Genomic DNA, 56460 nt, shown 5'->3' with positions numbered 1-56460 from the left:
TGAAGTCAGGCGCCTGGCCGCGCGCACTACCGAGGCCACCCGGGACATTTTCGAGGTAGTGCGTCTGAACCGAGAACTGGCCGATGGCGCCTTCAAAGGCATTCAGAACAGCCGCGAGCATGCCTGCGCGGTGCAGGACTTGGCCAGCCAGGCCGGCAACGCGATGGACGAAATCAGCCGCGGCGCACGCCAGGTCGTCGAGGTCACCAGCCGGGTAGCCAATGAGCTGCAGTGAGTGGTCTACGCTATCGACCATCGCAAATGCCTCGGAGGATTACCCCATGCACACCCAGATGCTGATCAACGGCCAACTGGTGGCCGGTGAAGGCCCGGCCTGGACCGTACTCGACCCAGCCGCAGGCACTGCCCTGGCGCAGATCAGCGAGGCCAGCGAGGCGCAGGTCGACAGCGCCGTGCGCGCCGCCGACAGCGCCTTTGCCAGTTGGTCGCAGACCAGCCCGAAAGACCGCTCGCTGGCCCTGCTGGCGCTGGCCGATGCCATTGAGCAACACGGCGAAGAACTGGCCAGCCTCGAATCGCAGAACTGCGGCAAGCCCCTCGCCGCCGCCCTCAATGACGAGATCCCGGCCATTGTCGACGTGTTTCGCTATTTCGCCGGGGCGGCGCGCTGCCTGGGCGGTTCGGCGGCAGGGGAGTATCTGCCGGGGCACACCTCGATGGTGCGGCGTGACCCATTGGGCGTGGTCGCCTCGATTGCGCCGTGGAACTACCCGCTGATGATGCTCGCGTGGAAGATCGCGCCGGCACTGGCCGCAGGCAACACCGTGGTGCTCAAGCCCTCCGAGCTGACCCCGCTGACAGCGCTGCGCCTGGCCGAGCTGGCCCGCGAGATCTTCCCGGCCGGTGTGTTGAACATTCTGTTTGGCCGTGGCGCGACTGTGGGCACGCCGCTGGTCACTCATCCGCGCGTACGCATGGTATCGCTGACCGGCTCGATCCCGACCGGGGCGAACATCATCGGCGCCACTGCCGCCAGCGTGAAGCGCATGCACATGGAGTTGGGCGGCAAGGCGCCAGTGCTGATCTTCGATGACGCCGATCTCGATGCGGCCGTCGCTGGCATTCGCAGCTTTGGTTTCTACAATGCCGGCCAGGACTGCACCGCCGCCTGCCGGCTGTATGTGCAGGACGCCATCTACGATGAATTGGTCGAGCGCCTGGGCCAGGCTGTCGCCAGCATCAAGCCGGGACCTCAGGATGCGGCCGACACCGAACTCGGCCCACTGATCAGTGCGCAACACCGCGACAAGGTAGCAGGCATGGTGCAACGCGCCCTCGACCAGCCGCATATCCGCCTGGTCACTGGCGGCAAGGTGTTGGAGGGTGCAGGCTTCTTCTACGCGCCGACTCTGCTGGCCGACGTGCTCCAAGACGACGAAATCGCCCGTCATGAGGTGTTCGGCCCGGTGGTCAGCGTCACTCGCTTTGCCGACGAAGCCCAGGCGCTGGAGTGGGCCAACGACTCCGAGTACGGCCTGGCCTCATCGGTGTGGACCGCTGACGTGGGCCGCGCGCACCGCCTTGCCGCACGCCTGCAATACGGCTGCACCTGGGTCAACACGCACTTCATGCTGATCAGCGAGATGCCCCACGGCGGGCAGAAGCAATCGGGCTACGGCAAGGATATGTCGATGTATGGGCTGGAGGACTACACCTGTGTCCGCCATGTGATGTTCAAGCACTAGCCGTGTTGGCTGCCTTGTCGCCGTCTTTTATCGACGACAAGGCAGCCACATCAACGTCAGGCGTCGCGCAGGTCGGACTCGTGAATCGGGTTGGCGCGGTGGGTTGCCCGTTGGTATTGCGCTGGCCAAGTGGCCTTGTTGCCACCCAGATCGTCGTCGGCATGCAGCGGCCAGTACGGATCACGCAGCAGTTCACGGGCGAGGAAGATCAGGTCAGCCTGCCCCGTGCGCAGAATGTGCTCGGCCTGGGCGGGTTCGGTGATCATGCCGACGGTGCCGGTGGCGATCTCCGCCTCTTTGCGCACGCGCTCGGCAAAGCGCGTTTGATAGCCCGGGCCGGTGGGAATCTCGGCGTTGACCGAAGTGCCGCCAGACGACACGTCGATCAAGTCCACCCCTAGCGCACGCAGGCGGCGCGCCAGCTCGACGGTTTCGTCAGGGTTCCAGCCGTCTTCGACCCAATCGGTGGCCGACACCCGGACGAACAGCGGCAGCTCTTTGGGCCATACCGCACGCACAGCCTCGGTAATCTGAAGGGTAAAGCGAATGCGGTTTTCGAAGCTGCTGCCGTATTCATCGCGGCGCTGGTTGCTCAGCGGCGAGAGAAACTGATGCAGCAGGTAGCCATGGGCAGCGTGCAGTTCGACCACCTTGAAACCCGCAGTGAGCGCGCGCTCGGCGGCTTTGACGAAGGCGTCGATGATCTCCTGGATCTCGCCGGTACTCAGCTCACGCGGTGCAGTGTGCTCCGGGTCGAAGGCTATTTTCGACGGGCCGACCGGCTGCCAGCCGCCGTCCTCCGGTTTGACGCTGCCGTGCTTGCCCAGCCAGGGCCGATGAGTGCTGGCCTTGCGCCCGGCATGGGCCAGCTGAATGGCGGGTACCGAACCCTGGGCAGTGATAAAGCGGGTGATGCGCTGCAGCGGCGCGATCTGCTGGTCATCCCACAGACCGAGGTCTTCAGCGGTAATCCGACCATCGGCAGTGACCGCCACGGCTTCGGTGAAGACCAGCCCGGCCCCGCCTACGGCACGGCTGCCCAAGTGCACGAGATGCCAGTCATTGGCCAAGCCATCGGCGGCCGAATACTGGCACATCGGCGACACGGCGATGCGGTTGGGCAGGGTCAACTGGCGGAGGGTGTAGGGCTCTAACAGCAGGCTCATGGGGGATCTCCCTGGGACTCCAAATGGGTGACCGGCCCGGGCACTGATGTGCAGCCGTGGCCTGGTACCGGTTCTCTTGAGCCTAGACCAGTTTGCTGCGACCAGGGTTCAGCCCGGTCGCAGGAGTATCCCTGCAGCAGCCGGTTAGCGTGGTTCGATGTGCGCGATCATCAGTTGCACGCTTTCGTTGCCGCGAAACTCGTTGACGTCCAGCTTGTAGGCCAGCTCGACCCAACGCACGGTGGGGTTGGGCCAGACTTCGCGGTCGATACCGAAGGCAATACCGTCGAGCTTGACCGCACCGCACTCGCTCTTGAGCACCACCTTCAAATGCCGCTCGCCGACCACACGCTGCTCAACCAGCTGGAACACACCATGGAACAGCGGCTCGGGAAAATGCTGGCCCCACGGGCCGGCGTTGCGCAGGGCGCGGGCCAGGTCCAAGTGGAATTCTTCAACCGCCAGGGAGCCGTCGGTCAGCAACCGCCCGGTCAGGTCGTCTTCATTGAGCTGACGCCGGGTTTCTTCGTCGAACGCGGCGGCAAACGCCGGGAAGTTCTCTGCCGGCAGCGACAAACCGGCGGCCATGGCGTGGCCACCGAACTTGCTGATCAGTTGCGGGTGACGCGCAGCCACGGCATCCAGCGCATCGCGGATATGAAAGCCTGGCACCGAACGCGCCGAGCCCTTGAGCAAACCCTCACCGGCATCGGCAAAGGCGATGGTCGGGCGGTGGTAACGTTCTTTCAGGCGCGAGGCGAGGATGCCGATCACGCCCTGATGCCACTGGGCATCGAACAGGCACAGGCCATACGGCATCGACTCCAGCGGCAGGTCCTTAAGCTGGGCCAGCGCCTCGCGCTGCATGCCCTGCTCGATCGACTTGCGGTCCTGGTTGAGGCCGTCCAACTGCTCGGCCATGTCGCGGGCCAGCGCCGGGTCGTCACAAAGCAGGCATTCGATGCCCAGGCTCATGTCGTCCAGCCGGCCTGCGGCGTTCAGGCGCGGGCCGAGGATAAAGCCCAGATCGGTCGAGGTGATGCGCTGGTAGTCACGGCGAGCGACTTCCAGGATCGCCTTCAAGCCAGCGCGGGCGCGACCGGCACGAATTCGCTCGAGGCCCTGATGGACCAGGATGCGGTTATTGGCATCCAGCGGCACCACGTCGGCGACACTGCCCAGCGCGACCAGGTCGAGCAACTCGCCGATGTTCGGTTGCGCCTGGGTCTGGTAACGGCCAAGGCTGCGCAAACGCGCGCGCAAGGCCATCAGCACGTAGAAGATCACCCCTACCCCGGCCAGCGACTTGCTGGGGAACTCGCAGCCTGGCTGGTTCGGGTTGACGATGGCGTCGGCGTCCGGCAAGTGCTGGCCGGGCAAGTGGTGGTCGGTCACCAGCACCTTGAGCCCGGCCGCCTTGGCAGCGGCCACGCCCTCGACACTGGAAATACCGTTGTCGACGGTGACCAGCAGCTGCGGCTGGCGCTGCAGCGCGACTTCGACGATTTCCGGGGTCAGGCCATAGCCGTACTCGAAGCGGTTTGGCACCAGATAGTCGACATGCGCCGCGCCCAGCAGCCGCAGGCCCAGCACGCCAACGGTGCTGGCGGTGGCGCCATCGGCATCGAAGTCGCCGACGATGAGGATACGCTGGCGCTGGTCCAGCGCCTCGACCAGCAGATCGACCGCCGCGTCGATGCCCTTGAGCTGCTGATACGGCAGCAGACGGGCCAGGCTCTTGTCCAGTTCAGCCTCCGATTGCACGCCGCGAGCGGCGTACAGGCGGGTCAGCAACGGCGGCAAGGCTCCCAGAAAAGGCAGGGTGGGCGGCAACGGGCGGGGTTCGATACGCATGGGGTCTTCAGCAGTCTATAAAGGTTGAAATCAGCCGCGCTCGCCGAGCAGCCACTGCAGCTGCACTTCGTGCTGGCCGCGGTCGTCGGTGACGAACACCGTGCCTTCGCTGATCATCACGTCCCACTTGATCACCCGCGGCATGTCCTTGGCGATGACTTCCAGCACATCTTGCGGGACGGCGGCGATGTTGACGTTTTTCAGGTTCTTGATCGCGCCGAGCACTTTGGTTTCCCACACACGCAGGCTGCCATAGGCGAGCAGGCTGGTGCGCTCGGTGCGACGCGAGCACCAGGTCAGTCGATCAGCGTCGGGCTGGCCGACTTCGATCCAGTGCAGGACGCGATCATCCAGGCTCTTTTCCCACAGCGCAGGCTCGTCGACGTCCGACAGACCACGGCCGAACGACAGTTGCTCGTTGTACCAGAGCGCGTAGGCGAGTAGGCGCACGGCCATGCGCTCTTCGGTTTCCGAAGGGTGGCGGGCGATGGTCTGCTTGACGCTTTCGTAGACGTTGCGGTCGAGGTCGGTCAGGTTCAGTTCGAACTTGTAGGTGGTGGACGGCTGGGCCATGGGTGACGGGCTTCTAGCTGGAGAAAGTCGGCTAGTCTAACTGATCCTGCCCTGCTTGCGTCGCGGCAGTATCTGCCGCAGGCGAGCTGTGATAAAACCAGCGCTTTGTTTCTGCCGCCACGGATGCCCCCATGCCAACGCCCAGCAAACCCCTCGCCGGCCTTAAAGTCATCGAGCTCGGGACCCTGATCGCCGGCCCCTTTGCGTCGCGCATCTGCGCCGAATTCGGTGCCGAGGTGATCAAGGTCGAATCGCCCGACGGCGGTGATCCGTTGCGCAAATGGCGCAAGCTGTATGAAGGCACGTCGTTGTGGTGGTTCGTCCAGGCGCGCAACAAACAGTCGCTGACGCTGAACCTCAAGCACGAGGAAGGTCGCGAGATCCTCAAGCGGCTACTGGCCGAAGCCGACATCCTGATCGAAAACTTCCGCCCCGGCGTGCTGGAAAAACTCGGCCTGGGCTGGGACGTGCTGCATGCGCTGAACCCGCGTCTGGTCATGGTACGCCTGTCGGGCTTCGGCCAGACCGGGCCGATGAAAGACCAGCCAGGCTTCGGTGCGGTCGGCGAATCGATGGGTGGCTTGCGTTACATCACCGGCTTCGATGATCGCCCGCCCGTGCGTACCGGTATCTCCATCGGCGACTCGATTGCCGCCCTGTGGGGCGTGATCGGTGCATTGATGGCGCTGCGTCACCGCGAGGTCAATGGAGGTGCCGGGCAAGTGGTCGATGTGGCGCTGTATGAAGCGATATTCGCCATGATGGAAAGCATGGTGCCGGAATTCGACGTGTTCGGTTTTATCCGCGAGCGCACCGGCAACATCATGCCCGGCATCACTCCCTCATGCATCCACACCAGCGCCGACGGCAAGCATGTGCAGATCGGCGCCAACGGCGATGCGATCTTCAAGCGCTTCATGCAGGCAATCGGCCGCGACGACCTGGCCGATGACCCAACCCTGGCCAGCAACGACGGCCGCGACCTGCGCCGTGACGAGCTTTACGGCGTGATCGATCGCTGGGTCAATGGCTTGCCGCTGGAACAGGTACTGGAGGTTTTGAACACCGCGCAGGTGCCGGCCAGCCGGATCTACTCGGCAGAGGACATGTTCAGCGACCCGCAGTTTCTGGCCCGCGAAATGTTCCTGCAGGGCCGCTTGCCCGATGGCAAAGCGTTCAAGATGCCCGGCATCGTGCCGAAGCTGTCCGACACGCCAGGCTCGACTGAATGGGTTGGCCCGGCGCTGGGCGAACACACCACGGCGCTGCTCAGCGGGCTTGGCTACGATGCTGCAGCCATTGCCCGGCTGCGCAAGGACGGCGCGGTCTGAACCGCGCCGCCGTGGTGTTCAGGCTCAAGTTACGCTGGCTGCTGACGCTTGCAGTTAGCTGCGCGCTGCTGCCCGGCGTAGCCACGGCCAAGGAAAAGCTGCTGTGGCTGATCCGCGATCTGCCGCCCTTCACGATCTTTGAAGGGCCTGAACAAGGCCAGGGCGTGCTCGACCGCATGCTGCCGCTGCTGATCGCGCAGATGCCCGAGTACGAGCACAGCATCGTCCGGGTCAACCGCGCCCGCGGCATCCAGATGCTGCAAGAGCCCTCCTTCACCTGCGACCCTACCCTGCTGTGGACCCCGGAGCGGGCCAAGTACGCTTATTTCTCCAGCCCGACCATGGCCACGTTGAGCAGCGGCCTGTTGGTGCGCAACGAGGACCAGGCGCTGATCGAACCTTACCTGCAAGGCGGCAGCGTCGACCTCAAACGCCTACTGACCCAGAGCACGTTGAAGCTCGGGATTGTTGCCGAGCGCAGTTACAGCGCCTCGGTCGATAAGTTGCTCAGGCAACTGCCCGACAGCGCTTTCAACCGTCACTACGGCACCGAAGCGACCGCCAGCTTGCTGCAGATGCAGCAGTTGGGCCGTTTGCAGCTGGTGCTGGGTTACTGGCCAGAGTTGCGCTACCTGCTCAATCAGCAAGGCGCGGATACGCACAGTTACCGTTTTTATCCGATCCAGAGCGTGCAGCCCTACCAGCTAATGCATGTCGCCTGTTCCGACACACCGCTCGGGCGTGAGGCGATCGGCCATATCGACAAACTGTTGCCGGCGCTGCGCCGTGACACATTGCCGGATCTGTATGCCCGCTGGCTAGATCCAGAGCAGCGCGAAGCGTATATGCAGCGGGCCGCAGAGCTGGCCGACGATCAGGCCTACGCCACGCCCTGAGCCAGAAAAAAGAAACCCCGGTCGCTGGGGAAGACGACCGGGGTCAAGCGAAAGTCATCTGGACTTTCCGTGGCAGCTCAACGTCACCGGAGCAAAGCGCCGCTGGGCTGCCATTAGCAAATAAGACGCAATCAGCTGGCAAAGGTTCCGTGAATCGGTTGGCGCTGCTGCAGGGCAGCGATCACACAAGGCTGCAGGCGTCCTTCGGCAATCTGCACATCCCGATGCAGGCCATCGACCAGATCTATCAGCAGGCTCTGTTCCTGCAATTGTCGCGAGGTGACAGCCCGTTGCAGGGTGACATTGCCTTGAGGGTCACGCAGAACCAGTTGCCGATTGCCATTGGCATCGGCGGCGGCGAGGTGAGCTTGGTAAGGGGTCAGAGCATCATTGAGCAGTCTGCAAATTCTTTCCATCCGGCGCACTCACTTGTTTTTTGGCTATATGGGTACTGACCCTTGGCGGCCGCAGAAAGTTCGTTGCTGCGGGGTTCAGTGAGCATGCGCGCGCATCATGACAGTTTGAAAATCGCTCACAGCAGGCTTATGGCGGCTGCCACCTACTCGCTGCAGCGTTCGTTGCAATGCTGGCATCGACAAAGGCCAGGCCAGTTCGTTGACCACCCACAAGCCTTTTTGCCGGGCCTGCTGGGCGATATCAAGATGCGCGGGACGGGGCTGACCGATCAACAGCAACGCCGTAGATGGGCAGGTCAAGCTCAGGTGCTGCAGCAACGCCTTGCCGTCGGCACTGGGCATGGCGTGGTCGACGATCAGCAGATCAGGTGCACGCCGGCGAGCCAGCAAGGTTGTGGCGATGACCAGGTTGTCGGCGATGCGCACATTGAATATGCCCTGAGCATTGCAAGCCTGATGCAGGCTGATCTGCTGGGCGGGACGAGTGTGATAGATGACGACGTTGAGCCGGTACATAGGGCGCTCCTGAGCGCCGCGCGCCCGGGTTGAAGTAGCGCCAACTGTAGAAAGGGTCAAGTGCGAGGGATATAGGAAAAGGCTGAAAGTGCGAACAGGACAATCCGTGAATGGGGTCTGCTTCGCAGACCTTCGCGGGTGAACCCGCTCCCACAGGATGCGATGCTCTCAGCAGACCTTTGGTTCGACGCTCCAGCAACCTCGCTTCCATACTGCACACCACTCCTGGCAACGCGAACTCTGTGGGAGCGGGTTCAGCCGCGAAGCGGCCCCGCTGTTAATCTGCGCCAGCGCAGCGAGGCGTGCTTTTGATCTTGATCTGCTTTTGATGTTGATCCACCGGCGACTCAGGAGGCCGAGCGCAGGTCTTGCGAAGGGAGGTGACGGTCCATGGATGGCCGGCAAGCGCTGCGGGCCAGGATGGCCCGTACAGCGCGGTCCTCCCGGGAGCAAGACCAGAGCGAGGGAACCCCGCAGCGCAGGGCAGGGGCCGGATGTGGAGCCAAGTCCTTTTTTGGTTACTTTTTTGGGGCGTTTGCCAAAAAAGTGACTCGCCGTAAGGGCGAAAGGGGCCCGCATAACCAACATCGGAAAACGGATAAGCCCACAGCAATGGTGAACGAACCGGAGATCGCCGGGGCCGCTGCGCGACCCAATCGCGACACGAGGCCGCTCCTACAGAAATCGCGCTAGGCAAACCAGATGTAGAAGCGTCCCCCAGCTACCCCATCACAATGGCTTACCGCGATTGCCATGCTGGCTAACAAACCCCTGCACCACTTTCAGGTCATTGGCCAACACCGTACACCGCTCTTCCCGCTCAAACAGGTCAGTCAGGTGCGCCGGCAATTCCAACGCCTTGCCCACCCCAGCCTTCTCCACCGCCTCGGGGAACTTGACCGGATGCGCCGTACCCAACACCACCATCGGCGTATCCAGACTGCGCCGGCACTCACGTGCCGCATGCACGCCAATCGCCGTATGCGGATCAAGCACCTCACCCGTGCTGGCAAACACCTCGGCAATGGTCGTGCAGGTCTGCTCGTCACTGACCGCCAGCGAATCGAACAGCTTGCGTGCCTCGGTCCAGCGGTCTTGCTCGACGCTGAAGCCACCACCCTGCTTGAAGTTGGCCATCAACTCGGCAATCGCCGCACCGTTGCGCCCGTGCAGGTCGAACAGCAGCCGCTCGAAGTTGGACGAAACCATGATGTCCATCGACGGCGACAGGGTCGCGTGCAGGGTTTCCTTGACGTACTGATTGCCGCTCATGAAGCGGTGCAGGATGTCGTTACGGTTGGTCGCGACGATCAGCTGGCTGATCGGCAGGCCCATGTTGCGCGCCAGGTAACCGGCGAAGATGTCGCCGAAGTTGCCGGTCGGCACCGAGAACGCCACAGAACGCGCCGGCCCGCCCAACTGCAGGGCGGCGTGGAAGTAGTAGACGATCTGGGCCATGATCCGCGCCCAGTTGATCGAGTTGACTGCCACCAGGCGCGTGCCTTTGAGGAACGACTGGTCGGCGAAGCTGGCCTTGACCATCTCCTGGCAATCGTCGAAGTTGCCTTCGATGGCAATGTTGTGGATGTTTTCGCCAAAGATGGTGGTCATCTGCCGGCGCTGTACTTCCGATACGCGCTGATGCGGGTGCAGGATGAAGATGTCGACGTTGTCGCAACGGCGGCAGCCTTCGATAGCTGCCGAGCCGGTGTCGCCGCTGGTAGCACCGACGATCACCACGCGCTCGTTGCGCTTGGCCAATACGTGATCGAGCAGGCGGCCGAGCAGTTGCAGGGCAAAGTCCTTGAACGCCAGGGTCGGGCCGTGGAACAACTCCAGTACCCATTCATTGGAGCCAAGCTGACGCAGCGGCGCCACTGCCGCATGGGCGAAGGCGCCGTAGGTTTCTTCGAGGATCTTCTTGAAGTCGGCGTCGGCGATGCTGCCGGCCACGAACGGGCGCATCACCCGGAAGGCCAGCTCGTGGTACGGTAGGCCGGCCCACGAGGCGATTTCTTCCTGGGTAAAACGCGGCAGGTTCTCCGGCACATACAGGCCGCCATCACTGGCGAGACCGGCAAGCAGGACGTCTTCGAAGTTCAGGGCCGGTGCCTGGCCGCGGGTGCTGATATAGCGCATGGTGCAAACCTTCAATGCTGGGGCCCGGGCCGCAGACGCGGCCCGACGGCGAAATTAGTTGAGCTGCTCGACGCGGATGCGCACGACCTTGCCGACTACATCCTGCAGGCTCTCCAGAGCCAGGATCGCGTCGTTGATGTGCTCCTCGACCACGCGATGAGTGACCAGGATCATCGGCACCAGGCCGTCCTGCTCCTCGGCTTCCTTCTGCATGATCGACTCGATGTTGATCCCGCGCTCGGAGAGGATGCTCGCGACCTGAGCCAGCACACCGGGGTGATCCTTGGCCTGGATGCGCAGGTAGTAGGCGCTCTGGCAGGCTTCGATCGGCAGGATCGGGTGGGCCGACAGCGAATCCGGCTGGAAGGCCAGGTGCGGCACGCGGTTTTCCGGGTCGCAGGTCATCGCCCGTACCACGTCGACAAGGTCGGCGATCACCGACGAAGCAGTCGGCTCCATGCCGGCGCCAGCGCCGTAGTACAGCGTGGAACCCGCGGCATCGCCATTGACCATGACCGCGTTCATCACGCCATTGACGTTGGCGATCAGGCGGTCGCTCGGGATCAGCGTCGGGTGCACGCGCAGCTCGATACCGGCCTCGGTGCTACGGGCCACGCCCAGGTGCTTGATGCGATAGCCCAGTGCTTCGGCATAGTTGACGTCAGCAGTGGTCAGCTGAGTGATGCCTTCGGTGTAGGCCTTGTCGAACTGCAGCGGGATACCAAAGGCAATCGAGGCCAGGATGGTCAGCTTGTGCGCTGCATCGATGCCTTCGACGTCGAAGGTCGGATCGGCTTCGGCGTAACCCAACGCCTGTGCTTCGGCCAGCACATCGGGGAACGCCCGGCCTTTTTCGCGCATTTCGGTGAGGATGAAGTTACCGGTGCCGTTGATGATCCCGGCCAGCCAGTTGATGCGGTTGGCCGAAAGCCCTTCGCGGATCGCCTTGATCACCGGAATACCACCGGCAACGGCGGCTTCGAAAGCAACGATAACGCCCTTCTCGCGCGCCTTGGCAAAGATCTCGTTGCCATGCACGGCGATCAGCGCCTTGTTCGCGGTAACCACATGTTTGCCGTTTTCGATGGCCTTGAGGACCAGGTCACGGGCAATGGTGTAGCCGCCGATCAGTTCGATGACGACGTCGATTTCCGGGTTGCTGGCAACCTCGAACACGTCAGCGGTAATGGGGGTACCGGTAATCTGACAGTTCGGGTTCTGCGAGCGCATGGCAATCTGAGCAACTTCAATACCGCGCCCGGCACGACGGGCAATCTCCTCGGCGTTGCGTTGAAGTACATTGAAGGTACCGCCACCGACGGTCCCCAACCCACAGATGCCTACTTTGACCGGTTTCACTGTGAACTCCCCATAGAACGGCCGGCACTCGGCCGACCGTGAAAACTACCGCCGCCGCATGGCGACGGCGCACTGAATTGGATTACTTGCTGCCGGCAGCCAGGGCCAGCTTGGCCACTTGCGGGGCTGGCTGGTAACCAGGAATCACCTGCCCGCTTTCGAGCACGATGGCTGGCGTACCGTTGACACCGATCGACTGGCCCAACTGGAACTGTTTGCCCACCGGGTTGACGCACTTGGCCGCTTTGACGTCCTTGCCATCGGCCATCTTGTCCATCGCCGCGCGGCGGTCGCTGGAGCACCAGACGGCCTGCAACTGCTCGTCACCGGTCGAACCCAGGCCCTGGCGCGGGAAGGCGACATAGCGCACTTCGATACCGCGACGGTTGAGCTCGGGTACTTCGGCGTGCAGCTTGTGGCAGTACGGGCAGGTGGTGTCGGTGAACACGGTGATATGCGACTTGGTCTCGCCCTTGGCAGGATAAACCACCATCTCGGCAGCTGGAATGCCGTTGATGAGCTTGGCGATACCCTGGCGCTCGGTCTTCTCGGTCAGGTTGACCGGCTTGCCGTCGGCGATCTGGAACAGATAACCCTGCATGACGAACTGGCCGTCGGCGCTGGCGTAGAGCACGCGGCCGCCCTGCAGCTTGACTTCATAGAGGCCATTGAGCGGGCTGCTGGCGACGCTCTCGATCGGCACTTCCAGTTCGAGGGTCTGCAGGCTCTTGCGGATTGCCTGCTCGGCGGCGCCATTGTTGGTTTCGCTGGTTGCAGCCACAGCAAAGGTACTGGCCAGCGCCAAGCCGGCGGCGGCAATGATACGGGTCACGCGCATGGGGTACTCCTGAAGACGGACCGGGCCGAAGACGTCACCTGCGGGTAAAAACCGCGGCGACCGTGCGGCCCTTGGTGCAAACCGCCCAAGCCTACCACATCAGGCTGTGCTGAATGAGCCCTCAGCGACCGCTAGGCGCAACATGAATTTGCTTCATCCACGCGGATGGTGCTGTGCATGCAGCTGCTGCAGCCGAGCCTTGGCTACATGGGTGTAGATCTGCGTGGTCGACAGGTCACTGTGGCCCAGCAGCATCTGCACCACGCGCAGGTCTGCACCGTGATTGAGCAGGTGCGTGGCAAAGGCATGACGCAGGGTGTGCGGCGACAGGGCCTTGTCGATTCCGGCAACCTTGGCCTGGTGCTTGATCCGGTGCCAGAAGGTCTGCCGGGTCATCTGCTCGCCGCGCAGGCTGGGGAACAGCACGTCGCTGGGGCGCTCGTTGAGCAGCTCAGGGCGGCCATGACGCACATAGCGCTCCAGCCACAGCACAGCTTCCTCACCCATTGGTACCAGCCGTTCCTTGCTACCCTTGCCCATTACCCGCACCACGCCCTGGCGCAGATTGACCTGATCAAGGGTCAGACTGATCAGTTCGGTAACGCGCAAACCACAGGCATACAACACCTCGAGCATGGCCCGATCACGCTGACCAATAGCCTCGCTGAGATCCGGCGCCTGCAGCAACGCCTCGACGTCAGCCTCCGACAGCGACTTGGGCAGTGGCTTGCCCAGTTGCGGCATGTCGATCTGCAGGGTGGGATCGACGGCGATCAGCTTCTCCCGCAGCAGGTAGCGAAAGAAGCCACGCAGGCCGGAGATGAAACGCGCCGTCGAGCGCGGCTTGTAACCCTGATCGAGGCGCCAGGCCAGGTGATCGAGAATCAACGTGCGACCAGCATCTGGCAGGGCAACGCCATGCTCCTGCAGCCAGCCGTTGAACAGCGCAAGGTCACTGCGGTAGGACACGCGGGTGTTGTCGGACAGGCCTTTCTCAAGCCACAGCGCATCGAGAAACTGGTCAATCAAAGGGTGGTCAAGGGCGGGCATGCACAGTCGCTATCCAGGGAAGATGGGCTGAGTGTTTCACAGCCACCGACACGCTGTCATCGGCGCTCGGCGCTGCAGGCGTCAGAACCCGGCCAGCACCGGCACCGGGCGTTTGTCCTCGTCGATGGCGACAAAGCTGAAGACCCCATGAATGGCGCGCTCGCGGCCATCCAGATACATGTTCTCGACGAACACATCGACCTGCACCTGCAAGCTGGTATTGCCCACCTTGATCACAGTGCCGACCAGCTCGACGATGGTTCCGGCCGGGATCGGGTGTTTGAAGTCGATGCGATCGGTCGACACGGTCACCAACGGCAAGCGGCAAAAGCGCGTTGCGGCGATGAACGACACTTCATCCATCCAGGCCAGCGCGGTGCCGCCAAACAAGGTGTTGTGGTGGTTGGTGGTGTTGGGGAACACCGCCTTGGTCACGCGGGTTATCGACAGTTCGGTGCGGCGCTGGATTTCCTGCTCGCGGGTATTGGTCATGGTTATGTCACATCACTAAGGCAAGGTTGCAGAAAGCAAAAAAGCAGCCCGAAGGCTGCTTTTTTTCTCGCATGGCGGCCGCAGCCGCCAGTCAAACTGTACTCAGGACAGTTTTTCTTTGATGCGAGCGGCTTTGCCGGACAGGTCACGCAGGTAGTACAGCTTGGCTTTACGCACGTCACCACGACGTTTCACGGCCAGGCTGTCGATCTGCGGGCTGTAGGTCTGGAAGGTACGCTCAACGCCAACGCCGCTGGAGATCTTGCGCACGGTGAAGGCGCTGTTCAGACCGCGGTTACGCTTGGCGATAACAACGCCTTCGAATGCCTGCAGACGGGAACGATCACCTTCCTTCACTTTAACCTGGACGACAATGGTGTCGCCTGGTGCGAAGGTAGGGATTTCCTTGCTCATCTGCTCTGCTTCGAGCTGCTGGATGATTTTGTTAGTCATGCTGTGCTCCTAAGGTGGAAAACGTGATCCACCATCGATACGTTAACTATCGTTCCGCTCGCGGAGGTATTCCTCGAGCAGCTTTTTCTCTTCTCCAGAAAGTGAGCGACTTTCCAGAAGATCGGCGCGACGTTCGAAGGTCCTACCAAGGGACTGCTTCATCCGCCATCGCCGGATATGTGCATGGTTGCCACTTAGCAACACGTCGGGTACACGCTGATCCGCATACACCTCAGGTCGGGTGTAGTGCGGGCAATCCAGCAAGCCATCGGTGAAGGAATCTTCCTCCGCCGAGCCTACATGCCCTAAAGCTCCGGGCAGCAGCCGCGTAACCGCATCGATCAGTACCATGGCCGGCAGCTCGCCACCGGAAAGTACATAGTCACCAATCGACCACTCTTCATCGACATGAGCCTCAATAAAGCGCTCGTCAATGCCTTCGTATCGGCCGGCGATCAGGATCAAAGATTCCTGTTCGGCCAAGCCTTGAACCGCCTGCTGATCCAGCTTGCGGCCCTGTGGCGAGAGGTAGATCACCTTCGCCGTTGCTCCGGTCGCTTGCCTGGCGCTAGCCAGTGCATCTTCCAGAGGCTTGATCTTCATCACCATCCCCGGACCACCGCCAAACGGCCGATCATCCACCGTATGGTGACGATCTGTGGTGTAGTCCCGCGGATTCCAGCAAGTGACTTGCAACAAGCCCTGCTTCACCGCGCGGCTGGTAATGCCGTACTCAGTAATGGCCGAGAACATCTCGGGGAACAACGTGATGACTTCTACGCGAAGGTTACCCATCAGTTAGAAATCCGCGTCCCATTCGACCCGCATCACGCCGGCTTCAAGGTCGACTGCAAGCACGCATTGCGCCGTATAGGGCAACAGACGCTCACGGTCATCCAGGCTGCCTGCACAAGGCTTGACCACCATTACATCGTTCGCGCCGGTCTCCAACAGATGATCAACCGTGCCGAACAGATGCTCGTCCTGGTTGATGACTTTCAGACCTTGCAACTGGTACCAGTAGTACTCGTCGTCAGTCAGGTTGGGCAAAAGGCTTCGCGAGATGCAAATCTCGTAACCGCTCAGAAGACGTGCTTCGTCACGATCGTCGAGGCCCTTGAGCTTGGCGACCAGCTCCTTTTTATTGGAACGGCCACTGACCAGCTCGACCTGCTTGACCGTCCCTTCGCGCCGAAGCGTCCAGTTCTGGTAATCCAACAGGTTTTCAATCGGATCGGTAAAGGAATAAACCTTCACCTCGCCGCGAACGCCGTGTACCGAAAAAATCTTGCCAACGACGATGAGGTCGTCAGCCTTTTCTGGCGTCGCGTTCATACTGTTCAGGCAGCAGCCTTGGCAGCTTCCTTCAGCAGCTGAGCAACACGCTCAGACGGCTGTGCGCCAACGCTCAACCAGTGAGCAACGCGGTCTTGTTTAACGGACAGACGAACTTCCTGACCACGAGCGACTGGGTTGAAGAAGCCAACCTGTTCGATGTGGGAGCCGTCACGCGGGTTACGCGAGTCGGTTACGGTCAGTTGGTAGAACGGGCGCTTTTTGGAGCCGCCACGGGCAAGACGAATGGTAAGCATTGAACATCGTTCCTGTAGTCGGTGCTGCAAATCATGATGCACAGCGGGCACACGGGTGCCCGAAAGGCCGCATATTCTCAAGGAATATCCGGACATTTGCAAATGCCTTTTTTCACCGGGTTGTTCACCCTGAAAAAAGACCCGCCTGCCGATCTGCGATAAAGCTGCCTCTCGCAAGGCAGCGGTGTCCCCGCCGAAGCGGGATCCCGGCCAGCCGCGCCTTCGCGCCACTGGCCTGAGTAGGGTTACATCTTGGGCATGCCGCCACCTGGCATCATGCCGCCAAGGCCGCGCATCATCTTCGACATGCCGCCCTTGGTGGAAAATTTCTTCATCATCTTCTGCATTTGCTTGTGCTGCTTGATCAACCGGCCGACGTCCTGCACCTGAGTGCCGGAGCCGAGGGCGATGCGGCGCTTGCGCGAACCGCTGATCAAATCGGGATCGCGGCGCTCGGCCGGGGTCATCGAGTTGATCATCGCTTCCATCTGCTTGAACTGCTTCTCGGCCGCGCCCTGGGCATTGCCCATCTGCGACAGGTTGACCCCGCCGATGCTCGGCAGCTTGTCCATCAAGCCGCCGAGGCCGCCCATGTTCTTCATCTGTTGCAGCTGGTCGCGGAAGTCTTCGAGGTCGAAGCCCTTGCCCTTCTTCAGCTTCTTGGCCAGCTTGTCGGCCTTGGCCTTGTCGATGGTCTGCTCGGCCTGCTCGATCAGGCTGAGCACGTCGCCCATGCCGAGGATGCGCGAGGCGATACGGTCAGGGTGGAACGGCTCGAGCGCGTCGCTCTTCTCGCCCATACCGATGAACTTGATCGGCTTGCCGGTGATCGAGCGTACCGACAGCGCGGCACCGCCACGGGCGTCACCGTCGACTTTGGTCAGCACTACGCCGGTCAGCGGCAGCGCATCACCAAACGCCTTGGCGGTATTGGCGGCATCCTGACCGGTCATGGCGTCGACCACGAACAGGGTCTCGACCGGCTTGACCGCAGCGTGCAGCGCCTTGATCTCGTCCATCATGTCGCTGTCGATGTGCAGACGACCGGCGGTGTCGAGGATGACCACGTCGATGAACTTGAGCTTGGCCTCGCGGATCGCCGCTTCAGCGATTGCCACAGGCTTCTGGCTGATGTCGGACGGGAAGAAGGTCACGCCGACTTCGCCTGCCAGGGTCTCCAGCTGTTTGATCGCCGCCGGACGATAGACGTCGGCAGACACCACCATTACCGACTTCTTCTTGCGCTCTTTAAGGAAGCGCGCCAGCTTGCCGGCGGTGGTGGTCTTGCCCGCACCCTGCAGGCCGGCCATCAGCACCACGGCGGGCGGGGCGGCGTTCAGGGCAAGGTCTTCGTTGGCTGCGCCCATCAGGCTTTCGAGTTCGGCCTGGACGATCTTCACGAACGCCTGGCCCGGGCTCAGGCTGCGCGACACCTCGGTGCCGATTGCGCGTTCCTTGATGCTGTTGACGAAATCCTTGACCACCGGCAGCGCAACGTCGGCTTCGAGCAACGCCATGCGCACTTCGCGCAGCGTGTCCTTGATGTTGTCTTCGGTCAGCTTGGCCTTGCCGGTGACATGGCGCAGCGTCTGTGACAGGCGGTCGGTCAGGTTTTCGAACATGGTGATCCTTTCAGGCTTGGCAAAGCCGCGATTTGTCAGGCGCCCCGGCGGTAATCGACACGCACGGGGAACAGCAAGCCGGCGATTATAGCGGAGACTTGACGCCGCGCACACCATGTACAGGACCATCGGCCCAATCATCCGCAGCGCGAGGCCTGCGCTGGATCAACGGCAGAGCCGTGCTTCGGCCTTCCTTGGCACCCGCGTTCTATGCCAAACTCGCGATCTTCCCGGGCTTGCCTATCAGGACTTATGCTCTCTTCACCCAGCCTCATCCCCAATCTGCTCGCCGCCGGCCTTTATATTGCCGCTGCGATCTACCACAGCATGCGCCTGGCCCAGGGCACGCGTGCCGACAAGCGCCTGCTCGGTCTGCTCGGCACGATCGCGGTCATCGCCCAGGCCGGCGCGCTGTTCTTCCAGTTGATCACCCCGTTGGGGCTGAGCCTGGACTTCTTCAGTGCCTCGAGCCTGATCGCCGTCGCAGTGATCGCCCTGACCCTGCTGGCGTGCCTGCGCATTCCGGTGGAGAACCTGCTGGTCCTGCTGTTCCCGCTCGGCGCGATCACCGCCTTGCTGGCGCAGTTCGCCCCCGCAGGTACAGTGCCGCTGATCAACGAAGAACCGGGCATCCTTGCCCATATCCTGCTGTCGATCCTGGCATACGGGCTGTTCACCATCGCCGTGTTCCAGGCGCTGCTGCTGTTGCTGCAGGACTACCAGCTCAAGCACAAGCACCCGTCCGGGCTGATCCGCAACTTCCCGCCGCTGCAAACCATGGAAAGCCTGCTGTTCGGCTTCCTCTGGGCCGGCTGGGCACTGCTGTCGCTGTCACTGATCTCGGGCTGGCTGTTCCTCGACAACCTGTTTGCCCAGCACCTGGTGCACAAGACCTTGCTCGCCTGCGTGGCGTGGGTGGTGTTCAGCGTGCTGCTGTGGGGCCGCACCCGCCTGGGCTGGCGCGGGCACAAGGCGATCCGCTGGACCCTGGCCGGTTTCTGCCTGCTGATGCTGGCCTATTTCGGCAGCAAGCTGGTACGCGAATTCATCCTGCATATCTGACGGTGGTCCATGGATAGTCTGCCGCTGTTCGTCCAGTTGCATGCGCCACTGCTGGGTTGCCTGGCCCTGGCGCTGCTGTGGGCGGCATTGTTCACTGCGGTCGATAGCGCCCGCCAACAACTCAACGCGCAACCACGTGGCACAGAGCCTGCCGCACCTGCCTTGCCGGCTCAGGCGTTGGTGTTCGGCGCCAGCCTGGGCAAGCTACTGGTGTTTGGCCTGGGCTGCCTGTTGGGTCAGCGCTACAGCGGCGAGCACGGCTTCTGGCTGGGCGGTCTGATGGCTGCGGTCTTGGTGCTGGTACTGGCCGAATACCTGCCGCGGCGAATGGTACGGCGTAATCCGGAAGCGTTCGTCAGCCTTGGCGCCAACCTGCTGAAGTTGCCGCTGACTCTGCTGCAACCGCTGGCGTGCCTGCTCGACGGCATCGCCAAGCTCATCCTGCGCCCGTTCCGCCCGGCGCCGACTGCGGTTGCGCTGCACCCACAGAATAACGACGATGACGATCAGGACGAGTTCGAAGCCCAGCGCCACGGCCTGCTCGATGGTTTGCGTTCACTTGACGAGATCACCGTCAACGACATTCTGGTGCCACGCAACGAAGTCGATGGGATCAATCTCGACGACCCTATCGAACGCATCATCGAACAACTGATCGTCAGCCGGCATACCCGCCTGCCGGTGTTTCACAACGACATCAACCAGGTCGAGGCAATCCTCAACACCAAGCTGATCAGCCATCTGCTGCCACACGCCGAGCTGACCCTGGAGGCGATTGCCGCCGCCTGCTATGAGCCCTACTTCGTACCCGAAAGCACGCCACTGCAGATGCAGCTGCTGAACTTTCACAAGCAGCAACGGCGCCTTGGCGTGGTGGTCGATGAATACGGCGAAGTGCTGGGCATCGTCACTCTGGAAGACATCCTCGAAGAAATCGTCGGCGAGTTCGAGGACGAGCAAAGCCCGCAGAACCCGCACATTCATCCGCAGGCCGACGGCCGCTTCGTCATCGAAGGCGCCGCCTCGCTGCGCGAGGTCAACCGCAGCCTGGGCTGGCATTTGCCCTGTGACGGCGGGCCGAAGACCCTCAACGGGTTGGTCACCGAGGCACTGGAAAGCATCCCGGCCAGTGCCGTGTGCCTGAAGATTGGCCGCTACCGGCTGGAAATCCTTGAAACCGAAGACAATTGTGCGAGCAAGGTACTGGTCTGGACCGTGACCCGCTAGCTATACTCGGGTCACGCTTACCCAGCCCTGCCGTCGCGCCCGCTATCCGCATTTGGCGCCACACGGCCAGTCCGCTCCACTGATGTACCCCGCGCGCCTGCCTCACCATCCTGAACAGTGCCCGCTCCCCTCGCCTACCCCCAGGGCTTTGATCAGTCGAGCGACCCACAACCATTCGCTCCAGCGCCTGTGCGCGCGCAGCTGCCTGTCTGACCTGCGCCGGCCATGGAGCTTCGACTGTCAGGGATCTACACAGATGACCACCAGCAGCACCTATTCCGATTCGACCCCGGCAGCACCGGTCAACTCGCCAGCGAGGGTGGCTACCGCCAGCTTTATCGGCACCGCGATCGAGTTCTACGACTTCTATGTCTACGCCACCGCCGCCGCGCTGGTGATCGGCCCGGTGTTCTTCCCGTCCGGCTCGGGCACCGCGCAGATGCTCGCGGCGTTTCTGACTTTCGGCATCGCCTTCATGGCGCGGCCGCTGGGTTCCGCCCTGTTCGGCCATTTTGGCGACCGCATCGGCCGTAAATCGACTCTGGTTGCCTCGCTGCTGCTGATGGGCGTGTCGACCACGCTGATCGGTGTGCTGCCGGGCTACGACAGCATTGGCGTGTGGGCACCGATCATCCTGTGCATCCTGCGCTTTGGCCAAGGCCTGGGCCTGGGTGGCGAATGGGGCGGCGCAGCACTGCTGGCCACAGAGAACGCCCCGCCAGGCAAGCGCGCCTGGTTCGGCATGTTCCCGCAACTTGGCCCGTCGATTGGTTTTCTGGCGGCCAACGGGCTGTTCCTCGGCCTCGCTCTGGGCCTGAGTGACGAGCAGTTCCGCGCGTGGGGCTGGCGCATCCCATTCCTGCTCAGCGCCGCACTGGTGCTGGTTGGTCTGTATGTGCGCCTCAAGCTTGAAGAGAGCCCGGTGTTCGCCAAGGCCATTGCCGACAATCAGCGGGTGAAGATGCCGGTGGTGGATGTCTTTGCCAAACACTGGCGGCCAACCCTGCTCGGCGCCGCGGCCATGGTCGTGTGCTATGCGCTGTTCTACATTTCGACGGTATTCTCGCTCAGCTATGGCGTGAGCACCCTTGGCTACAGCCGCGAGACCTTCCTTGGCCTGCTGTGCTTTGCAGTGGTGTTCATGGCCTTGGCCACGCCGCTGTCGGCCTGGCTCAGCGACCGCTACGGGCGCAAACCGGTGCTGATCGTCGGCGCACTGCTGGCAATTGCATCGGGCTTTACCATGGAGCCACTGCTGACCTCAGGCTCGACCGCGGGCGTGGCGCTGTTTCTGGCGATCGAACTGTTCTTGATGGGCGTGACCTTCGCGCCGATGGGCGCGTTGCTGCCCGAGCTGTTCCCGACTCAGGTGCGTTATACCGGCGCGTCGGCGGCGTATAACCTGGGCGGTATTGTCGGCGCCTCGGCGGCACCGTTCTTTGCCCAGAAGCTGGTGAGCATGGGCGGTTTGAGCTGGGTTGGCGGGTATGTGTCGGCGGCAGCGCTGATCAGCCTGCTGGCTGTGCTGTGCCTGAAGGAGACGCGCAACGCGCACCTCTGATGGAAGTTGGGGCTGCAAGGCAGCCCCATTGCTGAATCAGAACTCGACCTTGACCGCCTGCGCTGAACGGGTCGCCTTGGCCCGTGCGGCCTCGATCGACTCGTCACGCGCCAGGCACACGCCCATGCGGCGCTGGCCGTCGATTTCGGGCTTGCCGAACAGGCGGATCGCCGTGTCAGGCTCGCTCAGGGCAGCGCCAAGGTTGGCGAAGCTGGTCTGCTGCGACTTGCCTTGCGGCAGGATCACCGCCGACGCCGACGGACCAAACTGACGCACCAGTGGAATTGGCAGACCGAGAATCGCCCGTGCGTGCAGGGCAAACTGCGACAGGTCCTGGGAAATCAAGGTGACCAGGCCGGTATCGTGCGGGCGCGGCGAGACTTCGCTGAACCACACCTGATCGCCTTTGACGAACAGCTCGACGCCAAACAGGCCACGCCCGCCGAGGGCATCGGTGACTGCCTGGGCGACGCGCTGCGACTCGGCCAAAGCCTTGGCGCTCATCGCCTGTGGCTGCCAAGACTCTTGATAGTCACCCTTCTCCTGACGATGGCCGACCGGTGCAAGGAAGGTGGTGCCACCGACGTGGCGCACGGTCAGCAGGGTGATCTCGTATTCAAAGTCGATAAAGCCTTCGACGATTACCCGACCTTTGCCGGCGCGGCCGCCTTCCTGGGCGTAGTCCCAGGCCTGTTGCAGGTCATCGGCGCTGCGCAGCAGGCTCTGGCCCTTGCCCGACGAACTCATCACCGGCTTGACCACGCACGGGTAGCCGAGGTCATTGACGGCGCTGGCGTAGTCTTCAAAGGTGTCGGCGAAGTGGTACGGCGAGGTCGGCAGGTCCAGCTCTTCGGCGGCCAGGCGACGAATGCCTTCGCGGTTCATGGTCAGCTGAGTCGCGCGTGCGGTTGGCACCACGTTGAAGCCTTCGTTTTCCAGCTCGACCAGAGTCGCGGTGGCGATGGCTTCGATTTCAGGGACGATGTAATGCGGTTTTTCTGCCTCGATCACTGCCCGCAGCGCAACCCCATCAAGCATGTTGATGACGTGGCTACGGTGCGCGACCTGCATGGCCGGCGCGTTGGCGTAGCGGTCGACGGCGATCACTTCGACGCCCAGGCGCTGCAGCTCGATCACCACTTCTTTGCCCAGCTCGCCGCAGCCGCACAGCAGTACACGGGTCGCGGTCGGCGACAGTGGAGTTCCGATACGGGTCATTTCAGGTCCTCGTGGGCGTGCGGGGCGGCGTCAGGCTGAGCGCTACCCGCTGAAAAAGGACCGGTATTCTACAACAGGCGCGGCGCTCAGCGCAGCAGCGCTGCCTTGCGTGCGCGCCAGGTCATCGCCAACCACACGGCGCTGACACCGGCAAACTTGGAGGCCATGGCGGTGCCGACCACAAGCGGCGTCAACGCGCCGATCATGCCGAAGAAGATAAAGGTGTCCACCGGAATGCTCAGCGCCGAACTCAGCCACAGGCGATCGCGCAGCGGCCGCTTGGTGATGCTGAACACCAGCCAGTCGATCAGTTCGGAGACAAAGAACGCGGTGGCGCTGGCCAGGGCGATGGCCGGTTCCGAGGTGATGTATGACAGCACCAGCGCGGCCAGCATCGCCACCAGCGCGCCGTGGCCAAAGCGGGTTTGCACCATGTCACGCAGAATGAACACCAGCCCGCCCCAGGCGGACCAGATCACGTCCAGATGCGGAGCGCTGGAAAACGCGTAGTTGATCAGCACTACGCTGCTGATATAGGCGAGCAGATAGAACATGGTGAGCGACCTTCGGGCAAGCCGCACAGATTACTTGATTTTCAAGTCAACGCCAGCCTCACAGGCCAACAATCATCCCGGACGCCAGCGCCCGCTCATGGCACAGCCTGAGTACCTGCCGACGTTCGTCGTTATCCATCCGCCCCCAGCGGCTGATCTCGGCCACGCTGCGCTGGCAACCGGTGCAGATATCCTGCTCATCCAGCGCGCAGATGTTCACGCAGGGCGAGCTGACCGGACGTTCGACTTCGCTCATGTCAGTCTTCCTGCACGGCCAGGTCGCGGGCATAGCGCTCGGCGTTGTGCACGTAGTGAGCGGCGCTGGCTTCGAGCATGGTTTTCTGCGCATCGGTAAGCTCGCGCACGACCTTGCCCGGCGAGCCCATCACCAACGAGCCGTCAGGGATTTCCTTGCCTTCGGCAATCAGCGCATTGGCGCCGATGATGCAGTGTTTGCCGATACGCGCGCCGTTGAGCACCACCGCGTTGATGCCGATCAGGCTGTGGTCGCCAACCGTGCAGCCATGCAGCATGGCGTTGTGGCCAATGGTCACGCCCTTGCCGATGGTCAGCGGCGAGCCCATGTCGGTGTGCATTACGGTGCCGTCCTGGACATTACTGCCCTCGCCGATGTCGATCAGCTCGTTGTCGCCGCGCAGCACCGCGCCAAACCAGACGCTGGCCCCGGCCTGCAGGCGGACCTTGCCGATCAGCGTGGCGGTCGGTGCCGTCCAGCTGGTGGGATGGGTCTCTACGTGCATGTTACCCAGGCGGTACTTCATGGTTGGCTCCTCACGGTCGGCGGCTTGGTGGGGTCGACCCCACTCAGATATTGATGAAACGCTCAGGCGGCTGATGCAGGCTGATACCTGCGTCATACAACAGGTTGACCAGTTCGACGATCATGATCGCCGACAAACCCCAGATCTTGTAGCCCTCATAGCGATAGCTGGGCACATACCAACTGCGGCCTTGATAATCGATGCGGTGGGTGTGGTCGCGCGGGTCCTGACGGAAGAACTCCAGCGGCACGCTGAACACCGCGGCAATCTCGGCGTCGTTGGGCCGATATTCGACGTAGTCAGGGATCAAACCGACGAACGGCGTCACCTTCAGGCCATGCAGCGAAATCAGCGGGCTGAGCGGCCCGATCACTTCCACCAGGCCCGGCGGCAGGCCGATCTCTTCATGGGCTTCGCGCAGCGCGGTGAACACCAGATCCGGATCTTCCGGGTCACGCCGTCCACCGGGAAACGCCACTTCGCCGCCATGGGTCGACAGGCCCTTGGCCCGCAGGGTCAAGACCAGCTCGGGCTCATCGCTGCGGGTGATGGGCAGCAGCACCGCCGCTTCCGGAAAACGACGGTCACCCGCCATGGCCGCGGGGGTATGGTTGCTCATTCGGCGCAACAGCTCGTCCAGCATACGCACTCTCGATTGCAAGGCCTGCCGTGCATGATGCACCAAAAGCTGCGGGCCACCCAAGCCCTGGCCGACGGGCACTTGCTGGCGGGCGGCAAGGCGCGCCAAGATAGGCGCATATAAAGGGAGCAAAGCATGAATTTCTGCAGCGCGTGCGGCAAGCCGGTCATCCAGCGCATCCCCGACGGCGACAGCCGCCTGCGCTACGTCTGCGATCATTGCCAGACTATCCATTACCAAAACCCCAACATCGTCGCCGGGGTGCTACCGACCCATGGCAGCCAGGTGCTGCTGTGCCGCCGCGCTATCGAGCCACGCCGCGGCTTCTGGACTCTGCCCGCAGGCTTCATGGAGAACGGCGAGACCATCGATCAGGCCGCTCGTCGCGAAACCGTCGAAGAAGCCTGCGCCAGGGTCGGCGAAATGAGGCTGTATCAGCTGTTCGACCTGCCGCATATCAATCAGGTACACCTGTTCTTCCGCGCCGAACTGGCCGATCTGGACTATGCCGTCGGCGTCGAAAGCCTGGAGGTGCGTTTGTTCGAGGAGCATGAGATCCCGTGGGACCATCTGGCTTTTCGCACAGTCGCACGCACACTAGAATGCTATTATCGCGACCGCATCGAGCAGCACTTCCCCATAGGCCATGAATACGTGGCGCCGATGACCGTTGCGCCGCCCATTACCTAGTCTGCAGGGATACCGTTTCATGCGTTGGTTGCTAGCCCTTATCTGCTGTGGTGTCGCTTCGGTGTCGCAAGCGGCGTTTACCGAAGTCATCATTCGCAAGCCCCAGGGCCAGGTGCAAACCCAGGCGCCCGCGCAGCAGCAGCAGCAGCAGCAACAGCAGCAGACCCAGCAACCGCTGATCGACAAGGTGTTGGTGCTCAAGTCCGAACGCCGCCTGCAACTGATCAGCCGCGGCGAGCCGCTCAAGACCTACCGCATCTCGCTGGGCAAGCAGCCCAAGGGCGCCAAGGAGCGCGAAGGCGACAAACGCACCCCGGAAGGTTTCTACTGGCTCGATTGGCGCAAGGCCAGCGACCGCTACAACCTGGCCATGCATATCTCCTACCCAAACATCACCGACGCCGCCAAAGCCCGCCGCGCAGGCGTATCCGCCGGCAGCATGATCATGATCCACGGTACGCCGCTGGATGAGGAATACCCGGAGTGGTATTTCCATACCCTGGACTGGACCGAGGGCTGTATCGCCATGCGCAATGCCGATATGCGCGAGGTATGGAGCATGGTCAAGGATGGCACCATGATCGAGATCCGGCCCTGAAGCGGCCGGCTCCTGACAAGAAATTTCCTACGCACTTCGCGCACTTGTCTGACGCTCCGGTCAGCAAGGTACGGCATATTTTCCAATAGCCAACTTCTTAGAATTTCCGCAAAGAAGCACGCAAACCGTGCCCTAGTTGCGGAAGTTCACCATGCCTACTTGCCTGCCCCGTGTAGGTCGACTAATCCTTTGCGCCCTTTTGCTGGGCCTGTTTGGCACAGTAGAGGCGCTCGCCAGCGACCCCGCCAGCCAGCAGATACGTGATCAACAACGCGCGCTGCAGCAAATCGAGCAGCACCAGCGTTTGCAGCAGTGGCAGCGCCGGGGGCGGGTCGACAGCACTGTCGAGTCGACCACGTCAGCCCCGCCTGATCAACAGTGCTGGGCGATCTCCGGTGTGCGCATCACCGGCAACAAACAGATCTCCAGCGCCGACCTTGAACAACACCTGCGGCCGCTGCTGCCATCCTGCACGGGCGTGGCCGATCTCAATCGCCTACTCAAGGCCATCACCGAACTCTATGTACGCGCCGGTTATCCGGCCAGTCGACCGTACCTGGCCCGGCAACCGGCGACTGGCAAGCCACTCGAGGTGGTCATCATCGAAGGCTTTGTCGAGTCGATCAGGCTTGCCGATCCCGACCTGCCATTGTCGTTACGCGGCGCCTTTCCCAATCTGCTGGGCCGGCCGTTGTACTTGCCTGATCTGGAGCAAGGCCTCGACCAACTCAATCGGCTGCGCGCCTACGACCTGACTGCCGCGCTGCTGCCGGGCACCCTGCAGGGCGGCACCCAGATACTCATCGAGCCGCGCGCAGTGGGTTCGCGCTGGCACCTGGACAGCCGCCTGGACAACCGCGGCAGCCCCCTTACCGGTCGCCACAGGTTGAGCCTCGGCCTCGGCGTCGACAGCCCGCTGCAGGTCAACGACGACCTGCGCCTGACCCTCAACGCCGCCGTATTCGACGCACCGGGGCAGAGCCAGGGCGCCAGCCTGTATTACAGCGTGCCCTACGGCCCGTGGACGTTCGCCGTCAACGCCAGCCAGCTGAGCTACCGAGCGCCGATCCCGGATACCCGTTACACCAGTAACGGCACTAGCCGCTTCCAAGGCGTGAGCGCCGAGCGCGTGCTCTGGCGCGGTCAGCACGGCATGCTCAGCGCCAGCGCGCGGCTTGACCACAAGCAACTGCAGAACCGCCTCGACGACAGCCTGCTGCAACTACAGAGCCCGACCCTGACCACGCTGGACGCCGGGGTCAATCTGCTGTGGCTGGAGGCAGGCCTGTGGCACGGCTACCTCGGCATTGCCCGCGGCTTGGCCTGGTTTGGCGCAGACCCACCGGCTAGCGCAGCCGCGCATCCACAAGCGCAGTTTCTCAAGTACCGGGCAAATCTGCTGCATGTGCGTCAGGGGCCAGCGCAAAGCCCCTGGCGCTGGCAGAGCGAACTCAATCTGCAGTACAGCCGCGATGTGCTGCCGGCCATCGAACAGTTGCTGCTCAGCGACGACTCGGCGGTACGCGGTTTTCGCGCCTACAGCGTCGCCGGCGCCAGCGGCGCGGTCTGGCGCAACAGCGTTAGCCAACCCTTGGCCATACCCCTGCCCTTCAACTTGCAGCTACGCCCACAACTCAGCCTAGACCTGGGTTGGGCCCGCCTCACCAGCGACAGCCCCTGGCAACGACTGGCCGGCGCCGCCGCTGGCGTCGAGGTCAGCCTGCCGGGCAGCCGTTTGCGCCTCGACTATCAATTTCCGCTGTACGCCAGTGACCGTTCTCGACAGGCCCTCGAGCCGGGATTCTGGGTGCTGGATTGGAGCCTGTCCCTGTGATTCACCCACCACCACGAGAAAAACAATAATGAAAAACCTTGCGCAACTCCCCCTGATCCAACCAGACACACTGCGCTGGGCGGTGTTTGTCGGCCTGTTCTGCACGGGCGCAGCCCTTGCCCAACCCGCATTGCAGCCCAGCAGCGGCCCCGGTGGAACGCCCGTGATCAACCCGGCCCATGGCGTGCCGGTGATCGAAATCGTCCCGCCAAATGCCAGTGGCCTGTCGCACAACCAGTTCATCGACTATAACGTCGGCAAGCCCGGGCTGGTGCTCAACAACTCGCTGCAGTCGGGCCAGTCGCAACTGGCCGGCGCCCTGGCGGCCAACCCGCAGTTTCACGGTCAGGCCGCTTCGACCATCCTCAATGAGGTGGTCAGCCGCAACGCCTCGCTGATCGAAGGCCCGCAGGAAATCTTCGGTCGCGCGGCCAACTACATCCTCGCCAACCCCAACGGCATCACCCTCAACGGCGGCAGCTTCATCAACACCACCCGGGCCGGCTTCGCGGTCGGTACTGCAGAGGTCCAGGACCAGCAGTTGAAGCTGCTCGATACCTTGCAGGCGAGCGGCTCGCTGCAGGTGCTGAGCGGCGGCCAACGCAACGACGGCGGTGCGCTGGACCTGATCGCACCGCAGATTCACAGCACGGGCGAGCTCGGCGCCAAGGACGACCTCAACATCACCGTTGGCCGCAATCGTATCGATGCGGTGACCGGTAACGTCGTCGAACACCTGGCTGCGACGCCTTCGAGCATCGACGCCCAGCTGTTCGGTGCGATGCACGCAGGGCGTATTCGGGTAGTCAGCACTGGCGAAGGTGCCGGCGTGCGCGTTGGCGCGGTGCAGGTCAACGGCCGTGACGGCGTCAGCATCGGTTCGGCAGGCGATCTGTTCATCAGCGGTGAACCCGGCCAGGCCGCCACGTTACGCAGTGAGCAGGGGCTGTTGAGGCTGCAGGCCAGGGACAACTTGACCCTGCGCGCTATTGATGGCCAGGCCAAGCGTATCGAAGCCAAGGCCGGGCAACAGCTGACCCTGGATACCACTACCCGCGAAACCATCGCCCGCGAGCAGGAGAACTGGGATAAAGGCTGGTGGTTCGTGACCACCGAAACTTACAACCGCGACCGCACTACCACCGAACGCACCGTGCAAGGCACCACGTTGAGGGCTGACGAAGCGGTCCAATTGCAGTGGGGCGGCGACCTGCGAATGGCTGCCGCAACGCTAACCAGCGAGGGCCAGATTAATCTCGCCAGCGGCGGCAAACTGGACATCGACGCAGCTGTCGACAGCACGCGGGTAAACCAAACCATCCGCCATCGCAAACACCTGTGGAATGGCGACAGTAACAGCGACGACTATCAGGAAACCGCCCGCGGCAGCCGCCTTCAGGCTGGCCAAGTCAGCGCCAGTGCCACCGGCGCGATAAACGTCCGCGGCAGTGAAGTGCATAGCCAGAGCGATGCAGTCCTGCACAGTGACCAGGGCAGCCTCGAGGTCACCAGCGGGCAGACCCAGTCAAGCTCCAACTCGCACAGCCGCGACAGCAAGTTGTTCGGCCTCATAAGCAAGAGCAAGGACGACGCCGAGCAACATGAACAAGCCCAGGCCAGCGAAGTGCAGGCCCAGAGCAACCTGCACCTGGCCAGCGCCGAGCAGATGCGCATTCACGGCTCCAGGCTCAAGGCTGGCCAGCAGCTGAAGGTCGAGGCCAAGGGCGACCTGCTGATCGACAGTGCCCAGTCTCGATCCCAACAGCAGACTTCGACTCATCAACGCGGCCTCACCGCATCTGCCAAGCAGACCCAGGAGGCTGAGGACGGCACGCCTGCTTCGCACCAGTACCAGGCGGGCCTGGGCTATCAGGTAGTCAACAGCCAGCATGAGCAGCAAGACACCACCCAGCTGGGCAGTGAGCTGCAAGCCGGCAACGTCGACCTGCGCAGCGATGCCCACCTGCAAGTCAACGGCTCACAGGTCAAGGCCACCCACGGCGACCTGAACATCAACGCAGAGCAAACCACCCTGAGCGCCACCCACAATCAGCACGAGTCGCTCGACAGCTCCAGCCAGAGCGGCGGCGGCCTGCTGTTGAGCGGCGGCATCGACAAGCTCGGTGCGGCCTTCGAAGGCCACCACAACCGCGATACGCAACAGCAAGAGGACAGCAAGGTGCAGCGCAGCGAACTCTCGGCCACAGACAACCTTCATATCAACAGCAAGCAACTGGTCACCGAAGCCGCACGGGTGACTGCCGGCGATACCCTGCAAATCGATGCCGAGCACATCGACAATCGGGCGGTGCATGACACTGAAGTGCGCGAGCACAACCGTAACGACTGGAGCGCCAGCCTGGGTGGCAGCCTGGAATACCGCGGGCTCACCCGGCCGATCGAGCAACTGATCGCAGGCGGTGAGGGTCAGCGCTTCCAGCAGGCCTCTGTGGAGGATGCGCTGGTCGCCCCGAGTGCCGGCGCCGACATGACTGTGGAGCACCTCAAACGCCTGGAAAACCAGCGCCGCGGCTATGCGCAGGTCAGCGAGCTGAGTGGTGGCTCGGTGGTGGTCAAGGCAGATCGCATCGATGATCAAGGTACGGCATGGCGAGCCAATACCGGCACCCTGCAGATCGATGCCGACCATCATCACATGGCGGCGGCGGTTGATCAGCAGCAGAGCAAGGTCGACCGCCTGGCCTATGGCGGCGACCTGCGGGTCGACACCAGCACTGGCGAAGACATCAATGTGCGCGCCTCGGCCAAGGGTGATTCACTGGCAAGTCTTGTCAGCAAGGACACGGCCCGCCCAGGCAGCCTCTACGGCAAGCAAGGCATTCAGGTTCAGTTGGGCAGCGAAGGCCGCTATGAGGGCAGCCGCTTCGACGGTGGCGATGCGGGGGTAAGCCTGCACAGCGGCGGGCAACTGAGCCTGGTGCAGGTCACTGATCGGCACAGCGAGCAGATCAATGCCATCGAGGGCAACGCCTGGGCCAAAGGCGGCAACCGCCCCGGCAGCACGGGGGGTGAAGTGCGCGGCTATCTCAAGAGCGAGCAACGCTCGCTCGACGATATGACTGCGCAGGTGGCCCAGATCGACGCCAAGGGCGATGTCAGCCTGAGCAGTGCTGGCGACCTGTTGCTGGAAGGCACACGTATCGGCAGCCGAGCGGCCAAGGTCGCCAACGTCGATATGAACAGCGCCGGGCTGTTACAGGTCAAGGCCGCTACCTCAAGTCACGAGGCCCACGGCAACGCCCTCGGCGGCGGCCTGGAATTGGCCCTCAAGCAAGGCGATAGCCGCGGTGGCGCAGTCGGCGGCCACTTCAACAGTGGTCGTGTGGATGAGTCCTCGCGCCAGGCAGTGGATGCGCAGATCGACGCCACCGGCAAGCTGGCCCTGGTCAGCAGCGCACGCGAAGAAACTGCCATGCACCTGCAAGGGCTGCAGGCGACGGCGGGGCAGATCGCGATCACCGCAGACAACGGCGGCCTGCTGCTGGAAGGCTCATCGAACAGCGAGCGGCGCGACAACCTCGCCGTCACTGCCGGCGCCGGCTTTGCCCAATCCAGCGGCAGCCTCGACAGCCAAGGCCTGCACGGCCGGGTCAAGGTCAACCTCGACCAACGCGACAACCAGACCTGGAACACCAGCAACCTGCGCGCCGACCACATCGTCCTGACCAGCAGCGGCGACAGTCGCTTGCTGAGCGCGCGCCTGGATGCAGGACGCATCGACGCCGACATCGGTGGCGACCTACTGGTCGCCAGCCGCAAGGACCAAGTCAACAACCTCAGCGTCGATGTTGATGCGCGCTTGAGCCGCGAGCGCAATCCGCAGGGCTTCAACAATGCCCTGGCTGCGTTGGCAGGTCCCGCGGGCGACAAGCTCACCGGCAAGTTCGGCAAGCAGGTCAGCAAGGTCGACCCAAGCCTGTCGCCTACGCTGAAACTGGACGTGTCGCAGGTTCAGCGCGACACCGTCAGCGAGCAAGCGAGTTTGAGTGGACGCGATGAAGTCCAGCTCAAGGTCGGCGGCAATCTGAAACTGGAAGGTGCCAAGCTGCAGTCAGGCAAAGGCCAGGTGGAGGTGCAGGCTGCATCCGTCACCGAGCAGACCCTATATGGCCGCGACTTCCGCCGCGATTTCGCAGTGGATGCGTCAAATTCGCCGGTCGACCTGGGCACGGCTTTGTTTGACGTGATCAAGAACAGCGTCCGCGCCGATGGCGAGAATGGCTTGGACCTGGGCCTGCTGCGTACCAGTGGGCATAGCCGCAGTGAAGAGTGGGTATCGAGTGTCGGGGGCAAGGGCGGGCGCCGATAGATGAATCAGGCGCGGGCCTGTCCCGCGCCAACCTCCAATAACGAAGCCAGTCAGGGCCTTAACCCTGAGGTCCCCACTAAAATCGCCAACAAATGAAACTGTAAGAGCCTGTTAACTTGGTGTTAACAGGCTTACGCGAGTGTGCGCTGCAACTACCACCTTACCTGCCGCTCGCCCTTGCCAGCCTGCGGCCCCAGCCATTGGGCGCCACGTAACAATGGCGTCAGCGCGGCTTCTGGCTGAACCTCAAAAGCGACCCGCGCGCGGCGGGCGAGCAGGTCCGCATCGAGATCAATCTGGTGTTGATTCTGCTGGGCCAGCGCACCCTGCAAGCGCCAGTCACCCGCACAGTGCATTGCAAGCCAGCCCTGCCCTAACTGCAGCGACCACGGCGATACCAGCGCCAGGTCGGTCACCTGCAAACGCCCCTCGGTACCGGCGCACTGTCGCCATGAACCCGTCACACTGACACGCCCCTGCCATTGCCCCGCCAGGCGATAAGCCACCGGCACACTCGGCGCCGCTTCGAGCGCCTCGACCTCCACCCGCCAGCGCCAGGGCCAACCGCTCAACCGCGCCAGCCAAGCCTGCCCCTGATAAGCCAAGCGGACCTCAGCCTGCATTCGCCACGGTCGCCACTGCCAACGCAGCGGCCCGACATCGCCCACCTGCTCGGCCTGTCCCTGCCAGAGGCTGCCGCTGACGACCCTGCCTGGCAGCAACCAGCTCGCGGGCAACTCCACAAGCAGGGTTACAGCACACACCAGCGCCGGCCACAACAGCACGCGCACCCTCATGGCCGAAACTGCAAGTCGAAGCGCAACTGCTTGCCAGCCTGCTCCATGCCCCATTGCAGCGGCTGCACGCCCTCGGCCTGCAGCACTTGCAACCACGCCAGCAGCGCCTGCTCGTCGGCGACCGCCCCGCGCACGTGCCAATCATCGTCCTGCAACTCGACCTCGGTCAGCTCGATATGCCGGGCCTGGGCGGATTGGCGCAAACGCTCCAGGCTCAATCCAGTGCCGCGCTCAAGGCTGACCGCCGCCTCGGCAAGCCCCCGCCACTGGCTCATCTGGGCCCAGCGTGCGTTCACCTCCCGTACCAGAATGACGACCAGCAACAACGCGATCAGCCCCAAGGCCAGGCGCATACGCAGGCGGGGCGAAAGTGCGCGGATCATGAACTGCTCCCCAGATCGAACACCACGCCCGCTGCCTGCACCTGTACCGTCGCGCCGACCGCAGCGGCCAGTTCCTCCCACGGCGGCAGCGCGCCCTCGCCATCCAGGAGCAGATGCCAGCGCTGCCCATCGAAGCGCACCGCGCGCAGACGCCACTGCGGATGCGCGTGCAACCAGTCCTGCAACTGCTCCTGCAAGCCATCGAGCCGGCGCAGGCGCAAGGCTCGCTCGCCGTCGGCAGCACGCAGCTGCTTGAGCTCCTGCGCCGCTTCACGCGGTGAGGCCTGGGGGCCAGTGACCGCCAGTACCTGCTCGCGATAGAGCTGGGCCTGACGCCATTGCTGGCTTAACCACAGGGCGCCCCAGACAGCGGCAAGCACCAGGCAGGCAGCGATCAAGCCTTTGTGCTGAGCCGTGACATTCAACGATTTGCGCGGGCGGCGCATTTCCCGCAGCCCCGGTGCTGCATCGAGATCCGCAACCCGCTTCGGCCAGGGTCCATCGACCTGCGCAAATACCTGTGTACCCCATGGCGCAGGCGCACCACCCATCCCCTGTGGCCAGGCCAGCCAGTGTTCGCAGCCCTCCTCGTCGACCCGCGCATACAAGGTCGCTTGCTCCTGTCGCCATTGCCATCCACAGCCCCGCTCGAGCGCCGGCAAGAGCTGAAACTGCGACCAGCAACGTTCCACCTCCAGACCCCACTCCACGCACTGAGCCAACCAGTCATCGAGCCGATCACGTGCCACCACCACCAGCCGTAATTGCCCTGTCGCGCGACCGATGCAGGCACAGTCAACCTCATCGCTTCCTTGCAGCAGGCGATCCTCCAACAGCAGCGGCCATTCCTCACGCTTGAGCCCGGGCGGCGCCGGCACCTGAAAATGGCTGCATGCGTCCCCCGGTACCACCACGCCAACCCGAGCGTTGAGGCCCTGCGGCGGGGGCCCCTGCCCTTCGTCACGGAGCACGCCGTTGTCCAGCAGGCACCAGTGCCAATGCCCATCAGCCACAGGCCGCACCAACAACCAAGGCCGCGCTGGCGAGCGCCACCGCCATTCACGCTTCATGAAAGCCCCCAGGGCAGGACGAACGTGCAGACATAAGGTGCTCCATCACGCTGCAGTTGCAGCCGTACACCGGCGCCGGGGTGTGCCGGTTGATCGGAAGGCCAGGCCAGCCAGCGGCCGCCCTGGTAATAGACAACGCTCCAACTGCTGACCCGCTGCAACCGCTCGCGCACGACCCAATGCGGCATGCCGACGGCATACAGGTCTGCCGAGCTTTCCAACAGCAACTGCTGCTCGCGCGGATCGAAGCGCAGGCGCTGACGTTGCAGCCGCGAGCCGCCCTCGGCCTGCGGCCAGGCGGCGGCAGCCACCCAGAGCAACTGCTGCGCCTGCGGTTGCCAATCGAGCCAGCGCACGGCCAAGGGCAAGCGCTGCTCATAGAGACGGCGCAGCACCGGGCTGTCGAAACGCCGCTCCAGGGCCAGGCAAAACTCCAGCACACCGCGTTCGTTGCTGGTGCTGTCGAGACGTTCGCGAACTTTGAGCCAGCCGTTGACCAGCGCGGCGAGCATGACCCCGAGCACGGCGGTCAGGGCCAGCGCGACCATCAGCTCGATCAGGGTCAAGCCTGCCTGGCGACGCTTCATGGCCGCTCCAGAAACACGCTGTACAAACCCAGCGGCAGGCGCTGCTCGCGGTCTGCGAACAACTGCAGCTCGCCACGGCGCAGGTCACGCACACCGGTGCTGCGCAATTGCAGTTGCCAATGGCAGGTCTGCCCGCCCTGCTGCAATTCTCCGCTGCCCTGATTGGCCGCAGGCCAGTACTGCTCGACGACAAAGCGCGCCTGCAATTCACGCGCGCAGAGCAGCCCGAGGCGATGCTGCTGGACGGTCTCCTGCACCGCCAGGCGCTGGCGCAGGACCTGACTGGCGATCACCGCCAGCACCGAGGCGATGGCCAGCGCCACCACGACCTCAAGCAAGGTGAAGCCCACCTGGCGCGACTTCACGGCGCGGCCTGGGTCAGCAAGCGACCGTCGCGCCCCCACTGCCAGCGCTGGCTGCCTTGCGGCCAGCGCCACAGCAGCGTGCCGGGCTGTGCCCAGCCCTCGGGAGTGAACAGCAATTGCGGCGTAGCACTGGCGGACCAGTCCGGGCGCAGCGTCTTTGGCCACTGGCCGAGGCGCACCGGTTCGACCACCCAGGCGTCGCCCTCGCGGCGGACAAACTCCGGCTGCTGGCCATTCCAACGCAGCCCGCGCAATTGCCCGGCATGGCGCGCCAGCGCAGCTTGCTCGCGGGTCTGTGCAGCCAGCCGCTCGAGCGTCTGGCTGACGTTGCTGTTGCCACTGTCGAGCCAGGCCACACTGAGGCCGCTCATCAAGCCGGCAATCGCCAGCACCACGAGCAGTTCGATCAGGCTGAAGCCACGCTGGGCGAGCATCGGTCACAGCGCCCAGTTGCCCAGGTCGGCATCCAGGTCTTCGCCGCCCGCTACGCCATCGGCACCCAGCGAATACACGTCGACCCGACCATGCTCGCCGGGCATGCGGTACTGGTACGGAGTGCCCCAAGGGTCTTCTGGCAAGCGGCGGATATAACCGTCGCTGCGCCAGGCCCGCGGGACAGGTTCGGCGACCGGTTTTGTAACCAGCGCCGCCAAGCCCTGCTCGCTGCTGGGAAAGCGCAGGTTGTCGAGCCGATACATGTCCAGCGCCTGCTCGAGCGTTGCCAGGTCGGCCATGACCTTCTGGCGCATGGCCTTGTCCTGATTGCCCAGCACGCTCGGAGCGACCACGGCGATGAGCAGGCCGATGATGAAAATCACCACCATGATTTCCATCAGGGTGAAGCCTTGTTGGCGCTTACGTCGATGCTGCATTGCCGGTTCTCCTTGTCACAGTTGCAGGCCCTGGTTGAGTTGCATGATCGGCAGCAAGACCGCCAGCACGATGAACAGCACCACGCCGCCCATCACCAGAATCATCAAAGGTTCAAACAGCGCCATCGCGGTATCGACCTGACGGGCAAAGCCACGCTCCTGGTCGTCGGCCACGCGCTCGAGCATGTCGGCCAGGGTGCCGCTGGCCTCACCGCTGCCGACCATGTTCACCAGCAGTGGCGGAAACTGTTGGCTGGCGTCCAGTGCCCGGTGCAGGCTGGTGCCGCCCTCGACCTGCTGGCGGACCTGTTCCATGGCTTGGCGAATGCGCCGGTTGCCAACCGTTTCGGTGGCCACCTGCAGCGCTTCGAGCAGGGCCACGCCACTGCTGCTGAGAATCGCCAGGCTGCGCGCCAGCCGCGCGCTTTCCAGCACTTGCAGCAGGCCGCCGACACGCGGCAGGCGCAGCAGCCATTGATCGCGGCGCAGGCACCAGTGCGCTTTGCGCAGCAGCCAGCGGCTGATCACGCTGAGTAGCAAGACCGCCGCCAACAGCCAGGGCCCGGCGCTGACCAGGCCCTGGCTGAGGCCGATGAGGATCGAGGTCACCAGCGGCAGACTCTGTCCGGAATGGGCAAATTGTTCGGTGAGTTTGGGCACCACGAAGGTCATCAGGCCGACCACTACGGCCAGCGATACACCCATCAGCACCGCCGGATAGATCAACGCCGTACGCGCCTTGTGTTGCTGGCGCTGGACCTGTTCGAGGTGATCTGCCAGCCGCGTCAGCACCTGCGCCAGCCGCCCGGAACGCTCACCGGCTTCGACCAGCGCGCAGTAGAGACCAGTGAACGGCGCGCCCTGCCTTGCCAAACTCCGGGCCAGCCCAAGGCCCTCGGCCAACGCCCCGCGCACACCGACCAGTACCGCTTGCAGCGCCGGCTGGCGCAACTGCCGCTCCAGTGTGGCGAGGGCATCGACCAGAGGGATACCGGCGCCAGTCAGGGTTGCCAGTTGGCGGGTCAGCTCGCACAGCTGCGCCCGGCTGAGGCGCTGGTGACGGGAGCGACCGGTCGCGTTGTCGTGGCGCTTGAGGCCTTTGGCGAACAACCCCTGCTCGCGCAACAACTGCCGTGCATGGCGCTCGCTGTCGGCCTGCAAAGTGGCGGCGTGGCGTTTGCCGGCAAGGTCGACGGCCTGGTAGCGATAGGTCGGCATAGGTTAGCCCTGGACCACGCGCAACACTTCGGCAAGGCTGGTCTGGCCGCGCTGCAGGCAGTCACTGGCCATGCTCACCAGGCTGCGCCGACGGTCCGCCAGGTAGGCGTGCATGGCCACTTCGCTGGCGCCCTCGTACAGCAAGGCAATCAGCCCGGCATCCAGTTCAACGAATTCGTACAGGCCCATCCGTCCGGCATAGCCGCTGCCCTGGCAGGCTTCGCAGCCGACCGCGTGAAAGGTCTCGCGCAACGCGCCCAGTTCAGGGAACAGTTGTTTTTCTGCGGCCTGCAGCGGCTGCGCGACAGCACAGCTGCACAGTTGCCGGACCAGCCGCTGGGCCAATACGCCGCGCAGGCACGAGGCAATCAGAAACGGCTCGATGCCCATGTCGCGCAGACGGGTAACGGCGCCCACGGCGCTGTTGGTATGCAGGGTCGACAGCACCAGGTGGCCGGTGAGGCTGGCCTGCACGGCAATCTGTGCAGTCTCCTGGTCGCGGATTTCGCCGAGCATGATCACGTCCGGGTCCTGACGCAGAATCGCCCGCAGGCCGGCGGCAAAGGTCAGCCCGGCGCGTGGGTTGATCGCGGTCTGGCCAATGCCGGCGATGGCATATTCGACCGGGTCTTCCACGGTGAGGATGTTGCGGCTGCCGTCGTTGAGGCTGTTGAGGCTGGCGTACAGGGTGGTGGTCTTGCCCGAGCCGGTCGGGCCGGTACTGAGGACAATGCCATTGGGCCGCGCCAGGCAATTGCGCAAGCCCTGCAACACGGCGGTGGGCATGCCCAGGTTGTCCAGCGCCAGCAGACTGGCCTGCTTGTCGAGCACGCGCATCACCACCCGCTCACCGTGGATGCCGGGCAAGGTCGAGACCCGCACATCGATCTCGCGACCAGCTGCGCGCAGGGTGATCCGGCCGTCCTGTGGCTGGCGTTTTTCGGCGATATCGAGGCGGGCCATGACCTTGATCCGCGACACCAGCATCGCCGACAGTGCCCGCGGCGGGCGCAGCACTTCGCGCAGGTGGCCGTCGACGCGCAGGCGCACCACCAGGCTTTGCTCGAAGGTTTCGATGTGGATGTCCGATGCACGCAGGCGCATGGCCTGGCCGAACAGGCCGTTGATCAGGCGGATCACCGGCGCTTCGTCATCGCTTTCGAGCAGGTCTTCGATGCGTGGCATTTCGCTCATCAGGCTGTCGAGATCGACCTGCTCGCCGATGCCTTCGATCAACGCCTGATTGGCCGCGCTGCCGGCTTGATAAAGCTGGCCGAGGCGTTGATCGAAGTCTGCCGCCGGCAGGTACTCGACCGCTGCCGGCTGGCCGTGCACGCGCAGCAGTTCCTGCAACTGCGCGCTGTCGGCGTCGGCCCGCAGCCACAGCTGCCAACCTTCGGCGAGTGGCGCCAGGGCCAGGCCGGACTGGCGCGCCAGGCGATAGGGCAGCATCACCAGTTACCGCCTTCGAGCCGCGCGCGGCTGGCCGGAAACACCTGCAACAACTGCGAGCCTTCGGCCAACGCTGGCAATTGCAGCGGCGTGCTCTGCTGCAGGCTGCGGTACTTGTCCTGGCTCAGACCGGCGAGGCTTGGCCCGTCACGCAGGATGCGCGGGCGGATGAACACCATCAGGTTCTGCTTGGTATTGCGGCTGGCATCGGAGCGGAACAAGCGGCCCAGCACCGGGACATCACCAAGCAGCGGCACACGCTGGTTGCTGCTGCTCAATTCATCGCTGATCAGGCCACCGAGAATCACCAGGCCGTTGTCCTCGACCATGACCTTGGTCTTGATCTCGCGCTTGTTGGTAATGACGTCACTGGCGCTGCTGCTGTCGGCAATCGACGAAACTTCCTGGACGATATCCAGGCGCACACTGTTGTCGACGTTGACCTGCGGTTTGATCCGCAGCTTGACCCCGACCTCCTTGCGCTCGATGGTCTGGTACGGGTTGGCGTTGTTCTGGGTTACCGAGCCGGTCACGAACGGCACCTCCTGACCGACCAGGATCGACGCCTCGGCGTTGTCCAGGGTCAACAGGGTTGGCGTCGACAGCAGATTGAAGCCGCTCTTGCCCTTGAGTGCATTGACCAACATGGCGAAGTTGAAGCCGCCGCCGAAGTTGCCGATGCCGGCAGTCACCCCAGTGGTAGCCGACAGCAGCTTGCCCAGCGCACTGGTATCGCCCTCGGCGGCCGCGCCGGCAATACCAGCGATGTTCACTCCGTTGCTGCCGAAGTTGACCACGCCAGCGCCAAACTTCTCGTCAGCAAACAGCCACTGCACACCCAACTCCTGGGCTTGAATGTCCGAGACCTCGGCAATGATCGCCTCGACCACCACCTGCGCACGACGGATGTCCAGCTGCTCGACAATGTTGCGATAGGCCGCCAGCTCGCTGTCCGGGCCGACCATCACCACGGCGTTGGTGCCCTCCTCGTATTCCAGGCGAATACCGGAGTCACTGGCCATCGCCACCGGCTGATCCTTGCCCTCGCCCTGCCCTTCGGCCGGCACCGCGCCGGTCTGGCTCAGGCCGCGCAAGACCTTGACCACTTCGCTGGCATTGGCGTGGCGCAGGTAGATCACCTGGGTATTGCTGCTGTGCAGGTTGTCGCCGGGCCGATCCAGCTGCGCCAACAAGGCGCGCACGCGCTCACGGCTGTCGGCGCTGCCGCGCACCAGCAAGGCATTGCTGCGCGGGTCGGCCACCACCTGGGCACGGTCAGCGGCCTGTTCACTGGCCAGCAGCCGCGTGACCAACTGGGCAGTATCGGCAGCGCTGGCGTGCTGCAGTTTCATCACCTGCAGTGGCTCCTCGCTGACCTGGTCGAGTTCGCGCAGCAGGCTGTCGATGCGTTCGAGGTTGCTGCGCCAGTCGGTCACCACCAGCAGGTTGGCCGCAGGGTACGGCGTGATCACGCCCACCCGGGGATCGATCAGCGGCTTGATGATGCCAAGTATCTGCTCGCTGCCGGCATTGCGCACATTGAACACGCGGGTGGCGACACCATCGCTGCCGGTATTCTTGCTGGCGGCGTTCTCGACCGGCACCGGCTCGAGCCGCGCGGCTTGATCGGGGACGATCTTGACGCTGCCATTGGGCAGGTCGACGGCGGCGTAACCCTGCGCACGCAGCTGGGCGAGGAAGATATCGTAGATGGCGTCAGCGTCATGCCGGTCGACGGTGCGCACGGTGACCTTGCCTTTGACCCGCGGGTCGACGATGAACGTGGTGCCGGTGATCCGCGACACGCTGTCGATGAACTCGACCAGGTCAGTGTCGACGAAATTCACTTCGTACATCGGCGTGCCGCCTTCGTCGAGCACCTCGGGCTCTTCAGCCCAGGCCAATGACAGGCTCAGGCTCAATGCAGCCGCTGCGCAGTATCTAGCAAACATCAACTCATCCTTGCCGCTTGAAGCCGGTCACGGCGGGCCGTGGCGGCCAGGGCAGGCGTTCGCGCCGCCCCTGGTTGTCGATAATCAGGCCTGCGCCATCGATGTCCTGCAGCACGATCCCCGGCGCCAGCCGCTGGCCGCGGCCCAAGGTGCGAATCTGCTCGCCGAAACGCAGCACCACCACCGTCGCCGACAGCGGCTGGGCACGCAGCCCGCCGAGGTACTGCAAGGGCAGCCGGGTCAGAGGGATCTCGCCGGTGTCGAGCGGGGCTTGCCAGTGCCCCGCCATCAGCCCTGGAATGGCCGCGTGTTCAGGCTGCGCCGTCGTGGCCGGCAGCGGCTGACGGCTAAGCTGCAGCACACATTGCGCCGCCAGCCAGCCGGCGAGGGTCAACAGCAAAAAGGCGCCGAGGCGACTGCTCCAGCTCACGTCTTAGCCTGCCGTGGGTGCCAGCCGGGATGCCCCTGTACATAGCGCACCTCAGGCAACTGCAGCGGTGCCAGGCGCCAGTCGCTGGGCTGACGACGCAACCAGGCTTCGAGGGTTTGCCACAGCGGCTCACCGGCATCGGCGGCGAACTGCAGGCCGAAGGTACGGCACTGGCCCTGCACGGTCGCAAAGTCAGCGATACGCTTGCCTTGCGGGCTATAACTGACGCGCCAGGCCTGGTCTTGCCAGCGTGGTAGATCCTGGCTGTTGTCGAGCAGCAGCGGGTCGCCGAACAACTGCTCGGCGGCGTTTTCCAGCACCTGTTCAACCTGCCGTGCCGGCGCCTCGACCACGGGCGCTGGGTAGCCACCGGTAAGGCTTATCAGGTGCTCGCGGGTGATCATTTCACCGCCTGCCAACGGATAGTCGTAGCGCAGCCCCGGCAACAACACCGGCATGGCGCTGCTGTCAGACAACGCTTGCTGGAGCAAGGCATCCCAACTGCCGCCGCGCGTATCGCGCCGCCACAGGGCTTGCGGCGCTCGCGCCAACGGTAGATCGAGCCAAGCGGCATGGCCGGCACGCTGCGCCCGCACCACACTGCGCAGTTGTGCGGCGCGCGCCTGGGCAACGGGCGTCAACTGCTGCTCGAAGGCGGGAAAGAAACGCGCCTGAAACTGCCATTGACCCGCCACCTGCTGGCAACGCAAACGGAACGCGCCGCTGCCACGGCAACCGGCGAACAGCACCGGCACCTGCCGGCCGCTGGCCTGGCTGGCCAGCACTGGCGCCGGCCACAAGTCCTGGCCACGGGCGCACAGCAGCACGTCGATTTCAGCCACGCGCTCGGCCAGCCACAGGCCCGGGCCGGTGCCGACATCGGCCAGCGCGACGACCAGATCAGCCTCGCCCCGCGCCTGCTGAAAGACCGCTTGCAGTGACTGGTACCACTGCTTCAGAGAGGCTTTTTGATCCTGCGCATAAGGATCGGTCACCCCCACCACAGCAATCCGCACACCTGCGCGCTGGAACACCCGCAGGCTGTCGATGCCGAGCGCCTTGCTCTGCTCGGCAGACAGGCCTGCACCCAGTGTCGCCGCGGCAGACTGCTGATACAGCGCCGCACAGCGCTGTGGCCAGAGCACACGTTCATCGCTGCTGACGCGGACATCGCTGCCCAGTAGCTGGCTGCCCTGCACGCCGCTTTCGCCCTGGCTCAGATAAGCCAGGCCGCTGCCATTCCAGCCCTGGCCGTTCTCCAGGGTCAGGCAGTTGTCTGCGCCGGCTTCGTTGCGCAGTTGCTCGAGCAACGCGGCCAGCACCGGGTACCCACCCAGCTGTGCGCGGCTGCTCTGGCTGGCATCCAGCAAAGGCGCAAGCTCCGGGGATGCGGCACTGGCGCTGGCGCCGGTCATCCACGGCGCGCGGCCGAGGTGGCTGACCGGCCCCAGGCGCGTCGCCGGCACCACCGCCTGGCCGGGTTGGCGGGCATCCAGGGTGTCGGCGAGATACAGCAGGTCCAGCGGCGCACCGCCGCCACGCTGGCCGGGCAGCGCCGAGCAGGCGCCAAGCAACGGCGTCAACGCCGCGACACCCATCCAGCTGATTACCTCGCGTCTGCCCACACTGCTAACCATCAGGCCCGCATCCTTTTCCGAGTTCACGTTGGGGTTCGGATATTGCGGCGCTCAGATGACAGTTTCATGGCAGATATCCGACAGTAATCGCCGATTGTTCTGTCAATACGTACTGGTAAGAACTGCTAGTTTTAAGCAGACCTTAATATTTCTGCCAAGGAATCATCACACTTGAGCACTACAGTCGCGGTTTCCTCCAACTCAGCCACTATAAGGACACCCTGATGAGTCGAGACACCGGCGACAACCTGGACCGCAACCAAAGCGGCAACCTGCCGATGGCCAGCGTCATGGACACTTACCTGAGCCGTCGCACCGTGATGCGCGGCAGCCTTGGCGCAGCCATCGCAATGATCGCCGGCACCGGTCTGACAGGCTGTTTCGACAGTGGTGGCGGTTCCGACAACGACTCGCCGTCTACCCCGGAGCCGGTCAAGCTCAAGCTCGGTTTCGACTCCATCGCCGGCTCGCGCACCGATGCCTGCGTCGTCGCTGCCGGTTACAGCGCCTACGTGCTGGCGCCCTGGGGCACTCCGCTGAACAGCAACGCCAATCCGTGGAAGTCCGATGGCAGCAACACCTCCACCGACCAGGCCAACGCGATGGGCATGCACCACGACGGCATGCACTTCTTCCCTATCAACGGCAGCTCGGATGACGGCCTGCTGGCGATCAACTTCGAGTACATCGATGCCGCCGCACTGCACCCGGCCGGCCCCACCACCGACGGCAGCGGCAAGCGCCCGGTGGAAGAAGCACGCAAGGAAATCAACGCCCACGGCGCCGGCGTGGTCCGCCTGAGCAAGGTCAGCGGGCGCTGGCAGGTGGTCGACAACGACCCGCTCAACCGCCGCTTCACCACGGTGTCGCTGATGGATATCGCCGGACCACTGCGCGGCAGCGACCACGTCAAGACCAAATTCTCCCCAGCCGGCACCCAGTGCCGCGGCACCAACAACAACTGCGGCAATGGCTACACGCCGTGGGGCACCTACCTGACCTGCGAAGAAAACTGGCCAGGCATCTTCGTCAACACTGCGACCCGCCCGGCGGATCAGGTGCGCATCGGCGTCAGCGCCACCCGTGGCCAGTACCGCTGGGAAACCTGTGCCGGTGATGCCAGCGAAGTGGACGATGAGTTCGGCCGTTTCAACATCACCCCAAGCGGCGCCAGCGCCACTGACGACTACCGCAACGAAGCCAGCACCTACGGCTACATCGTCGAGATCGACCCGTACAACGCCAGCACCCTGGCAGTGAAGCGCACCGCATTGGGCCGCTTCCGCCACGAGGGCTGCTGCCCGGGCCTGCCGGTCGCGGGCAAGCCGCTGGTCTGGTACACCGGCGACGACTCCAACAACGAATACCTGTACAAGTTCGTCTCCGACGCGGTCTGGGACCCGGCGGACGCCACCCCGGCCGACCGCCTGGCTACCGGTGCCAAGTACATGGACCAAGGCAAGCTGTACGTGGCTCGCTTCAATGCCGACGGCAGCGGCAACTGGCTGCTGCTCGACGTGGCCACCGCCACCACCGGCGGCAGCACCCTGGGCGCGCTGTTCGGTGACCTGCCGGGGATCATCATCAATACCCGCGGCGCCGCCGATGCCGTTGGTGCAACGCCGATGGACCGTCCCGAGTGGACCGCGGTACACCCGGTCAACGGTGACGTCTACCTGACCCTCACCAACAACAGCGCGCGCACTGCGGACAAGGTCGATGCTGCCAACCCACGCGGGCCGAACCGTCATGGCCACGTGATCCGCTGGCACGACAGCGACGACCAGTTGAGCTTCAACTGGGACATCTTCGTGTTTGGCGCCAACGCTGCCGGCACTGCCGATATCAACCGCTCCGGTTTGACCGAACTGAACCAGTTCGCCAGCCCCGATGGCATGAGCTTCGACAGCCGCGGCGTGCTCTGGATCGAAACCGACAACGGCGAGTCGACCCTCACCGACTACACCAACGACCAGCTGCTGGCGGTGATCCCGACCGATCTGGTCGATGCTGCCGGCAAGCAGGTCCCGGTGAACGCGCAGAACCAGTCGGCCCTGCGCCGTTTCTTCGTCGGCCCGAACGGCTGTGAAGTGACCGGGATTGCCTTTGCCCCAGACAACAAGTCGATGTTCGTCAACATCCAGCATCCGGGCAACTGGCCGTACAACGACGTCGCTACCGACGCCACTCCGGCAGGTGCCACGGTGCGCCCGCGAGCTTCGACGGTAGTCATTCAGCGTAATGATGGCGGCGAGATCGGCACTGCCTGATCGAACCTGATCAACGCCCCGGTTGCAGCGCCGCCCTGGCACTGCGACAGGGGCGTTCTCGATTGTGGGCTCACAACAACGGTTCGCGCGCCCTGACGCGCACCTGCTGCGCCGGCACCCGCGCATGCCACTGCACCACACCCAGAGCCTCGATCTGCAACTGACTGCGCAAGCTCAGCCCCTCTTCCTCGAACGACAGCTGCAACAGGTAATGGCCGCTGTTGAGCAGCAAGCCCTCACTCAAGCGCTCGAACGTTTCATCATCGACCGCACCCAGCGCCTGGCGCAGATCCGCTGCATCGGCATAACCGGTCGCAGGCCGGCCACTGACAATGCGGCTGAGCAGTGAACGCGGATACTTGCCTTCATACAACGCATCGAGCAGCTCCAGGTGTTCCAGGCCCAAGGCGTTGGCGTTCAAGCGCCAGCCACTGGTCTGCGCGATCGCACACAACATCGGATAGCGGCGCTGGCGGGTCGCGTCCGGCTCCAGCAGCAGGTTCAGCTCGCTGCTGTCGAGCATCGGCTGATTGGCCGCCAGCCGCGGTGGCTGCTGGCGCAGGTACTGGGCACTTTCGGCGCCTTGCAGGCGGGCATCGCTGTCACTGTCGAGCCAGTCCGCCAGGCCGTGCACCAGCCGTTCGGCCGCCATGTTGTCGCCCAGCAAGTAGCGCAGCTGGCGCTCGGCGCGCTCGGCGTCGTTGCCAAGCAGGGCATTGACGTTGAAGCAGGTGTGCTGATCGCGTACCCGCAACTGCGCCGTACCGCCGGCAAAATCGTAATTCAGTGGCTGCCCGCGCAGGGCCTGCCAGAACAGCGGGCTGAGCCGCCAAGCGGGATCGCGCAGGGCTTGTTTGGCATAGGCCAGACCGGCCTGTTGCATCGCCCGCGCCTGCACCCGCTGCTGCAGCAGGCGCACTTCATCGACCTGACGACGGCCACCTTCGACCAGCCAGGTCAAGCCCGCAGCCAGCATCGCCAGCGCCACCATGACCATCAACAGTGCCGCGCCCTGCTGTTGCTTACCGCCCATTGCCGCCTGCCTTTTCATCACCGAAAGCCGCCAGTCAACACCGTGCGTGTTGCAGGCAGATGGCAGCCGTTCCACCGTCATCCAGGCGTCATCTAGGACAGGCAGGATTGCTTCTCTTTTCATGGCCTTACAGGAGTGCGCTGACATGGGTGGTATTGGAATCTGGCAACTGGTGATCGTGCTGTTGATCGTGTTTCTGCTGTTTGGCACCAAGCGCCTCAAGGGCCTGGGCAGCGATGTCGGCGAGGCGATCCAGGGCTTTCGCAAATCCATGGGCGGCGATACCGATGCCAACAACGCTGCCAATGTTCAGGCCGAGCAGGCGCCAACGCTGAACGGGCAGAGCGTGCCGCAGGCGCACACGGACCGTCAGGCCTGATGTTCGAGATCGGCTTCACCGAGCTGATGCTGGTCGGCATCGTCGCCCTGCTGGTGCTCGGCCCCGAGCGCCTGCCGGTGGCGGCGCGCGCGGTCGGCCGCGTGCTGGGCCAGGCCCGTCGCGCGATGCACACGCTGCGCACCCAGGTCGAACGCGAGATCGACCTGCCGGCACTGGACAGCGCGCCGCTGCAACGCCTGGAACAGGACCTGCGCCAGGGTATCCGCCTCGACACGCAGCCGGCCAATGACGCCGCTGCGCCGGTCATCGCCAAGGAGAATGCATTATGAGCATTGCTGTGCCTGAGCAGCCTCGCATGCCGATCACCGAGCATCTGCGCGAACTGCGCAAACGCCTGCTGCGCGCCCTGCTGATGATCGGCCTGCTGTTCGCCGCGCTGTTCCCGTTTGCGCAGACGCTGTACACGCTGATTTCCGAGCCGCTGCGCCGGTACCTGCCGGAAGGCACCAGCATGATTGCCACCAGCGTCACCTCGCCGTTTCTGACGCCGTTCAAGCTGACCGCGATGTGCGCGTTGTTCGTGGCCATGCCGTTGCTGCTGCATCAGGCCTGGGGCTTCATAGCGCCCGGCATGTACCAGCGCGAGCGGCGCATCGCCCTGCCACTGCTGCTGTCGAGCATCGTCCTGTTCTACAGCGGCATGGCCTTCGCGTTCTTTCTGGTATTTCCGATGATGTTCGGCTTTTTCGCCAGCGTGACGCCTGATGGCGTGGCGATGATGACCGACATCAGCCTGTATCTGGATTTCATCATGGCGCTGTTCCTGGCGTTTGGCCTGGCGTTCGAGATCCCGGTGGCGACCTTCATCGTGGTCTGGGCCGGTTTGACCGATGTGGCGACGCTGCGCAAGAGTCGGCCCTACGTGATCGTCGGCTGCTTTGTGGTGGGGATGATCCTGACGCCGCCGGATGTGTTCTCACAGACGATGCTGGCGGTGCCGATGTGGGTCCTGTTTGAAGTCGGGCTGTTGGCCTGCACTTCGCTGCCCACGAGGCGCAGTGGCGACTGAGGCACGTGCAGCAGCGTGTCACTGTAAATTGAAAAGCCCCGGCAGTGGCCTGCCGGGGCTTTTCGCGTGTAACGGTGCGACAACAACAGCTCAGAAGTCAGCCAACGGCCAAACCTCATAAGCAGGCGTTTCGTACGGGTGGCTGTGCTTCAAGGCAGTGACAACCTGCTGAATCAGCTCGTCGGCCACCACCAGCTCGACCTTCCACTCCTCGACCTGCTCGACCTCGCCAGCCTGCCCGAGAAACGGCTGGCTGCCGGCCATCGGCCGGAACTGGCCTTGGCCAAGGGTCTGCCAGGCGCAGTGCTCATAGCCACCGATACGGCCGCCACCGGCGGCAAACACGGCGGCCTTGACCACTTCGACATGGCTGGCCGGGACGAAGAAGGCGAGCTTGTACACCGCTTAGTTCACCCACACCCGCGCGTTGCGGAACATGCGCATCCACGCCGCATCTTCCTGCCAGTCGTCTGGACGCCACGAGTTCTGCACTGCGCGGAACACCCGCTCAGGGTGCGGCATCATGATCGTCACGCGGCCATCGCGGCTGGTGAGACCGGTGATACCACGCGGTGAGCCGTTCGGGTTGGCCGGGTAGGCTTCGGTGACCTTGCCGTGGTTGTCGACAAAGCGCAGCGCCACGCAGCCAGACTGGTCGGCTGCAAGCAGCGCGGCCGGGTCGGCGAACTCGGCGTGGCCTTCACCGTGGGCGATGGCGATCGGCATATGCGAACCGGCCATGCCCTGCAGGAAGATCGAGTTGGACTTCTGCACCTCGACCATCGCCACACGGGCTTCGAACTGCTCGGAGCGGTTACGCACGAAGTGCGGCCACAGCTCGCTGCCCGGGATCAGCTCGTGCAGGTTGGACATCATCTGGCAACCGTTGCACACACCCAGGGTGAAGCTGTCGTCACGCTCGAAGAATGCCTGGAAGGCATCCCGCGCGCGGCTGTTGAACAGCGCCGACTTGGCCCAGCCCTCACCGGCACCGAGCACGTCACCGTAAGAGAAGCCGCCGCAGGCAACCAGGCCTTTGAACGCTTCCAGGTCAACACGACCGGCGAGGATATCGCTCATGTGCACGTCGACGGCGTTGAAGCCGGCACGGTCGAACGCCGCAGCCATCTCGACCTGGCCGTTGACGCCCTGCTCACGCAGGACTGCCACTTGCGGGCGGATGCCTTTTTTGATGTACGGCGCCGCGATGTCATGGTTGACGTCGAAACCAAGCTTGACGCTCAGGCCTGGGTTGTCTTCAACCAGCAGGCCGGCGTATTCCTGATCAGCGCAGTCGGCGTTGTCGCGCAGGCGCTGGATCTGATAGCTGGTCTTGGCCCACTCGCGCTGCAACTGGCCGCGATCACCGGTGAATACCGCTTCGCCGGCGAGCTTGATCAGCACTTCGCTGTTGTTGATCGGCTGACCGATCACGGCCACGCAATCCTCGCCCAGGCCAGCAGCGCTGAACTGCGCCAGCACGTCCGGGGTGGCATCCTGGCGAACCTGGATGACCGCGCCGAGCTCTTCGTTGAAGAGAATCGCCGCGACTTTTTCGCGCTTGCTGGTCAGGGTGTCGAGTTCAAGGTCCAGACCGCAATGGCCGGCGAAGGCCATTTCCAGCACGGTGGTCAGCAGGCCGCCGTCGGAACGGTCGTGGTAGGCCAGCAGGTGACCATCGGCGTTGAGGCCCTGGATCACGGCGAAGAAGGCCTTGAGGTCTTCAGCGTCGTCGACGTCCGGCGCTTGCGCAGCCAGCTTGCCGTGGGTCTGCGCCAGGATCGACGCGCCCATGCGGTTTTTGCCGCGGCCCAGGTCGATCAGGATCAGGTCGGTTTCGCCCTTGTCCATGCGCAGTTGCGGGGTCAGGGTCTGGCGTACGTCGACCACCGGGGCGAAGCCGCTGATGATCAGCGACATCGGCGAGGTCACGCTTTTTTGCGCGCCCTGCTCGCTCCACTGGGTCTTCATCGACATGGAGTCCTTGCCCACTGGAATGGTCAGACCCAGCTCAGGGCACAGTTCCATACCGACGGCACGGACGGCGTCGAACAGGCGGGCATCTTCACCCGGGTGGCCGGCAGCCGACATCCAGTTGGCCGACAGTTTGATGTCGGACAGCTTTTCGATGCGTGCGGCAGCCAGGTTGGTCAGCGCCTCGCCGACCGCCATGCGGCCGGAGGCCGGAGCATCCAGCAGGGCCAGCGGGGTACGCTCGCCCATCGCCATGGCTTCGCCGGTGTAAACGTCGAAGCTGGTCGCGGTCACGGCGCAATCCGCTACCGGAACCTGCCATGGGCCGACCATCTGGTCGCGGGCAACCAGGCCGGTGATGGTGCGGTCGCCGATGGTGATCAGGAAGCTCTTGCTGGCCACCGCCGGGTGGTGCAGCACGCGCTCGACCGAGTCGGCCAGGTCCAGCGTGCTTGGGTCGAACTCATCGCCAAGCTCTTCTTCGCGAGTGACCGAACGGTGCATGCGCGGCGGCTTGCCGAGCAGGACGTCGAGCGGCATGTCGACCGGGGTGTTGCCGAAGTGGCTGTCAGTAACGGTCAGGTGCGGTTCGGCAGTAGCTTCGCCGACCACCGCAAACGGGCAGCGCTCACGTTCGCAGATGGCCTTGAAACGCTCGAAGTTGGCTGCATCGACCGCCATCACGTAACGCTCTTGCGATTCGTTGCTCCAGATTTCGTGCGGGGCCATGCCCGGCTCGTCGTTGGGCACGTTGCGCAGTTCGAAGCGGCCACCACGACCACCGTCGTTGACCAGTTCCGGGAAGGCGTTGGAAATGCCGCCCGCGCCGACGTCATGGATGAAGGCGATCGGGTTGTCGTCGCCCAGCTGCCAGCAGCGGTCGATGACTTCCTGGCAACGGCGCTCCATTTCCGGGTTTTCCCGTTGAACGGAAGCGAAGTCGAGGTCAGCCGAGCTGGCGCCGGTGGCAACCGACGACGCCGCGCCGCCACCCAGGCCGATCAGCATGGCTGGGCCGCCGAGCACGATCAGCTTGGCGCCCACGGTGATCTCGGCCTTTTGCACGTGATCTTCACGGATGTTGCCCAGGCCGCCGGCCAGCATGATCGGCTTGTGGTAGCCGCGCACTTCTTCGCCGTGCGGGGTCTGGATCGACTGCTCGAAGGTACGGAAATAGCCGGTCAGGGCCGGACGGCCGAATTCGTTGTTGAACGCGGCGCCGCCGAGCGGGCCTTCGACCATGATGTCGAGGGCGTTGACGATGCGCTCTGGCTTGCCGTATGGCTTCTCCCACGGCTGTTCGAAGCCTGGGATCCGCAGGTTGGACACGGTAAAGCCGGTCAGGCCAGCCTTGGGCTTGGCGCCGCGACCGGTCGCGCCTTCGTCACGGATCTCGCCACCAGAACCGGTGGACGCGCCGGAGAATGGCGAAATGGCGGTCGGGTGGTTGTGCGTCTCGACCTTCATGAGGATGTGCACCGGCTCCTGCACCGCGCCGTATTGGCGGGTTTCAGGGTTCGGGAAGAAGCGCCCGGCCACGCTGCCGACGATCACCGAGGCGTTGTCCTTGTAAGCCGACAACACGCCTTCGCTGTGCATCTGGTAGGTGTTCTTGATCATGCCGAACAGGCTCTTGTCCTGCGCCTGGCCGTCGATGTCCCAGGTGGCATTGAAGATCTTGTGTCGGCAATGCTCGGAGTTGGCCTGGGCGAACATCATCAGTTCGATGTCGTTCGGGTTGCGCTTGAGGCCCTGGAAGGCGTTGACCAGGTAATCGATCTCGTCTTCGGCCAGGGCCAGACCGAGGTCGATGTTGGCCTGCGCCAGAGCTGCACGGCCACCGCCAAGCACGTCGACCGAGGTCATCGGCTTGGGCTGGGCATGGCTGAACAGATCGCCTGCCTGCTCCAGTTGGGTCAGCACGCGCTGAGTCATGCGGTCATGCAGCGCGGCGGCAACTTCTTGCGCGTCGGCCTCGCTGAGGTCGCCGGCCACGTAGAAGGCAATGCCGCGCTCCAGGCGCTGAATGCTCTGCAGGCCGCAGTTGTGGGCGATGTCGCTGGCCTTGCTGGCCCAGGGCGAAATCGTGCCCAGGCGCGGCACTACCAGGAACAGGCGGCCAGTCGGCTCTTGTACCGGCACGCTCGGCCCGTACTTGAGCAGACGGGCCAACACTTGCTGCTGGTCGGCGGTCAATTCACCATCGACGTCGGCGAAGTGGGCGAATTCGGCATACAAGCCGGTAACAGCGGGGACTTTCTGGCTCAGTTGCTCGAGTAGCTTACCGTGGCGAAAGGCAGAAAGGGCAGGAGCGCCGCGCAGGATCAACATCGTCGGGACAGCCTCAGGAAGGGGTGTGCTTAGAGGCCGTGCATTCTAGCGTAATTCGCGCGATTGGGCACCCGCTGCAAGGCAATGCTGCCGGGCGGCTGAACCGGACTCCGGGGTCAGAAAAGTCGGGGCTTTTTACCGATTTTGCTCGGCCATCAACAAATCCCTGGCCAATCTGCTAGCAGACCTGCCCAGCGTTGTCGAGATATGGCAGTTGCGGCCCTTTGCGTATACTGCAAGCTATGTTCGCCCCCACTGCTTTGCGCAAGCGTTGCGCCCAATGGCTCTTCGCAACCGGCCTCTTCCTGATGCTCGGTGCCTGTGTTGAAAAACCCAGCACCCTCGAGCGCGTCAAGGAAGACGGCGTGCTGCGCGTGATTACCCGCAACAGCCCGGCCACTTACTTCCAGGACCGCAACGGGGAAACCGGCTTCGAATACGAGCTGGTCAAGCGTTTTGCCGATGACCTGGGGGTGAAGCTGGAGATCGAAACCGCCGACAATATCGACGAAATGTTCGATCAACTGGGCAAACCGTCCGGCCCGGTGCTGGCAGCGGCGGGCCTGGTCAGCAGCGAAAAGCGCAACATCCAGGCAAAATTCTCGCATCCGTACCTCGAAGTCACCCCGCAGGTCATCTACCGCAATGGGCGTTCGCGGCCGACCCAGGCCAAGGGCCTGATCGGCAAGAAGATCATGGTGCTCAAGGGCAGCAGCCATGCAGAGCAGCTGGCAGCGCTGAAAAAACAGTTCCCGACCCTGGAATACGAAGAATCCGACGCCGTTGAAGTAGTCGACCTGCTGCGCATGGTCGATGAAGGCCAGATCGACCTGACCCTGGTCGACTCCAACGAGCTGGCGATGAACCAGGTGTACTTCCCCAATGTACGGGTTGCCTTTGACCTGGGCGACAGTCGTGATCAGCGCTGGGCAGTCGCCGCGGGCGAAGACAACAGCCTGCTCAACGAGGTCAACGAGTTCCTTGACAAAGCGCAAAAGAACGGCACCCTGCAGCGCCTCAAGGATCGTTACTACGGCCACGTCGACGTCCTCGGTTACGTCGGCGCCTACACCTTCGCCCAGCATTTGCAGCAGCGCCTGCCCAAGTATGAAAAGCACTTCAAGGCCTCGGCCAAGGTCGAGCAGGTCGATTGGCGCCTGCTTGCGGCAATCGGCTATCAGGAGTCGATGTGGCAGCCTGAGGTGACCTCCAAGACCGGCGTGCGCGGGCTGATGATGCTGACCCAGCGCACCGCGCAGGCGATGGGCGTGTCCAACCGGCTGGATGCCAAGCAGAGCATCACCGGCGGCGCCAAGTACTTCATGCTGGTCAAGGAACAGCTCGACGACAGCATCAAGGAGCCGGACCGTACCTGGTTCGCCCTGGCCGGCTACAACGTCGGCAGCGGCCACCTGGAAGACGCCCGCACCCTGGCCAAGCGCGAAGGCCTGAACCCGAACAAATGGTTGGACGTAAAGAAGATGCTGCCGCGCCTGTCGCAGAAGCAGTGGTACAGCAAGACCCGCTATGGCTACGCCCGCGGCGGCGAGCCGGTGCATTTTGTCGCCAACATCCGCCGCTACTACGACATCCTGACCTGGGTGACCCAGCCGCAGCTCGAAGGCCAGGTCGCCGAAGGCAACCTGCATGTGCCAGGGGTCAACAAGGACAAGCCAGCGGAACAGTCACCGCCGATGTAACCGGCTCAGCTCGAGGCTTTTGCCCGCCGCGCCTTGAAGAAATCGCTGAGTATCTGCCCGCATTCCTGCGCCAGCACCCCACCTTCGAACAGCACCCGATGGTTGAGAAAGCCCTGGGTAAAGAACTGCCCCTGGCTCTGCACGATCCCCGCTTTCGGTTCCAGCGCCCCATACACCACCCGCGCCACCCGCGAATGAACGATCAAACCTGCGCACATACTGCACGGCTCCAGGGTCACGTACAGCGTGCTGCCGGGCAGCCGGTAGTTGCTGGCCGCCTGCGCTGCAGCGCGAATGGCGACCATCTCGGCGTGGGCGCTGGGGTCGCTGTCGGTGATCGGTCGGTTGAAGCCGCTGCCGATCACTTCGCCACCCTGCACCAGCACCGCGCCAACCGGCACCTCGCCCAATGCCGCACCTTGCGCAGCCAGCTCCAGGGCCATCTGCATAAAGGCCTGATCACGGCTGCGATCGATAATCTGCGCGCGCATCAGACCACCGCAATCGCGGCCATCAGGCCGGTTTCCATGTGGTCGATGACGTGGCAATGGAACATCCAGGTGCCCGGGTTATCAGCCACCAGGGCCACCTGGGCGCGCTCGTTCTTGCCCAGCAGGTAGGTATCGGTGAACCACGGCTCGGTGATTTTGTGCCGGTTGGAGCTGAGCACCTTGAAGCTCATGCCATGCAAGTGAATCGGGTGCTGGTACTGGGTCATGTTCTTCAGCTCGAAGATGTAGCTCTTGCCCTTTTCCAATGTGGCGATCGGGCGGTCGGCGCAGGTCTTGTCGGTAATGTCCCAGGCCTTGCCGTTGATCTGCCACAGGCTTGGCGGGCGGCCGCTGTCGGTGTCGACCGAAACCTTGCCGACCCACTCGAAATTGAAGTTGATCTTCTCGGCGTTGGCCAGGTCTGGTTCGGCGATCGGGTTGGCCGGTAATGCCGGCGGCCATTCGCCGGGGGCGTCGCTGCTGGCAACCGAGCGCAGGGTGCCGAGGCGCACAAAGCCATCGCGCAGGGAGATCTCCTCGCCGGCTTCAGGGATGCGGATCGCCAGGCAGATGCGCATGCCAGGGCCCAGCCAATAGTCATCGTCCAATGGCCGCGGCGTGACCGGGTTGCCATCGAGGGCGTAGATCATCGCCTCGCAGTTGCCACGCAGGTTGATGCGGTAGGTCCAGGTATTGTCGAGGTTGAGCAGGCGCACGCGAACGACCTGCCCGGCCGGCAGCTCGGTGACCGAATCGGCCTGGCCGTTGATGGTGATCAAGCGCCCAGCGGTGCCATTGCGCGCAGCTTCACGAGGAATGCTGAACGGCAGCCACCCGCCCTGCTCGTCGACGTGCCAGTTTTTCAGGCTCAGCGTGCGCTCATGCTTGAAGCCGGTGGGCTCGCGCTCTTCGACGATCAGTGGGCCGACCAGGCCCCGACCAAGCTCCTCGGAGCTGCTCACGTGCGGGTGATACCAGTAGCTGCCGGCGTCCGGCACGCGGAACTTGTAGTCGAAGTACTCGCCGGGCTTGACCGGCAGTTGCGAGACATAGGGCACGCCGTCCATTTCCAGCGGCAGGCGGATACCGTGCCAATGGATGGTGGTTTCGACCGACAGGTGGTTGATGAAGCGCACCCGCAGCCAGGTGCCCTGGCGGACCCGCAGCTCGGTGCCCGGCGCCGATGGGCCAAAGGCCCAGGCCTCGGTCTTGAAGCCCGCTACCAGCTCGACTTCAAGCGGCGCGGCGATCAGCTCGTAGTCATGTCCGGCGTTGTCGTCCTCGACCTTGCCCAGCCAGTAGCGCGCTGCGCCTCCAGCGCCCAGGCCAACCACGACCAGGCCAGTCAGGCCCTTGAGCATTTGTCGACGGGTAAAGGACATCGGTGCAGGTACCTCGTTATACGCGATCAGTCTGCCAGCACCGGGCTGGCAATGAAGGGCGAATACGATACACCTGCAAATGCGAAAGATTAAGTGAAGTGTTGATGGTCTTAACCTTCGAACCCCAGCTGGTCAGGCTTTACAACTTCATGTTGAGCGAGACAAACGCCGAGCGGCCCGGTGCTGGCGAAAACATCGGCTGATCGTCGCCGCCCCAGAAGAAGTTGTCGTACCAAACGTATTCGTACTCGCGATCAGTAAGGTTCTTCAGTTGCAGGTCGACACTGGTCGCGCTGGAGATACGGTAGCGCACGCTGGCATCCAGCACGGCAAAGCCACCGTACTTGCCTTGCTGATTCTGCGCATCGATGTAGTAGTCGCCCTGGGCCCGGGCCTGCAGGCCAAAGCGCCAGTCATCGTTGTACTGGTAGTCGGCGCCGAGGTTGCTGATGTAACGCGGCGTCGAAAACACCTCCTTGCCCGCCAGCGACTCGCCAGTGGCGGCGAAGGCCTTGACCACCTTGGCCTCCTGAATCGAGTGCGAGCCCCACAACGTCCACTGTTCGTTCAATTGCGCGTTGAGCTGCAGGTCGATGCCGCGCCGACGG

General features: G+C 63.7%; 54 protein-coding genes (2 of these 54 running past the window's edge). 16 read left to right on the top strand and 38 right to left on the bottom strand.

What is annotated here, in order from left to right:
• Both IDM28_RS24150 and IDM28_RS05310 read left to right on the top strand, forming a co-directional pair.
• Positions 1–235 carry the 3' portion of a methyl-accepting chemotaxis protein gene (locus IDM28_RS24150; protein WP_401180142.1) on the top strand. 212 nt of this gene lie to the left of the window's left edge, so 235 of the gene's 447 nt are visible here — the last part of the coding sequence; its start codon lies off the left edge, out of view; its stop codon occupies positions 233–235.
• 46 nt (positions 236–281) lie between these two features.
• Positions 282–1706, top strand: coding sequence for a gamma-aminobutyraldehyde dehydrogenase (locus tag IDM28_RS05310; protein ID WP_150571026.1), 1425 nt, complete (start codon positions 282–284; stop codon positions 1704–1706).
• 56 nt (positions 1707–1762) lie between these two features.
• Here IDM28_RS05310 and IDM28_RS05305 read toward each other — a convergent pair whose 3' ends face one another.
• The 3 genes from IDM28_RS05305 to IDM28_RS05295 all read right to left on the bottom strand — a co-directional run bounded on the left by IDM28_RS05305 (position 1763) and on the right by IDM28_RS05295 (position 5299).
• The gene (locus IDM28_RS05305) at positions 1763–2872 is read right to left on the bottom strand and encodes an NADH:flavin oxidoreductase/NADH oxidase (protein ID WP_150571027.1); all 1110 of its coding nucleotides are present in this window, start codon (positions 2870–2872) and stop codon (positions 1763–1765) included.
• Between the two features lie 144 nt (positions 2873–3016).
• Positions 3017–4726: a single-stranded-DNA-specific exonuclease RecJ gene (gene recJ / locus IDM28_RS05300; protein ID WP_188035506.1), complete on the bottom strand. Its 1710-nt coding sequence runs from the start codon at positions 4724–4726 to the stop codon at positions 3017–3019.
• A 30-nt stretch (positions 4727–4756) separates the two neighbouring features.
• Positions 4757–5299, bottom strand: coding sequence for a YaeQ family protein (locus IDM28_RS05295; RefSeq protein WP_103436278.1), 543 nt, complete (start codon positions 5297–5299; stop codon positions 4757–4759).
• 131 nt (positions 5300–5430) lie between these two features.
• Between IDM28_RS05295 and IDM28_RS05290 the strand changes: the two genes are divergently transcribed.
• Together IDM28_RS05290 and IDM28_RS05285 are read left to right on the top strand one after the other, a co-directional pair.
• Positions 5431–6630 carry a CaiB/BaiF CoA transferase family protein gene (locus IDM28_RS05290; RefSeq protein WP_101317120.1) on the top strand — a complete coding sequence of 400 codons (1200 nt, stop codon included), beginning with the start codon at positions 5431–5433 and terminating at the stop codon, positions 6628–6630.
• A 14-nt stretch (positions 6631–6644) separates the two neighbouring features.
• The gene (locus IDM28_RS05285; protein ID WP_401179469.1) at positions 6645–7526 is read left to right on the top strand and encodes a TIGR02285 family protein; all 882 of its coding nucleotides are present in this window, start codon (positions 6645–6647) and stop codon (positions 7524–7526) included.
• Positions 7527–7657: 131 nt separating this feature from the next.
• Here the strand turns inward: IDM28_RS05285 and IDM28_RS05280 are convergent, their stop codons facing one another.
• The 12 genes from IDM28_RS05280 to ffh all read right to left on the bottom strand — a co-directional run bounded on the left by IDM28_RS05280 (position 7658) and on the right by ffh (position 18003).
• Positions 7658–7942 (bottom strand): DUF3509 domain-containing protein, encoded by a 285-nt coding sequence (locus tag IDM28_RS05280; RefSeq protein ID WP_101317115.1) that lies wholly within the window; start codon positions 7940–7942, stop codon positions 7658–7660.
• Between the two features lie 75 nt (positions 7943–8017).
• Positions 8018–8458: a response regulator gene (locus IDM28_RS05275; RefSeq protein ID WP_188035504.1), complete on the bottom strand. Its 441-nt coding sequence runs from the start codon at positions 8456–8458 to the stop codon at positions 8018–8020.
• A 729-nt stretch (positions 8459–9187) separates the two neighbouring features.
• On the bottom strand, positions 9188–10597 hold the full coding sequence (gene thrC / locus IDM28_RS05270) for a threonine synthase (protein WP_101317111.1): 1410 nt from the start codon (positions 10595–10597) through the stop codon (positions 9188–9190).
• A 54-nt stretch (positions 10598–10651) separates the two neighbouring features.
• Positions 10652–11956 (bottom strand): homoserine dehydrogenase, encoded by a 1305-nt coding sequence (locus IDM28_RS05265; protein WP_101317109.1) that lies wholly within the window; start codon positions 11954–11956, stop codon positions 10652–10654.
• 82 nt (positions 11957–12038) lie between these two features.
• Entirely contained in the window at positions 12039–12794 is a 756-nt protein-coding gene (locus IDM28_RS05260) for a thioredoxin fold domain-containing protein (RefSeq protein ID WP_188035503.1), read from the bottom strand.
• Positions 12795–12947: 153 nt separating this feature from the next.
• On the bottom strand, positions 12948–13844 hold the full coding sequence (gene xerD / locus IDM28_RS05255) for a site-specific tyrosine recombinase XerD (protein ID WP_101317105.1): 897 nt from the start codon (positions 13842–13844) through the stop codon (positions 12948–12950).
• Positions 13845–13925: 81 nt separating this feature from the next.
• On the bottom strand, positions 13926–14336 hold the full coding sequence (locus tag IDM28_RS05250; protein ID WP_188035502.1) for an acyl-CoA thioesterase: 411 nt from the start codon (positions 14334–14336) through the stop codon (positions 13926–13928).
• Positions 14337–14438: 102 nt separating this feature from the next.
• The gene (gene rplS, locus IDM28_RS05245; RefSeq protein WP_023629812.1) at positions 14439–14789 is read right to left on the bottom strand and encodes a 50S ribosomal protein L19; all 351 of its coding nucleotides are present in this window, start codon (positions 14787–14789) and stop codon (positions 14439–14441) included.
• A gap of 42 nt (positions 14790–14831) precedes the next feature.
• Positions 14832–15584: a tRNA (guanosine(37)-N1)-methyltransferase TrmD gene (gene trmD / locus IDM28_RS05240; RefSeq protein ID WP_103436271.1), complete on the bottom strand. Its 753-nt coding sequence runs from the start codon at positions 15582–15584 to the stop codon at positions 14832–14834.
• A 3-nt stretch (positions 15585–15587) separates the two neighbouring features.
• Positions 15588–16124, bottom strand: coding sequence for a ribosome maturation factor RimM (gene rimM, locus IDM28_RS05235; RefSeq protein WP_101317099.1), 537 nt, complete (start codon positions 16122–16124; stop codon positions 15588–15590).
• 5 nt (positions 16125–16129) lie between these two features.
• Positions 16130–16381: a 30S ribosomal protein S16 gene (rpsP, locus tag IDM28_RS05230; RefSeq protein ID WP_101317097.1), complete on the bottom strand. Its 252-nt coding sequence runs from the start codon at positions 16379–16381 to the stop codon at positions 16130–16132.
• 245 nt (positions 16382–16626) lie between these two features.
• Positions 16627–18003, bottom strand: a complete 1377-nt coding sequence (gene ffh / locus IDM28_RS05225) for a signal recognition particle protein (protein WP_101317095.1) — start codon at positions 18001–18003, stop codon at positions 16627–16629.
• Positions 18004–18255: 252 nt separating this feature from the next.
• Here ffh and IDM28_RS05220 point away from each other — a divergent pair, with 252 nt between their 5' ends.
• The 3 genes from IDM28_RS05220 (at position 18256) to IDM28_RS05210 (ending at position 21853) form a co-directional block, all read left to right on the top strand.
• A complete protein-coding gene (locus IDM28_RS05220) occupies positions 18256–19065 on the top strand; it encodes an inner membrane protein YpjD (RefSeq protein WP_101317093.1) in 810 nt (269 codons plus the stop codon).
• A 9-nt stretch (positions 19066–19074) separates the two neighbouring features.
• On the top strand, positions 19075–20292 hold the full coding sequence (locus IDM28_RS05215; protein ID WP_150573305.1) for a transporter associated domain-containing protein: 1218 nt from the start codon (positions 19075–19077) through the stop codon (positions 20290–20292).
• A gap of 256 nt (positions 20293–20548) precedes the next feature.
• Positions 20549–21853: an MFS transporter gene (locus IDM28_RS05210; RefSeq protein WP_101317089.1), complete on the top strand. Its 1305-nt coding sequence runs from the start codon at positions 20549–20551 to the stop codon at positions 21851–21853.
• Between the two features lie 36 nt (positions 21854–21889).
• On the opposite strand, the gene purT is transcribed toward IDM28_RS05210, so the two are convergent.
• The 5 genes from purT to IDM28_RS05185 all read right to left on the bottom strand — a co-directional run bounded on the left by purT (position 21890) and on the right by IDM28_RS05185 (position 25050).
• The gene (gene purT, locus IDM28_RS05205) at positions 21890–23071 is read right to left on the bottom strand and encodes a formate-dependent phosphoribosylglycinamide formyltransferase (protein WP_101317087.1); all 1182 of its coding nucleotides are present in this window, start codon (positions 23069–23071) and stop codon (positions 21890–21892) included.
• A gap of 86 nt (positions 23072–23157) precedes the next feature.
• Positions 23158–23625 (bottom strand): VUT family protein, encoded by a 468-nt coding sequence (locus IDM28_RS05200; RefSeq protein ID WP_101317085.1) that lies wholly within the window; start codon positions 23623–23625, stop codon positions 23158–23160.
• 58 nt (positions 23626–23683) lie between these two features.
• Entirely contained in the window at positions 23684–23881 is a 198-nt protein-coding gene (locus tag IDM28_RS05195; RefSeq protein ID WP_101317083.1) for a DUF1289 domain-containing protein, read from the bottom strand.
• 1 nt (position 23882) lies between these two features.
• Complete coding sequence (locus IDM28_RS05190) at positions 23883–24407, bottom strand: gamma carbonic anhydrase family protein (RefSeq protein WP_188035501.1); 525 nt, start codon at positions 24405–24407, stop codon at positions 23883–23885.
• Between the two features lie 43 nt (positions 24408–24450).
• On the bottom strand, positions 24451–25050 hold the full coding sequence (locus tag IDM28_RS05185; RefSeq protein ID WP_101317079.1) for a CoA pyrophosphatase: 600 nt from the start codon (positions 25048–25050) through the stop codon (positions 24451–24453).
• A gap of 132 nt (positions 25051–25182) precedes the next feature.
• Here IDM28_RS05185 and IDM28_RS05180 point away from each other — a divergent pair, with 132 nt between their 5' ends.
• From IDM28_RS05180 to IDM28_RS05165, 4 genes are all read left to right on the top strand, one after another.
• Positions 25183–25737 carry an NUDIX hydrolase gene (locus IDM28_RS05180; protein WP_101317077.1) on the top strand — a complete coding sequence of 185 codons (555 nt, stop codon included), beginning with the start codon at positions 25183–25185 and terminating at the stop codon, positions 25735–25737.
• A gap of 19 nt (positions 25738–25756) precedes the next feature.
• A complete protein-coding gene (locus tag IDM28_RS05175) occupies positions 25757–26335 on the top strand; it encodes a murein L,D-transpeptidase family protein (protein WP_188035500.1) in 579 nt (192 codons plus the stop codon).
• Between the two features lie 151 nt (positions 26336–26486).
• The gene (locus IDM28_RS05170; RefSeq protein WP_188035499.1) at positions 26487–28169 is read left to right on the top strand and encodes a ShlB/FhaC/HecB family hemolysin secretion/activation protein; all 1683 of its coding nucleotides are present in this window, start codon (positions 26487–26489) and stop codon (positions 28167–28169) included.
• A gap of 28 nt (positions 28170–28197) precedes the next feature.
• Positions 28198–32499: a hemagglutinin repeat-containing protein gene (locus IDM28_RS05165; protein WP_188035498.1), complete on the top strand. Its 4302-nt coding sequence runs from the start codon at positions 28198–28200 to the stop codon at positions 32497–32499.
• 152 nt (positions 32500–32651) lie between these two features.
• Here IDM28_RS05165 and IDM28_RS05160 read toward each other — a convergent pair whose 3' ends face one another.
• Genes IDM28_RS05160 through IDM28_RS05105 form a run of 12 tightly spaced genes read right to left on the bottom strand, consistent with a single transcriptional unit; the run spans position 32652 to position 43262 of the window.
• A complete protein-coding gene (locus tag IDM28_RS05160; RefSeq protein ID WP_224785578.1) occupies positions 32652–33284 on the bottom strand; it encodes a type II secretion system protein N in 633 nt (210 codons plus the stop codon).
• Between the two features lie 8 nt (positions 33285–33292).
• Positions 33293–33679: a type II secretion system protein GspM gene (gspM, locus tag IDM28_RS05155; RefSeq protein ID WP_262499991.1), complete on the bottom strand. Its 387-nt coding sequence runs from the start codon at positions 33677–33679 to the stop codon at positions 33293–33295.
• Positions 33676–34749 carry a GspL/Epsl periplasmic domain-containing protein gene (locus tag IDM28_RS05150; protein WP_188035497.1) on the bottom strand — a complete coding sequence of 358 codons (1074 nt, stop codon included), beginning with the start codon at positions 34747–34749 and terminating at the stop codon, positions 33676–33678. Before IDM28_RS05150 ends, gspM begins: the two co-directional genes overlap by 4 nt.
• Complete coding sequence (locus tag IDM28_RS05145; RefSeq protein WP_150571040.1) at positions 34746–35336, bottom strand: Tfp pilus assembly protein FimT/FimU; 591 nt, start codon at positions 35334–35336, stop codon at positions 34746–34748. The genes IDM28_RS05150 and IDM28_RS05145 overlap by 4 nt, the downstream gene beginning before the upstream one ends.
• Positions 35333–35701, bottom strand: a complete 369-nt coding sequence (locus IDM28_RS05140) for a type II secretion system protein (RefSeq protein ID WP_101317060.1) — start codon at positions 35699–35701, stop codon at positions 35333–35335. The genes IDM28_RS05145 and IDM28_RS05140 overlap by 4 nt, the downstream gene beginning before the upstream one ends.
• Entirely contained in the window at positions 35698–36135 is a 438-nt protein-coding gene (gene gspH / locus IDM28_RS05135; RefSeq protein ID WP_181088600.1) for a type II secretion system minor pseudopilin GspH, read from the bottom strand. The genes IDM28_RS05140 and gspH overlap by 4 nt, the downstream gene beginning before the upstream one ends.
• Positions 36136–36138: 3 nt before the next feature.
• On the bottom strand, positions 36139–36573 hold the full coding sequence (gene gspG, locus IDM28_RS05130; RefSeq protein WP_101317055.1) for a type II secretion system major pseudopilin GspG: 435 nt from the start codon (positions 36571–36573) through the stop codon (positions 36139–36141).
• Between the two features lie 15 nt (positions 36574–36588).
• Complete coding sequence (gene gspF, locus IDM28_RS05125) at positions 36589–37791, bottom strand: type II secretion system inner membrane protein GspF (protein WP_188035496.1); 1203 nt, start codon at positions 37789–37791, stop codon at positions 36589–36591.
• A 3-nt stretch (positions 37792–37794) separates the two neighbouring features.
• Complete coding sequence (locus IDM28_RS05120) at positions 37795–39243, bottom strand: GspE/PulE family protein (protein WP_150571082.1); 1449 nt, start codon at positions 39241–39243, stop codon at positions 37795–37797.
• Positions 39243–41195, bottom strand: coding sequence for a type II secretion system secretin GspD (gene gspD, locus IDM28_RS05115; protein WP_188035495.1), 1953 nt, complete (start codon positions 41193–41195; stop codon positions 39243–39245). The genes IDM28_RS05120 and gspD overlap by 1 nt, the downstream gene beginning before the upstream one ends.
• 4 nt (positions 41196–41199) lie before the next feature.
• Complete coding sequence (locus IDM28_RS05110; protein WP_101317047.1) at positions 41200–41625, bottom strand: pilus assembly protein PilZ; 426 nt, start codon at positions 41623–41625, stop codon at positions 41200–41202.
• On the bottom strand, positions 41622–43262 hold the full coding sequence (locus tag IDM28_RS05105) for a lipoprotein UxpA (protein WP_188035494.1): 1641 nt from the start codon (positions 43260–43262) through the stop codon (positions 41622–41624). The genes IDM28_RS05110 and IDM28_RS05105 overlap by 4 nt, the downstream gene beginning before the upstream one ends.
• Before the next feature lie 224 nt (positions 43263–43486).
• Between IDM28_RS05105 and IDM28_RS05100 the strand changes: the two genes are divergently transcribed.
• Positions 43487–45532 carry a PhoX family protein gene (locus tag IDM28_RS05100; protein WP_101317043.1) on the top strand — a complete coding sequence of 682 codons (2046 nt, stop codon included), beginning with the start codon at positions 43487–43489 and terminating at the stop codon, positions 45530–45532.
• Positions 45533–45602: 70 nt separating this feature from the next.
• Here the strand turns inward: IDM28_RS05100 and gspK are convergent, their stop codons facing one another.
• Complete coding sequence (gene gspK / locus IDM28_RS05095) at positions 45603–46565, bottom strand: type II secretion system minor pseudopilin GspK (protein WP_150573881.1); 963 nt, start codon at positions 46563–46565, stop codon at positions 45603–45605.
• 145 nt (positions 46566–46710) lie between these two features.
• On the opposite strand from gspK, the gene tatA reads away from it, so the two are divergent.
• Genes tatA through tatC form a run of 3 tightly spaced genes read left to right on the top strand, consistent with a single transcriptional unit; the run spans position 46711 to position 47974 of the window.
• Entirely contained in the window at positions 46711–46944 is a 234-nt protein-coding gene (gene tatA, locus IDM28_RS24005; protein WP_101317039.1) for a twin-arginine translocase TatA/TatE family subunit, read from the top strand.
• Entirely contained in the window at positions 46944–47234 is a 291-nt protein-coding gene (gene tatB / locus IDM28_RS05085; protein ID WP_188035493.1) for a Sec-independent protein translocase protein TatB, read from the top strand. The genes tatA and tatB overlap by 1 nt, the downstream gene beginning before the upstream one ends.
• Positions 47231–47974 carry a twin-arginine translocase subunit TatC gene (gene tatC, locus IDM28_RS05080; RefSeq protein ID WP_150571047.1) on the top strand — a complete coding sequence of 248 codons (744 nt, stop codon included), beginning with the start codon at positions 47231–47233 and terminating at the stop codon, positions 47972–47974. The genes tatB and tatC overlap by 4 nt, the downstream gene beginning before the upstream one ends.
• 90 nt (positions 47975–48064) lie before the next feature.
• Here the strand turns inward: tatC and cutA are convergent, their stop codons facing one another.
• A complete protein-coding gene (gene cutA / locus IDM28_RS05075; RefSeq protein ID WP_103436248.1) occupies positions 48065–48376 on the bottom strand; it encodes a YqfO family protein in 312 nt (103 codons plus the stop codon).
• Between the two features lie 3 nt (positions 48377–48379).
• A complete protein-coding gene (gene purL, locus IDM28_RS05070) occupies positions 48380–52279 on the bottom strand; it encodes a phosphoribosylformylglycinamidine synthase (RefSeq protein ID WP_188035492.1) in 3900 nt (1299 codons plus the stop codon).
• Positions 52280–52521: 242 nt separating this feature from the next.
• Here purL and mltF point away from each other — a divergent pair, with 242 nt between their 5' ends.
• Positions 52522–53979: a membrane-bound lytic murein transglycosylase MltF gene (gene mltF, locus IDM28_RS05065; RefSeq protein ID WP_101317027.1), complete on the top strand. Its 1458-nt coding sequence runs from the start codon at positions 52522–52524 to the stop codon at positions 53977–53979.
• A gap of 5 nt (positions 53980–53984) precedes the next feature.
• Here mltF and tadA read toward each other — a convergent pair whose 3' ends face one another.
• The 3 genes from tadA to IDM28_RS05050 form a co-directional block, all read right to left on the bottom strand.
• Positions 53985–54470 carry a tRNA adenosine(34) deaminase TadA gene (gene tadA, locus IDM28_RS05060; protein ID WP_101317025.1) on the bottom strand — a complete coding sequence of 162 codons (486 nt, stop codon included), beginning with the start codon at positions 54468–54470 and terminating at the stop codon, positions 53985–53987.
• Entirely contained in the window at positions 54470–55852 is a 1383-nt protein-coding gene (locus tag IDM28_RS05055) for a multicopper oxidase family protein (protein ID WP_150573586.1), read from the bottom strand. The genes tadA and IDM28_RS05055 overlap by 1 nt, the downstream gene beginning before the upstream one ends.
• Positions 55853–55991: 139 nt before the next feature.
• Positions 55992–56460, bottom strand: the final stretch of a protein-coding gene (locus IDM28_RS05050; RefSeq protein ID WP_188035491.1) for a TonB-dependent receptor. It continues 1583 nt past the right edge of the window; the window shows 469 of its 2052 coding nt (coding positions 1584–2052); its start codon lies off the right edge, out of view; it ends in the stop codon at positions 55992–55994.

It is taken from the genome of Pseudomonas sp. EZ-C24 (genome assembly GCF_014525325.1).
In the GTDB taxonomy this organism is placed as follows: Bacteria; Pseudomonadota; Gammaproteobacteria; order Pseudomonadales; family Pseudomonadaceae; genus Aquipseudomonas; species Aquipseudomonas shirazensis.
The sequence above is the reverse complement of the archived record's forward strand: the minus strand, read 5'-3'. Positions and strand labels throughout refer to the sequence as shown.

Excerpts from the sequence above, each read along its gene's own strand:
- thrC (WP_101317111.1), bottom strand. The coding sequence starts at position 10,597 with ATGCGCTATATCAGCACCCGCGGCCAGGCACCGGCCCTGAACTTCGAA.
- ffh (WP_101317095.1), bottom strand. The coding sequence starts at position 18,003 with ATGTTCGAAAACCTGACCGACCGCCTGTCACAGACGCTGCGCCATGTC.
- IDM28_RS05305 (WP_150571027.1), bottom strand. The coding sequence starts at position 2,872 with ATGAGCCTGCTGTTAGAGCCCTACACCCTCCGCCAGTTGACCCTGCCC.
- tatA (WP_101317039.1), top strand. The coding sequence starts at position 46,711 with ATGGGTGGTATTGGAATCTGGCAACTGGTGATCGTGCTGTTGATCGTG.
- tadA (WP_101317025.1), bottom strand. The coding sequence starts at position 54,470 with ATGCGCGCGCAGATTATCGATCGCAGCCGTGATCAGGCCTTTATGCAG.
- IDM28_RS05215 (WP_150573305.1), top strand. The coding sequence starts at position 19,075 with ATGGATAGTCTGCCGCTGTTCGTCCAGTTGCATGCGCCACTGCTGGGT.
- IDM28_RS05195 (WP_101317083.1), bottom strand. The coding sequence starts at position 23,881 with ATGAGCGAAGTCGAACGTCCGGTCAGCTCGCCCTGCGTGAACATCTGC.
- gspK (WP_150573881.1), bottom strand. The coding sequence starts at position 46,565 with ATGGGCGGTAAGCAACAGCAGGGCGCGGCACTGTTGATGGTCATGGTG.
- gspD (WP_188035495.1), bottom strand. The coding sequence starts at position 41,195 with ATGTTTGCTAGATACTGCGCAGCGGCTGCATTGAGCCTGAGCCTGTCA.
- IDM28_RS05190 (WP_188035501.1), bottom strand. The coding sequence starts at position 24,407 with ATGAAGTACCGCCTGGGTAACATGCACGTAGAGACCCATCCCACCAGC.
- IDM28_RS05280 (WP_101317115.1), bottom strand. The coding sequence starts at position 7,942 with ATGGAAAGAATTTGCAGACTGCTCAATGATGCTCTGACCCCTTACCAA.
- IDM28_RS05175 (WP_188035500.1), top strand. The coding sequence starts at position 25,757 with ATGCGTTGGTTGCTAGCCCTTATCTGCTGTGGTGTCGCTTCGGTGTCG.
- gspH (WP_181088600.1), bottom strand. The coding sequence starts at position 36,135 with ATGCTCGCCCAGCGTGGCTTCAGCCTGATCGAACTGCTCGTGGTGCTG.
- IDM28_RS05145 (WP_150571040.1), bottom strand. The coding sequence starts at position 35,336 with ATGAAGCGTCGCCAGGCAGGCTTGACCCTGATCGAGCTGATGGTCGCG.
- IDM28_RS05185 (WP_101317079.1), bottom strand. The coding sequence starts at position 25,050 with ATGCTGGACGAGCTGTTGCGCCGAATGAGCAACCATACCCCCGCGGCC.
- IDM28_RS05260 (WP_188035503.1), bottom strand. The coding sequence starts at position 12,794 with ATGCGCGTGACCCGTATCATTGCCGCCGCCGGCTTGGCGCTGGCCAGT.
- IDM28_RS05295 (WP_103436278.1), bottom strand. The coding sequence starts at position 5,299 with ATGGCCCAGCCGTCCACCACCTACAAGTTCGAACTGAACCTGACCGAC.
- xerD (WP_101317105.1), bottom strand. The coding sequence starts at position 13,844 with ATGCCCGCCCTTGACCACCCTTTGATTGACCAGTTTCTCGATGCGCTG.
- IDM28_RS05250 (WP_188035502.1), bottom strand. The coding sequence starts at position 14,336 with ATGACCAATACCCGCGAGCAGGAAATCCAGCGCCGCACCGAACTGTCG.
- gspF (WP_188035496.1), bottom strand. The coding sequence starts at position 37,791 with ATGCCGACCTATCGCTACCAGGCCGTCGACCTTGCCGGCAAACGCCAC.
- IDM28_RS05055 (WP_150573586.1), bottom strand. The coding sequence starts at position 55,852 with ATGTCCTTTACCCGTCGACAAATGCTCAAGGGCCTGACTGGCCTGGTC.
- IDM28_RS05150 (WP_188035497.1), bottom strand. The coding sequence starts at position 34,749 with ATGAAGCGTGAATGGCGGTGGCGCTCGCCAGCGCGGCCTTGGTTGTTG.
- IDM28_RS05275 (WP_188035504.1), bottom strand. The coding sequence starts at position 8,458 with ATGTACCGGCTCAACGTCGTCATCTATCACACTCGTCCCGCCCAGCAG.
- IDM28_RS05100 (WP_101317043.1), top strand. The coding sequence starts at position 43,487 with ATGAGTCGAGACACCGGCGACAACCTGGACCGCAACCAAAGCGGCAAC.
- trmD (WP_103436271.1), bottom strand. The coding sequence starts at position 15,584 with ATGGGTAACCTTCGCGTAGAAGTCATCACGTTGTTCCCCGAGATGTTC.
- purT (WP_101317087.1), bottom strand. The coding sequence starts at position 23,071 with ATGACCCGTATCGGAACTCCACTGTCGCCGACCGCGACCCGTGTACTG.
- IDM28_RS05120 (WP_150571082.1), bottom strand. The coding sequence starts at position 39,243 with ATGCTGCCCTATCGCCTGGCGCGCCAGTCCGGCCTGGCCCTGGCGCCA.
- purL (WP_188035492.1), bottom strand. The coding sequence starts at position 52,279 with ATGTTGATCCTGCGCGGCGCTCCTGCCCTTTCTGCCTTTCGCCACGGT.
- IDM28_RS05165 (WP_188035498.1), top strand. The coding sequence starts at position 28,198 with ATGAAAAACCTTGCGCAACTCCCCCTGATCCAACCAGACACACTGCGC.
- rpsP (WP_101317097.1), bottom strand. The coding sequence starts at position 16,381 with ATGCTTACCATTCGTCTTGCCCGTGGCGGCTCCAAAAAGCGCCCGTTC.
- rplS (WP_023629812.1), bottom strand. The coding sequence starts at position 14,789 with ATGACTAACAAAATCATCCAGCAGCTCGAAGCAGAGCAGATGAGCAAG.
- IDM28_RS05290 (WP_101317120.1), top strand. The coding sequence starts at position 5,431 with ATGCCAACGCCCAGCAAACCCCTCGCCGGCCTTAAAGTCATCGAGCTC.
- IDM28_RS05310 (WP_150571026.1), top strand. The coding sequence starts at position 282 with ATGCACACCCAGATGCTGATCAACGGCCAACTGGTGGCCGGTGAAGGC.
- gspG (WP_101317055.1), bottom strand. The coding sequence starts at position 36,573 with ATGCAGCATCGACGTAAGCGCCAACAAGGCTTCACCCTGATGGAAATC.
- IDM28_RS05105 (WP_188035494.1), bottom strand. The coding sequence starts at position 43,262 with ATGGTTAGCAGTGTGGGCAGACGCGAGGTAATCAGCTGGATGGGTGTC.
- IDM28_RS05180 (WP_101317077.1), top strand. The coding sequence starts at position 25,183 with ATGAATTTCTGCAGCGCGTGCGGCAAGCCGGTCATCCAGCGCATCCCC.
- mltF (WP_101317027.1), top strand. The coding sequence starts at position 52,522 with ATGTTCGCCCCCACTGCTTTGCGCAAGCGTTGCGCCCAATGGCTCTTC.
- IDM28_RS05200 (WP_101317085.1), bottom strand. The coding sequence starts at position 23,625 with ATGTTCTATCTGCTCGCCTATATCAGCAGCGTAGTGCTGATCAACTAC.
- IDM28_RS05220 (WP_101317093.1), top strand. The coding sequence starts at position 18,256 with ATGCTCTCTTCACCCAGCCTCATCCCCAATCTGCTCGCCGCCGGCCTT.
- recJ (WP_188035506.1), bottom strand. The coding sequence starts at position 4,726 with ATGCGTATCGAACCCCGCCCGTTGCCGCCCACCCTGCCTTTTCTGGGA.
- tatB (WP_188035493.1), top strand. The coding sequence starts at position 46,944 with ATGTTCGAGATCGGCTTCACCGAGCTGATGCTGGTCGGCATCGTCGCC.
- gspM (WP_262499991.1), bottom strand. The coding sequence starts at position 33,679 with ATGATCCGCGCACTTTCGCCCCGCCTGCGTATGCGCCTGGCCTTGGGG.
- IDM28_RS05210 (WP_101317089.1), top strand. The coding sequence starts at position 20,549 with ATGACCACCAGCAGCACCTATTCCGATTCGACCCCGGCAGCACCGGTC.
- tatC (WP_150571047.1), top strand. The coding sequence starts at position 47,231 with ATGAGCATTGCTGTGCCTGAGCAGCCTCGCATGCCGATCACCGAGCAT.
- IDM28_RS05170 (WP_188035499.1), top strand. The coding sequence starts at position 26,487 with ATGCCTACTTGCCTGCCCCGTGTAGGTCGACTAATCCTTTGCGCCCTT.
- rimM (WP_101317099.1), bottom strand. The coding sequence starts at position 16,124 with ATGAACGCGACGCCAGAAAAGGCTGACGACCTCATCGTCGTTGGCAAG.